We start from the raw sequence: 56457 nt of genomic DNA on the forward strand, positions 1-56457 counted from the left end.
GGCACCGAGTTCGAATCCCTCGAACGGGGTGTACTCCTGCGTCGACTCCGAATCCTCCGGCCGCACGGTCCAGGTGTGGTCCGGGTCGACGAGGGCGATGTCCGCGTCCATCCCGACCGCGATGTCACCCTTGCCCGGAAGGCCGTAGCGCGACGCAGGATTGGACGACGTCAGCTGAGCGATGCGCTTCCAGCTGAGGCCGCGCTTGCGGCCCTCGCTGACCAGACCGGGCAGCAGGTACTCGGCTCCACCGAATCCGGACTTGGCCGCGAAGATGTCGCCTCGATCCTCGGCGAACTTCTTCTCGTCCTTGCAGCACGCGTGATCGCTGACGACCCAGTCGATGTCACCGTCGAGCAGGTGCTCCCACAGCGCCTCGACGTCGTCGCGCGGCCGCAGCGGCGGATTGACCTTGCCGCCCAGACCGTAGGCGGTGTCGATGTCGGCCAACAGGTGCCCGATCGTCACTTCACGTCGGAAATTCACATGGGGGAACGCCGCGGCCATGCGCATGGCCGCGGTGAGCGCCTTGCGGGACGACAGGTGCAGAAGGTTGATGTTGGGCAACTGCGTCTCGTCGGCCAGGAACGATGCGATCGTGACGGCCAGTCCCTCCGAGTGGGGAGGACGCGACGCGCTGTACGCGGCCAGGCCCTTCAGAGTGCCTTCCTCCTCGACGATCTTCGTGTAGGCGCTCATGATCTCGGCCGTCTCGCAGTGCAGCGAGAGAGAAATGTGATCGGCGAGGTCGCCCAACTGTTCGCGTGCGGCCTGGATGCCGCGCATCACGAACTCGAAGTGCGCGAGGTCGTACCGTTCGCCCTCGGGAGTCATCAGGAATTCGCTCTGGTCGGTCGACCGCCCGTGGAGACCGTGGCTGCCGTAGAACATGAAGATCTTGAACGACGTGACACCGTGATCGGTGATCAGCGAGGGGATCTCCGCGATGTGTTCCTTGGACATCGGCGCGAGGTGGTACGCGTAGTCGACGTACGGTCGTCCCTCGGTGGCGGCGAGCACGGTCGGGAAGACGTCGGCGTAGGCACCGCCGGTGTTCATGTAGTACTGACCGGTCCGCATGTAGGACATCGACGTCGTCACTCCGCCCTGCACGCAGGCGCGTGATTCGGACTCCGCGTCCTCACCGAGAGGGTTGTAGATACCCCAGTGCTGGTGTGCGTCCACGACACCGGGAAACGCGACCTTGCCGGCCGCGTCGACGACGGTGTCCGCCGAGTCCGGCGAGATCCCGGCCTCGATGCGGGTGAATTTTCCGTCCTCGATCAGGAGGTCGACGAACTCACCGTCGTCGGGCGCATCGGCTCCGGGTCGAACGACGCGGGCGTTGGTGATCAACAGAGACATGAGGGGTCCTTTCGAAACGAAAAATCAGAGGTAGTCGGCTGCGAGGTAGGCGAGTCCGAGAGCGGGGAGCAATCCGTTGCCGGCCAGATACCCTGCGGCGCCGTGACCGGAGATGCCCATGGCGGCGCCGCCGGAGGCGAAGAGCCCGTCGATCGCGTCTCCGCTCGACCGCAGAACACGAGCGTGTCCGTCGACCGCGAGACCGCCCTGAGTGTGAAACAGCGCCGGAACGATCTTGATCGCGGCATAGGGCGCGGCCATGTCGTGCTCGAACGAGCTGCGGCCGAACGGGTCCGATGCCTCACCGCGTGCGTACCGTTGCACCGCCGTCAATTCGGCGACGACGCCGTCGACGGGCAGGCCCGTGGCCGCTGCCAGTTCGTCGGCCGTGTCGGCCCACACGGCCGCACCCGAATCGACGGTCTGGCGAAAGTCGTTGAACGCCAGGCACTTGTCGTAGATGTCACGGTCGACGACGATCCACCCTTCGGAATTCGTTTGTGCAGCAAGGGTCGCCGCGTACTCCGAGTATCCGGTCGTCTCGTCGCCGAATCTGCGACCGTCGGTGTTGAGCACCACACCGCCGTGCATCACGGTGGCCCACCCGACGAGGGTGTTCGCCTTCTTCGACAGCGCCGCGTGACCTTGGTAGGAGTCGAGGTATTTCGACTCGGCGCCGAGCCGGCCGCCGATCTCGAGTGCGTCACCGATCGAGTACTCGCTGCCGTGATAGCGAGCGGATGCGATCTCGGGTACCCACTGGTGCACCCGGTCTGCATCGGCTCCGTATCCGTTGGTGGCCAACAACACCGCCGTCGTGGCGATCGACTCACTGCTGCCGTCCGGGTGGGTGATCGTGACTGCGTCCACCCGCCCGTCGGCCCCGGTGGAGACGTCGGTGACCCGCGCGGGCACGAGCATGTCGATGCGTGGTTCGTCGGCCACGGCGCGAACGAGATGGTCGAGCATGATGCTGCCGTGGCGCCCTTCGACGGTGTGGCATCGGAACTGCGAGTGACCGGGATAGGCGAAGTCCGTGACCAGAGTCAGCGGAATACCGAGATGGTCTGCCATCCATTCCACCAACGGTGCGCTGACGTCGGCCAACGCGGTCGCCAGTTGGCGGTCGGCCGTTCCTTTCGTCTTCCGCATGACGTCGTCGACGAAGGTCTCGGGCGAATCGACGATGCCGGCCTCGCGCTGCCAACGTGATCCGGCTCCGGGAATCATGGCGGTCGACATGGAGGTGTTGTTGCCACGCTTGAAATGTGTGCTCGCCTCGACCACGAGGACGTCGAGTCCGCGTTCGGCGGCGCGCAACGCGGCAACGAGCCCTCCGCCGGCCCCGGCGACGACGAGGTCCGGTCCGGTGTCGCTCACCGGGTCGCCTCCGATTCTGCTGTGACGCCCAGAAGTCGAAGTGCGGTGGCCGTGGGATCGACGACCATCGGCGACGCGGGCGGGTCGAGAAGTTCGACGGCGGAGCAGGCGTTGATGGCCACGGAGCAGTCGAGCAGGTGCGCGTGTTCGGTGACCGCACGTCCCCAGGCCTGCGAATCGGCGATGTCGTGGACACCCAGATCCATGACGTGCGTGGCCTCGGTCTCGAAGCCGTAGTACGACAACCGCCGATCCAGTTCGTCTGCGATGGCGCGGTTTCGGGCGAGAGCACCGACGCGGCGACCCAGCGAAAGATGGTGGGATGCGGTCAGTTTGCTCAGCCCGTACAGGGGCCGTGCGAACGTGCTCGCGACTTCGGCACACGGGTCGAGCACACAGTCGGGCAGGAATCCGTCGACACCCGTCGGGTCGACGCGGCGGAAGGCCTCGGTGAGAACGGTTTCCGACCGTCGTACGTCCGATTCGGTGTCGAGCGCCCGTGGCGCGTCTGCTCCGATGTCGCGTAGTTCGACGGTCACCCCCGTCGGCGCCAGGTGGTCGTATCGCTCCTGGCGGCGGCGTAATTCGTCGGCGCCGACGTGTATCGGCGTGTAAGCGAGAAGATGCATGCGGGTAGAACTCCTAGATGCCGAGGTAGGCGGCCTTGACGCGATCGTCGTGCGCGAGGTCGGAACCCTTGCCGCTCAACACGATCGATCCACTTTCGATCACGTAGGCGCGGTCCGAGATGTCGAGCGCAGCCGAAGCGTTCTGCTCGACGATGAGGACCGTGACGCCGGTGTCGCGGATCTTCACGATCGCGTCGAGCACCTGAGCGGCGAGCTTGGGCGACAACCCGACGGACGGCTCGTCGAGAGTGAGCAACCGCGGCTTCGCCATCATGGCCCGTCCGATGGCCAGCATCTGCTGCTGCCCGCCGGACATGGTGTCCGCGCGCTGATCCCGGCGTTCCGCGAGAATGGGGAACAGGTCGTAGACCTGGTCGAGCGATTCCTTGTGACTGCCGCGCTTCTGGGTGTAGGCGCCCATCTCCAGGTTCTCGAACACCGGGAGTGCGCCGAAGAGAGCGCGGTCCTGCGCGACGTGAACCAGTCCCGCCTTGACCACGCGATCCGCGCGCATGCCGTCGATTCGGGTCCCGTCTAGCGTGATTCGGCCGCCGGTCGGAGTGACGATGCCGGACAGTGCGCGCAGCGTGGTGGTCTTGCCGGCCCCGTTCGCGCCGATCAGAGACACGATCTCGTTCTTCGCGATGGTCATGTCGAGTCCGTGCAGAATCTCGAGCCGTCGGTATCCGGCGTGCAGGTCGTCGATTTCGAGCATCATGCGATCTTCTCCTCACCGAGGTACGCCTCGACGACGCGACTGTCCTCGATGACGGTGCGGGGGTCTCCCGACGTCAACACAGCACCTTCGTGCATCACGACGAGTCGTTCGGACAGCGCCATCACCGCGGCCATGATGTGTTCGACGAACAGCACGGTCTGACCGTCGCCGTGCAGAGTGCGCAGCAACTCGATCATCGGGGCGCGCTCGGTGGGAACCAGCCCGGCGAGCACCTCGTCGAGCAGGACCACCCGAGGCTCCATGGCCAGGGCACGAGCGAGCTCGAGCCGTTTGAGACCGGCCGTGGACATGGTGGACACCTTGCCGCCCACCTGATCCGACAGCTGTACGCGATCGAGTACCTCGAGGGCATGTCTGCGCGCGTCCTTGCGATTGCGGCGCTTCGTCAACGCCGCGATGGTGACGTTCTCGAGCACCGACATCGACTCGAACGGTCGCATGAGCTGGAACGTGCGCACCAGCCCGCTGCGGGCGACCTTGCTCGCCGGCCACCCGGTGATGTCCGTGCCGTCGAACACGATTCGACCCTCGGTCGGGGCCTGCTCGCCGGACAGCAGCGAGAACAGCGTCGTCTTTCCGGCGCCGTTCGGGCCGATGATGCCGAGGAACTCGCGGTCGGAGACCTCGAGGGACACATCGCGCACCGCGTGAATACCCGAGAAGGACTTGCTCAGTCCTTCGATCGTCAGCAGGCTCATCGGAACCACCTCTCGCGCACTGTGCCGAAGATTCCCTTCGGAAGGAAGATCACGATCAGGATCAGGATGACGGAGTAGACCGCCACGTCGAGACCGATTGCACCGTCGAGGAATGCGAGGAAGCCCGGTGGGTTGCGGAGAAGTTCGTTGATGATCTCCGACAACGGTCCGATCACGGCCGCGCCGATCACCGGACCCCAGATGGTGCCGATTCCTCCGATGACGGCGGGCACGATCGCCTCAACCGACACCGCGGAACCGAACGCCTGCTCCGGGCCCACGAAGAAGTAGTACTGGGTGTAGTAGACGCCGGCGACCGCGGTGAGGGCGCAGCTGGCCGCCACCGCGATGAGCCGATACTTCACCGTCGCGATTCCGAGCGATGCCGCAGCAGTCTCGTCGTCACGCACAGCCTGAACGAATTGTCCTGCACGAGAACGGACGTAGAAGATCGTTCCCAGAACGGCGACGGCCAGAATCACCAACGGGATCCACACGTAGTTGGGGCTGCCCTTCTCGAACTGCAGCATCCACCACGAGTCGCGAGGGAGGATCGGGACGTTGAATCCCTCGGTCTTGTTGAACACCTCCAGGTTCTGCACGAGGAGCAGGAACATCTGCGCGAAGGCGAAGGTCGCCAACGCGAAGTAGGACCCGGCGAGTCGATACCGCAGACACAGGTAGGCGAGCAACGTTCCGACCGTCGCCGCGATGACGGCGGCAACGATCATCGAGATCCACGGCGATACAGCGTGTTCGACCACGAAGTACGCGCCGGTGTAGGCGCCGATGCCGAAGAACGCGGCGTGGCCGAAGCTGAACATTCCGCCGAAGCCGCTCATGATGTTCCATGCGACGGCCATGATGGCGAAGATCAGCGTTCGGACGGCCACGGTCTGCGCCTGTTCGCCCAACACCAGCGGCAGGACGGCGACGACGACGAATCCGATTGCGAGGGTGACGACTTGACGTCGAAGCCAGGTGTCCTTCAGCCGCGGATCGCTCGCTGTGGACGTCGTCGGTGCGGGGGCGGTGGCGGTCATCGGCGTGCTCCGTACAGTCCTTCGGGCTTCAGGAAGAGAACCAGGATGAACACGGCGAACACCAGAATCAGCGATCCGGTGCCGGGGAGGAACAACGCTCCGACGGTCTGGACCAGACCGATCACCAGTCCGCCCACCACCGCTCCGACGACACTCCCGAGTCCGCCGAGAACGACGATCACGAACGCGAGGATCGTGAACTGCTCGCCCACCGACGGGGTGAGGCTGGTGAACGGAGTCATCAGACCCCCGGCCACCGCGACACACGCCGCGCCGATCCCGAACGTGAGGGCGTACACCCGACCGATGTCGACGCCGACGAGCTTGGCCCCTTCGGAATTGGACGCGACCGCCCGGATCGACAGACCCAACGGAGTTCGCTTCAGGACCGCCGACAGCGCCACGGCGACCAGCGCCGCACCGACGAAGGCAATGACCCGCGGCCACGATGCCACGGCACCGAGGACGGACAGGGATCCGTCGACCGGCGCCTGAACCTGCTCGGGCCGACCACCGAAGATCATGAGCAGAACGTTGATGATCAGCAGCGACAGACCGAGTGTCACGAGCAGCGGACCGTCGTGACTTCCGCTGATCGTGAGCTTGGTCAGCAGCGCGGCCTGCACGATCATGCCGAAGACGAACATGAGTGGAACCGCGATGATGGTCGCGACGTACACGGGCAGTCCGGCGGTCGAGAGCGCGTACACGATGTACATCGCCATGGTGAGCATGGCGCCCTGGGCGAAGTTCACGATGCCCAGCACACCGAAGATCAGCGTCAGTCCCACCGAGATCAGTGCGTACACACCGCCGAGCAGAAGGCCCGAGACGACCGACTGTGTGACGAGTCCCTGGTCCTTACCGCCGACGAGGTAGACGGCGGCCATGATCACGACGATCGCTGCGGCCACACCGACGGCGGGGTCGATCGACCTCGACAACTTGCGCCGTGCGGTGGGTGCCGTCTCGGTGGTCGCAGGCTCGGTGGACGCGGACTCGGTGGACGCAGTCACTGTCCGGCTCCGGCGGGGAAGCGCAGTGCGTCCGTGGCGAATTCCTGCGGGTAGACCTGCGCCACGGCGCCGTCACGGACCTGGGTCACGATGACCGTCGCGTTCTTGTTCTGCCCGGTTTCGTCGAACTGGATGGGGCCGGCGAAGGCCAACAGCGGATCGTCGATCGATTCACCGGAGATGGCGTCGCGCAACGCTTGCGGGTCGGCGTCCTTGCCGTCCTCGAGGCCCTTCGCGATGACCTCGACAGCTTGGTAGGACAGCATTGCTGCGGTCTCCATGGGCTTTCCGTACTTCTCCTGGAAGCGGGTACGGATGTCGTTGACTCGATCACTGGTCGCGTCGAAGTGGTAGTTGGCGCTCAGCACACCGTCACCCGCGGTGCCGGCGGCGGCTGGGAACGAGCTGTCGTCGAAGGCGCCGTTGGCAATTCCGTACACACCCTTGACGTTCAGGTTCAGTTGCTGGACCGCCTTCGCGATGAGCAGACCGTCCGGGTAGTAGCCCGTGGCCACGATGACGTCGGGATTTCCGACCGCAGCTTGCCGCACCTGGGTGGTGGCGTCGGAGAAGTTGGTTGCGGGGTAGGTGATTTCGTCGACGGACGCGATGCCCTGGTTCGCGGCTTCCGCTTGGAATGCCTTGAACACGCTGTCGCCGAAGGATCCTTCGATGTGAAGGTAGGAGACCTTCTTGATCGGCTGACCCGACTGCTGGCCGATGGCCGCCAGAGCCTTGGCTCCGTCGGTTCCCATGCTGGACGCGTTGGGCTGGATGCGGAACGAGTACTGGTAGCCCTGGTCGAGGATCTTGTCGTCCACTGCCACGTCGATGACGAGGGGAACGCGCGAACGCTCGGCGACCGAGGCGACGTTCTGCGTGACGTCGCTCTGATACGTACCGACGAGCGCGACCGCGCCGTCGTCGATCAGTCGCTGCGCTTCGCTCTGGCCCACTTCGGCCTTGCCCTGAGAGTCTCCGGACACCAGCTCGAGCTGCCGCCCGTCGAGACCCTTGATGCCTCCCGCTGCGTTGATGTCCGAGACCGCCAGTGCTGCGCCGTCGTTCATCAGTCCACCGACGCCGGCGAGGGCGCCGGTGGTGGGGTGAACGGAGCCGATCTTGATGGTTCCCGTGTCGCCGGAACCGGACGATGAGCCACATGCTGCTGCGCCGAACAGTGCAACGGCTGTCAGCACGCCTACGAGCTTCTTCATGATCGAAACTGCCTTTCGCGCCTGTGCGGCACCGAGTAGGCCAACCACTGGCTGCTGAACGTTCCGCTCAGCGCACCATGTAGGTGGCGGGTGATTCCCCTTGCGGATGAGTATGGCACGCATCACCGGCCTCGAACAGGTTCTTTCGTGACTTTCTCGTTAAGTCAGTGGTTCGCCCAGCGGAACGGTATGGTCAGCGAAACGGATTCCCACGGAACAGTTCGCCTGCATACGGAAGGATGGCCACATGGTCACGCCGCCCAGCTCACGACTTTCGGTCGACACGTCCACGGGTACCGAGTCCGCTGACCGGGTGGCCGACGTCCTGTTGGCGTTCGCGCAGTCCGATCGAGCGCTCGGGGTCTCGGAGATCGCACGTCGGCTCGGACTGAGCAAGGCTGTGGTGCACCGCATTCTGCAGTCGCTGTCGTCTCGGTCCATCGTGCAGCCGGTACCCGGAGATTCGACGTACTCGCTCGGCCCGGCGGCCATCGGGCTCGGCACCAAGGCATGGAGTCAGCTGGACGTGCGATCGGTGGCGGCGCCCGTCCTGCGCACGTTGCGCGCCGAGACACGCGAAACCGCAACGCTGTCCGCGCTGGTCGGCCACCGCCGGGTGTATCTCGACCAGTACGAGAGTCCGCAGGAAGTGAAGATGGTGGTCGAGATCGGCCCGCAGTACCCCCTGCACTCGGGCGCCTCGAGCCGAGCCATCCTCGCGTTCCTCCCCGAGCACTTCGCCGCCGAAGCGCTGCAGGAACTGCGCGGCACGAACCCCGAGGTGGATGCCGAGGCGTTTCACTCCAGGCTCGCCGACATCCGCGTGAACGGGTACGCGACCTCGATCAACGAGCGCAAGACCGGAGCCGCTTCCATTGCCGCGCCGTTCTTCGACGCCGCCGATCACGTTCTCGGATCCGTGAGCTCGTCCGGACCCGCCTTCCGCTACTCGTCGACTGCGGACGAGGAACACGTCGTGCACGCCAGGCAGGTCGTCACCGCCGCACGCTCCATCACGGCACATCTGAAGCAGAGGGCGGGCAAATGAGCCGATCTTTTCTCTACGTACCCGCGATCAAACCGTCGCTGTTCGACAAGGCCGTCTCGGGTGAAGCCGACGCCGTCATCCTCGATCTCGAGGACGCAGTTCCGTTGCTGGACAAAGAGTCTGCCCGGGCATGCGTGTCGGACTGGCTCCGCACTCGCGAACAGAACGACACCGAGGCGTGGGTGCGGGTGACGCCGGAGTTCCTCGATGAGGACCTGGCCGCGGCGGTGCTTCCCGGAGTCCGCGGCATCATGATCGCCAAGTGTTCGGTGGACGCGCTCGATCGCGCCGACGCCCTTCTCACCGAGCTCGAATCGGCACGCGGGTGCGGTCCGCTCGCCGTCATCGGTCTGATCGAAACAGCGCATGCGCTCCGCTCGCTCGGCGCCATGGCAGCGCGACCACGCGTGCTCACCTTCGGAATCGGCGAGGTCGACCTGCTCGCCGATCTGCGCATCGCGCGGGTTCCGGACACGTCCGCGGTGATCGACTCGATTCGCATGGACATCGTGATCGGTTGCGCTGCTGCGTCTCTCGCTGCGCCGATCGCTCCGACGTCGACCGACTTCCGCGATCTCGACACGTTCGTCGCGACTACCGACCATTTCGTGAACATGGGCTTTCGCGGCCGGACTGCACTGCATCCCCGTCAGGTGTCCATCATCAACGCTGCTCTGACGCCGTCGCCCGACGAACTCGAACGGGCACAACGGCTTCTGGATCTGTACGCACTCTCCGGCGGTGGGCCGACGGTCGACGACCGCGGCCACTTCGTCGACGAAGCGGTGGTACGCGGGGCCAGGGAAATCCTGGCCCGCGCGTAGGTCACACGCTGCGTTCGACCGTCGTCAGTGGTTCGAGCAACTCTCCGACGGACACGAGTGCGTCCAGCGAGTGGCACCGTCCGGCCAGCGCGTCGAGCTCGTCGGCGGCGAGAAACGGTCCTGCGTTGGCACGGAACTTCGCCGACACCTCGTCGAACGACAGCGGACGCTCCGGGCCACCGCGCGTCGTCAGCACTTCCTCCACCACCGTCGACCCGTCCGTCAAGGTCGCGGTCAGAACAGCCGGAAACTGGTGCGGGAAAATGGCATCACACCGTGCGTCGGGAACCACGTCGACCTTCGCCATCAGTGCGCGGCGGTCCGCCGATGTTGCCAACTCGTCCGAGTAGTCCTCGAGCGCGGCGCCGAGCCCACCTCCCCCGAACATTCCGACGGCTACCGCATAGGGGCCGCTGAACTGTGCCATGTAACCCGTTGCGGGGGCGCGCTTCACCTCGATCGGTTCCCCGATGGTGCGCAGGTTCGCTGCGGGCACACCGAGTACCAGCGTGTCGATGTCGTCCGGCGCGATACCGCGTGTACGCAGAGCGGCACCGGCGTCGACAGCCGCGTGCGTGAAGTGGTTGGCTGGATACGGCTTGAAGAAGATTCCGGGAACGGCCCAGTCGGTGCCCAGCCCGTCGAGAATTTCCGACGCTCGCCCGTCGCCGTGGAGCCACGCCTGATAGAAGCCGAAGCGTCCCTCCAGCACGGTCGGTGGTCCGGTGATCCCGTGGCGCGCAAGACCCGCGGCGGCGAGCGCGGAGTGCGCGGCCCACCCGCAGTGCATGCGCTTGACCGTCCCACCCGTTCGGTTGGCCTCGATGATCCCCGCCGCCATCGACGCGGCGATGCCGAGAGTGTCGACGATCTTCCCCTCGTCGGCTCCGCCGATCACGGCCGCAGCCACCGCACCGCCCATGGCGCCGCAGATGGACGTCGCGTGCTGCCCGTGCTCGAAGAACACCGAGTTCTTCGTGGTCGGGTCGAAGCCGGCCATGCCGAGCCGCACACACACCTCGAGCCCGACAGCGATGCCGCGCACCAGGTCTCGCCCGCTCGCTCCGTGCTGCTGAGCCGCGGCCAGGGCTGCCGGAACGACGCTGGCGCTCGGATGCAGGATGGACGGCAGGTGCGTGTCGTCGAAGTCGAGCGAATGCGCGAGCACGCCGTTGACGAAGGCCGCCAACGGGGCGGGCAGCGCGACGTCCACACCGACGGCGAATGCAGCTGCCGCACCGCCTTGTTCACGAGCCCATGCCGTGGCCGCGGCGCTGGTGTCCAGCTCCGTCGCTGCTATCGCGATACCCAATGTGTCGAGAACGCGCATGCCCACGCTGTCCACCACGTCGGCGGGAAGCGAGTCGTAGTCGGTGCCGGCGGCGAACTCCGCAAGCGTCTGCGCCAGGGTGCGATCGCTCATGCCGACGTCACCGCCAGCGGCCGGACCGGAGACCCGGTCGCGCCGAAGATGTTCAGGGGCACGAGAACGAAGGAGAACTCGTACCGCTTCAGAGCGGACAGCTCTTCCAGGTCCAGCGCCTCGATGATGTAGACGCCGCTCTCCACGAGCAGCACACGGTGGGCCGGGAGCAATGCGTGGCCGCCTCCGGGCGCCAGTCGCTCGAACGCGATGGTGTCCGCGCCGGCGGCATGAATCTGCTTCTGCGCCAGCCACTGTGCACCGGCTTCACTCACGCCGGGAACACCGGACGGTCCTCCGACGTAGGGAGCCCCCTCGTCGAACAACTGACCCCAGCCGCTGCGGATCAGCACCACGTCACCCTCGCCGACCACCACGTTCTCGGCGTCGCACGCGGCCTCCAGATCGGCCACCGTGATCTCGTACCCGCCGTCGCAGCGGTCGAGCCCCAGCACGGCGGGAATGTCCAGGAGGACTCCGCGCCGAATCATGGGGGCAATGGTGTGCACTCCGTGCTCGACGTACTTGCCGCCGATGCAGGACTGGCCGGCGTCGGCACCGCCGTGCAGCTTGCCGTCGTGCGAGACGTGGGCGAGTGCGTCGATGTGCGTGCCCACATGCGTTCCGGTGGTGATCATGTCGTTGGCCGCGCTGCCGCCGTCGGATCTCGTCATGTCACCGTGCCGTCGCGGCAGCGTGTGCCAGAACTGTGGATGATTGGGCGACTGCGGCATCCCGACCCGCAACTGTCGACCCAGGTCGACGATCTGCACCCCGGCCGACACGGCCTGGTGAAGTTGGTCGGGCATGGTGTCGTCTCCTCGTTGTTCGTTCCGGCAGCGCTGTTCGTTTCGGCAGCGCTTCGATTCGGCACCGACATTGCTCAGGCTCGTTCCGTTGAACGAAACATTATTCGGTCGATGTCGCTGAATTCGATCAGGCTAACACCGCATCGCCACTTGCGTATTGCCATTGACACCGCACAGTCATGCCCTTACCGTGCCGAGATGGACAGTGGAGAAGCGTTTCGTTCAGCGGAACAGATAGAACGGCTCGCGGACATGACGTGCTCACTGCGTGACGGGGGTCTGCCGTCGCCGCTCGCGGCGCGAGCCGAGATCGTTCTCCTGGACCTGTTCGGCGTGACCGTCGCCGGCGCGAGGACCTCGGAAATGACGCGACTTCGACGAGCGTGGCTCACGGAGTCCGGAACGACCGCACCGCTCGGCACCCCCGATACGACGACCGTCGAGACTGCCGCCCAACTCGATGCCATCGCTTCGTGCTGCCTCGAACTGGACGAGGGCAACAAGTACGCAGCCGGGCACCCGGCCGCCCACGTGGTCCCGGCCGCGATCGCAGCAGTTCGCATGTCCACCCAAGCAATAGACGGATCACGATTCTTGGCCGCCGTCGTGGCGGGATACGAGGTGGCCACCCGATTCGGATACGCGCTCGACCGGGATCCGCGGTGGCACACGCACGGCCATTGGGGAGCCACCGGAGCCGCTGCGGCGGCAGCATCCATCATGGGACTCGATGCGACCGGCGTGGCGGCCGCGATCGACGCGTCGTCCGCGCTCGTCCACGTGGCACCGTGGGCCGTCGTACTGGACGGGAATTTTACCCGGAATCTGTGGATCGCCGGCGCTGTGCGCGCGGGACTCGACGCCTCGCGACTGGCGAGCGCGGGCCTGGTGAGCAACTCGGGCGCCGCGGCGCAGACGCTGGGCGACATCATCGGAACCATGAACTACGACCGCCTGACCGAGGACCTCGGGTCACGGTGGTTCATGCTGGAGGGGTACTGCAAACAGCACGCGTCGTGCTCGTATACCCACGCAGCCGTCGACACGATTCAGAGCCTGAAGGCCGGCGCCGAGTGGACGGCGGACGACGTCGAGACCGTTCACGTGCGGACGCACTCGTTGGCTGCGCCACTGTTCCAACGGCACCCGACGAGCCGTCTCGCGGCCATGTTCTCACTGCCCTTCGTCGTCGCGGCATCCTTCGTCACCGACACGATCGACGCGGCCGCTCTCGACCCGGCGGGACCCACCTTCGACGACGCCGAGAGGTTCAGTGAACGTGTGAGTGTATGTGCTGCAGACGATTTGGATGCACTACTACCCGCACGTCGCGCAGCGGAGGTGACCGTGACGCTGCGCGGTGGTGACACGATCAGTGCCATCACTCCGAACCCGGTGGGCGACGTCGACCACTTCCCGATGGACATCGATGCGGTGCGCACGAAGGTCGAGCGCTTGACAGGCGTGGCCGATGCGCAGGTTGTGCACGATGTCGTCGAGGGTCTCCGGTCGTCGGACGATGTGGCTGGGTGGCTCCGCCCCCTGTGCGCGATTTCCGCCCCTCCGGGGCAGTAAATCGCGCACAGCGGATCTTACCGGCCGGTAGGACGCACAGTCACACGCACTTACAAACCCAAAATCCGTTTATCCGGCGCAGGCTGATTACGTCGTCCGTATAAAGGATCTATATCGGGGAAGTCAAATCCGAAATCTATTCATAACACTCGCTTTTCGGTCAATGCAGGTTTACGCTCCTGCGCATACCGCCATTGTCAGAATGGAGGTTCACTACACAGGGGAAAACCATGTCCACAGACTTCGACAGTCCTGCCGCGCCATCCGACGACAGCAAACTCATCCGAAAGCGGAAAATACGAGCGCTGCTCGCAGGCGGACTCGTCCTCGGCGTGGGCGCCGCGATCACCCTTGCCGCGTGGACGGACAACGTGTTCGGAAAAGCCACGTTCACCGCCGAGAACTGGAATGTCCAGGGCGACTTTTCTTCCGGTGGCACCGGCGCCTGGGATGAATACGACACAGCGGGAACTGCCGGCACGTTCAATTACACAACCAATTTCGACGCACTCAGCCCCGGGACAACCGTCTACGCACCGGTCGCGCTGCGCGTCGGCAGTGCCGCCGGCGCGGGCGGCGCCTACGCCGCCAACGTGACGCTGAACGGCGCCACACCCACGACAGGCCCGCTGACCCAGTACCTGACGTACACCGTGGTCAGCGGGGTCGCGGCGAGCGCGTGCACAGCCGGAACGATCACGGGTGGAACCACGGTCGTCGCGGCGGGAAGCACGCTTGGGACGGGTAGTGCCGCCAACGCCATCTCGCTCCCGGCAGCCGGAACCGCTGTGCCGCTGTGCTTTGCGGTGTCCTTACCCTCCACGGTGACCGCCGCTCAGGCAGCCGGCAAGACCACCGGCAGTGTGACGTGGCAGTTCGCTGCCACCGCCGTCACGCCCTGATTTCTCCGAATGGTTCGGCACGCTTCACCCCGGCGCTCGCGTCTCGCAACGAGCCGCCGGGCCCGAGTTCTCTGTGCATCCGGCCTCGTCCTCGGTCTCGCGGCCGCCGTGGTCTCGACCACGGCGGTCGCGGCGAGCTGGACGGACAGAACGATCGGCAAAGGGTCGTTCACGGCAGGCACCTTCGGTTTTCAGTCTTCCGTCGACGGTGGTACGAACTGGGGCACGCACACGGCGGCGACGCCGGCCACGCTTGCCCTCGGAACGGACGGCACGGCAATGCTTCCGGGCACATCGGCGTACGGCGCGGTGTCGCTACGTGCCGTCACGGCCTCACCCGCCGTCGCGGTGACCATCGACGGCACGTCGTCGACATCCACAGCGTTGGGCGCCGCCCTGCAGTACACGGTGGTGCGGTCCACGACGTGCGCCAGTAGCGCCTTCGTCTCCGGCTCGACCTTCCTCGTGGGCTCGGCAAGCGCCGGAGTGTCGCTGGCGGCCGATTCCGCAACGCCCGCTCTGACATTGACTGCCGGCGCGCCCGGATTACCGGGAACAGCCGTCGCACTGTGCTTCCGATTGACGCTGCCCGACACCACCGCGGTGTGGAACACGCCGGCACTGAACTCTCAGTCCCTGACGGCCACATGGTCGTTCGTCGGCACAGCCTGAACCGAAAGACGAACCATGACCACCGACCTCACCGCGCACCGACGTCGTAGCCCACTTTCACGTGTGGGTGATGCACTGCTCAACGTCCTCGCCCTCGGCGGCATCGTCTGTATCGCGCTCGTCGTCATGGCGTTCGCGTTCAACGTCACGCTGATCATGTTCAAAACCGGCTCGATGTCACCGACGATTCCCACGGGATCGCTTGCGGTGGTTCGACAGGTACCGGCCGAGTCGGTTGTCCCCGGTGACGTCGTCACGGTGGACCGGCCCGGAGAACTGCCTGTCACACACCGCGTGGTCCGCACGACCCCGGCGGCCAACGGAGAGACCTTCCTCGAACTCAAGGGCGACGCGAACAAGTACGAGGATCCCGCAGGCTACAACGTCACCGAGGTCCGCAAAGTTCTGTGGTCGGTCCCCGAGTTGGCCAAAGCCATTGTCTGGCTCTCGAACCCGTTCGCGCTGGGGGCGATCACGATCGCCATGACGATTCTGGTCGTTGCCGTCTTCTGGCCCCGAACACCGAAACCACACACATGACGCGAGCGCGGACTGCAGTCGTCGTTCTGCTTGCGGCGGTCGTCGTTCTCGCCGGGGCGACGACCCGTGTACACACGACCGACGCGGCGTGGACCGACGTGGACCACCTGGTGGCTCCTGTGTCGTCCGCCTACTGGCCGACGAGTGGAAACGCGCGTGCCGAGGTTGGCCGCGTGTCGTCGATCAATTTCGTGGTCGGGCTGTTGTCCGGCGGGGATCCGCTGCCGTGGGCCGGCTCGACGGCAGCGGCGACTCAGGCCTCGCCGGGGGCCGTGACCACCTCCGGCGCAGGTCCGTACGTCACCGGGGGCGTTCTGTCCTTGATCAATCAGTTCAGAGCCGAAAGCACCGCAGGCTCGTCGATCGGGGGGACCGTGTGTGCGTCCTACTCGTGGGGTCCGGCGTCACCCACACAGTGTGCGTCGGCACCGCAGAAGGTCTACTCCACGGGATCGTTGTCGTCCTACCGGCTCCGCACAAGCCTGGTGGCGGGCGTCGGAACGGTTGACGCGTTGAGCGTGACGTCACCGATTTCCGCCTCGGCTGCGTGCAATCTGAGCGCTCCCATCGCGGTGAACACAGCCACCGCGGCCGCGGCCGCCAACGCGACAGCAGGAAACCAGGGGTCCGTGCAGGTGAAAGGCAATGCCGTGTCGATCCCCGCCGCAGGCGGAACCACCACTTTCACCTTCGGGCAGGGCGCGCTGGCATCGGCGGCCGTCTCCGGGTCGATGACGAGCACCGTCACTCAGACCGCGACGAGTGCACGCTCGACTCTTGTGATGGACACCCGCGTTCTGAGGTTGGGTATCTTAGGTGAAGTCCTGCTGGACTTCACCTTTCGGGCCGTACTGGTCGACGTGGCCTGCGGGACGTCCGGTTCCGCTCCGACCGCGCTGTCGGCGGGACTCGCGTCGGCAAGGGTGGCGGCACCCGCCGCCGTGGACGCAGAACCGACGTCGTCCGTGCCGGTGTCGCCAACCCCGACGACGACACCACCCTCGACAACAACGTCAACGGGTCCGTCGACGACGAGCCCGACCACCACCGCGGCATCCACAACCGAGGCGACCACCACCGAGACCGCTTCAGCCACCACGACCACCGTCACCACCACCACCACCACCACCACCACGACCGATATCGACCCGGTCCCGACGACGACACTGTCGACAACCACTCCCCCGCCGTCCTCGACACCGGCGACAGTCTTCAGTGGCGAGGGTCCGGTCAGCGCTCTCACGACAGTCGACGGCCGCACCTGCACTGCGAATGGTGCTGAGCCGACGTCGTTCTCCTGCGACGACGGTTCCGAGTTGACGTTCGATGCCGGCGACCTTTCGAATCCGACACTCGTCGACGGGCTGTGGGTTCCGAAGACGATCGACGGGGTGCCGGTGCCCGTCAAGTCTGCCGTTCGGGGGTAGGTGGGGTGGGGTTCTGTCCCAATGCCCCACGCGCCCACCCGTCGAGCGGTTACGTTCGAGTGGTGAAAGCTGCAGTGTTCGACGGCACCGGCCCGTCTCTGACGATCGAAGACATTCCCGTTCCGACGCCTCGGCGCGGTGAGATATTGCTGAAGGTGGCCGCGTGCGGCGTCTGCCACACCGACCTTCACGTCCTGAAATCGGAGGTCGCCTTCCCGGTCCCCGCGGTGCTGGGGCACGAGGTCTCCGGCGTCGTCGAGGAGGTCGGCGAGGGCGTCGAGAACGTGGCCGTCGGCGATCGGGTGGTATGCAGCTTCATCATGCCGTGTGGCGAGTGCCGCCACTGCGCCCGCGGCAAGGAGGACCTGTGCGAGAAGTTCTTCGCCTTCAATCGGCTCAAAGGCACGCTGTACGACGGTGACTCGCGGCTGGCCCGGCACGACGGCACCCCGCTGGCGATGTACTCCATGGGCGGGCTCGCCGAATACTGCGTCGTGCCGGCGTCCGACGCGTTCGCTGTTCCCGACGGCGTCGGGCTCGAGCAAGTGTCGATCCTGGGGTGCAGCTCGTTCACCGCACTCGGTGCCATGAACAACGCACAACTGTCCCTCGGTGACCGCATCGCGGTGATCGCCGCGGGCGGCGTCGGATCGTCGATCGTTCAATTCGCCTCTGCCGCAGGTGTATCGCAGATCATCGCGGTCGACATCGACGACGACAAGCTTGCCGCTGTCGCCGCGCTGGGCGCCACGCACACCGTCAATTCCGCGACGGCCGACGTCGTGGCCGAGGTGAAAGCACTCACCGACGGTCACGGTGTCGACGTCGCGTTCGAGGCATTGGGCAATGCGCGGACCTTCGCCACCGCGATGGACATTCTCGACGACGGTGGTCGCGCGGTGGTCGTCGGAATCGCCCCGGCCGGCACCGTCGGCGAGGTCGACCTGGCTCGAATGGTCCGCCGCAAGTTGGAAATTCACGGGTCGTACGGTGCGAAGGCGCGAACCGACATGCCGGCGCTGCTGCGCATGGTGGAAGGCGGAATCGTGTCCCCCGAACAGGTCATCACCCGCCGGTACAGCCTCGACCGCGTCGACGAGGCCTATCAGGCGTTGGCGCGCGGAGAAATCACCGGCCGCGCGATCATCGAGATGGGCACCGACTGAGGACACACCCTCACGCTCTGCCGACCACCGCCACGATCAGAGCAGTCAGCTCGTCCGTTGCCTGGCCGGGGGACAGAGAGTCGGTGACCGCCGCTTGTGACAGTGCTTCTGCGGCTCCGAATATGGCCGTCATCGACGGTGCCGACACACGGCCGCGTCGACTGAACGGAGACAGTAGGGCGGCGCACCGCTCGAAGTACGCCTGTTCGGCGTCGCGCTTCACCTGCTCCAATTCGGGCGAGCCTTCCAGTGCGGCGAGCACCCCGGTGAGCTCGCGTCCCTGCGCCAGGCTGCACCCCACGAACGAGTCGGCGATGGCGCCCGCGCGACCCTCGAGCGATTGCTCGGCCGTCGACAACGATTCTTCGAGCGCAGCCGCCTGGCGGCCGTCGAACTCGGTGAACAGCGCAGCCAGTAGCGCGTTGCGCGACGCGAAGTGGCTGTACACCACCGGTTTCGCAACGCCCGCCCGTTCGGCGAGACGTCCGAGCGTCAGCGCATCCGCGCCCTCCGCCCGCACCAGCGCCCAGGCGTGTTCGATCAGCTGATCGAATCTGTCGGCGCGCGAGAGCCGCGTTCGCACCATGAGCACCTCCTGCACTATGTACTGATAGTAACCTACTTTTGGTATATAGCTTGCCCTCCCTACCGCAAGGAAGCAATCATGACCGCTCTCGTCGTCGTGTCCCACCCCTCCCCCGACTCTCTCACGCACCACATGGCGCACGCCGTGGCGCGCGCGATCGGCGATGCCGACGTGGCCGATCTGACCGCCGAGGACTTCGATCCGCGGTTCACCGACGCCGACCTGAACCTGTACCGCGGTACGGGAAGCACACCCGCCGACGTAGCCGCCGAACAACAGCGGATCGACCGCGCAGAGCACCTCGTTCTGGTGTTCCCGATGTACTGGTGGTCGATGCCCGCCCTGCTCAAGGGATGGATCGACCGCGTGTTCGTCGGGGGTTGGGCGTACGACTTCACCCCCGGCGGTGAGTTCACGAAGAAACTCGGGCACCTCACCGTCCACCTGGTGGTGATCGCAGGCGACGACGCGGACAGCTTCGAGCGGCACGGAATTCACGCTGCCGTCGAGACCCAGATCGAACGCGGGATCGTCGAATACTGCGGTGCGCGATTGGGTTCGACGACCTACCTGCACGAGTCGGACACCAAGAGCCCCGACGCCATTGCCGACGAGGTGACGAAGGTGAGCGAGGCGGTTGCCGAACACGTGTCAGGATGCCCCCGGACCGCCGAGCTGTCACGCCTCTGACGGGCTGCCCTCGACGCGGTAGCGGGCGAACGTCCATCTCGAGGCCTCGAACACGCGCTGCTCGATCAACGTCAGGTCCAGTCGGTGGCCCGACGGGAAGTAGGGCTTGCCCCCGCCCACGATCACCGGCGCCACGATCGGACAGAATTCGTCGATCTGATCGACCAGCGACGCCGCAAGCGAAGCACCGCCGAGGCTCAGCCACCCGTCGGTCTCGCGCTTGAGCTTCTCGACCTCCGCGGCAGAGTCGGCACTACGCACGAGCCGACAACCGTCCGGCACCGATTCGAGACTGTCGGAGAAGATGATTCGCGGTGTTGCGACGTACTCGCGAGCGAATTCCGCCTCCACCTCGTCGCCGTCGGCGCGCTCGGGTGACGTCCAGAAATCTTCCATCAGCTCGTACAGACGCCGACCGAACAGGAACCCCGCGGTGTCGCGCGCCTGTGCGTTCGAGAACCGGTGCACCTCCTCGTCGGGCTGAGAGAAGGCGAAGCTGCCCGTGGCGTCCTCGATGTAGCCGTCGAGGGAGATGTGCATGCTGTAGCCGAGCTTTCCCATGATGCTCCTTCGGTGAGTCGTCGACTGTGGACTCGCGGAACACCCCGAACTAATCGGAGACGCCCGAGCCGTGGATCGCACGCAGTCCCGCAGCCATGAATTCGCTCGTGGCTTCCGCCGCCGCCTCCCCGTCGCGCCCGGATCCTGCACGGGCACGGTGCGTGATGCCCTCGCCGATCACACCGAGCTTGAAGTTCGCCAACGCCACGTAGAAGTCCCAGTGGGGCAGCGTGTTTCCGGTTCGGGTGGCGTAGGCCTGCGCCAAATCGTCCGCCGAGGGGTAGCGGTCGCTCGTCCACGCAGCACTCTCACCGAGGACCGCGTCGAAGATGGGCTGCCGGTACACACACATCAGCGCAACATCGGTCAGTGGATCACCGAGGGTCGACATCTCCCAATCGACAACGGCTGCAACCCGGCTCGCATCGCCGTCGAGAAGAATGGTGTTGTCGACGCGGTAGTCCCCGTGCACGATCGACGACGCCGACTCGTCCGGAACGCTCGTCGCCAACGCATCGCGCAATCGCTCCACGTCCGGCAACTCGCGTGTCTTGACGATGTCCCACTGCCGCGCCCACGTCGCGACCTGCCGCCGCACGAACCCGTTGGGACGGCCGAAACTCGACAACCCGACGACGTCGAAGTCGACGGCGTGCAGCCGGGCAAGGACGTCGACGAGTTCGGATGCGTTGGCCTGTACCTCGTCGTCCGACAGCGCATTCAGATCGTCCCGTGATCTCACCACCGTCCCCGGGACGTACTCCACCACCGTCATCGGCGCACCGAGGGCGTCACCCTCCGCATCGAACGCGACGGCCCGCGCCACCGGAACGTCGGTCACGGCAAGTGCGCTGGTCACCGACCACTCGCGCGCCATGTCGTGCGCCGACGGGTCAACCCACCCGCGGGTGGGCGGCGCACCACCCACGCGCCGACGTCGTCGACTGCCTTGTAGGTCAGGTTCGAGCGACCGCCACTGATCAGCTCGACACGCAGCTCGCCCTGCACCTCGACCCCGCTGCGCACGAGGAAATCCTGCAGCGCAGCAACATTCATACCGGGAAGCTCAGGCATCGCGGGCGGCCCTCTTCGCCGCTCCGACAGCCCGTTTCGCGATGGCCCACCGGTGCACCTCGGACGGTCCGTCGTACACCCGGAACGGCCGCACCTCCCGAGAGAGCCGAGCCAGCGGCAGGTCGTCGGAAACGCCCATCCCGCCGCACATTTGAATACCACGGTCGACGATTCGGAAGATCGCCTCCGCGGCGAAGGTCTTGGCAATGGAGGTTTCGTTGCCGGCCTTGGACCCTCGGTCGAGCGCCCAGCACGCCTGCACCAGCAGCGCCCGGGTCGCCGCGATGTCGATCTCGTTGTCGGCGACCATCTTCTGGATCATCCCGAGGTCACCGAGCGTCGATCCGAAACCTTCGCGGCGGGCGACCTGCGCGACGGCAATGTCGTGCCCGCGACGCGCGGCACCGAGCCAACGCATCACGTGCGTCATCCGAGCCGGGCCCAATCGCACCTGCGCGTAGGCGAATCCTTCGTCGACTGCGCCCAGCACGTTCTCGTCGGGGACGAACGCTCCGTCGAAGAAGACCTCGCAATGACCGCCGATCATGGCTTTGTCGAGGGTGCTGATGTGACGGCCCACCCGAATTCCAGGCGTGTCCGCCGGCGCGAGGAACATCGTGGCGCCGCCGCGATCACCCGGCTTCCCCGAGGTTCGAGCCATGACGATGAAGAAGCCTGCGCCGTCCGCTCCGGTGATGAACCACTTGTGGCCGTCGATCTTCCACCCGCCGTCGACCTTCGTTGCGGTCGTCGACAACGCCGACGGATCGGATCCCGCACCGGGCGCCGGTTCGGTCATCGCGAACGCCGAGCGCACGTCACCGTGCGCCAGCGGGGCGAGGAACTGCTCCTTCTGAGCGTCCGACGCGACATGGGCGAGCAGATGCACATTGCCCTCGTCCGGGGCACCGATGTTCAATGCGATCGGCCCGAACAGCGAGTAGCCGGCTTCTTCGAACACCGGGGCGCGGTCGGACATGTTCAACCCGTGCCCGCCGTAACCGACGGGTGCGTGCGGGGCGAAGATTCCCGCGTCCTTGGCGGCTGCCTGCATCTCGATGCGGCACCGGTCGCCTCCCGCATCGGAGATGTTGCCGACGAACTTGTCCTCGATGGGCAACACGTGCTCGCGCGTGAAAGCTCTGGTCTTGTCGATCAACGTCACCACGTGCGGGTCGTACTCGAGTTCGATCGCCACCGGAAGCTTCCTCCTGAGTCACCGACCGTACGCTCGTTCGGTCGCACTCTCGACACTGACAGAGAGGGGCGAGCCCGTCAAGCACCGACCATGCGGCGAGCGATCTGTAAGTAGATCTCGACCAGCTCCGCCGGCGAGGAAGGCCCGTCCGGTCGGTACCAGCTCGCCACTCCCACACACATGGAAACGACGGCGCGCGACGCGTGGACGGAGTCGGGTACGTGAAAGACGTTGTCGGACAGACCGTCCGCGACGATCGCGTCGACCATTCGCTGTTGCTCGTCCCGTTTGCTCACGTAGGCATCACGCCGGTCGGGATCGAAGCTACGAATTTCCGTCGAGCTCAAGAAGGCCTGTTCTCTCCGGTGCATGTGAAAGAGCAGCAACGATTCGACCACCGCATCGAAGCGAGCCGACGGCGAACGGCCCGCTTCGGCCTCCGCCGCCCGCGAGCGCGCCAGCAACTCCTCGATCGCCGCGTCGGTGAGTCCGACCAACATCTCCTGCTTGGAGGGGTAATGGTGATACAGGCCGGACACGGACAGCCCGGCACGCCGCGCGATGTCGCGAACGGTCGTTCCGTGATACCCGTGTTCCACGAATTCGGCCAGCGCGGCAGCGAGCGGCAACGGAAGATCGGTTCCCGCGTAGACGCGCCAGCCTCCGTCTGCGTATGCCGTCACGGCTGGACCTCGGGTCGACGCGCGCCATCGACCATGTCCTCCAACGGAACTCGGGGAATGTTCACTCCACGTGACTCACCGAGGCCGATAATCTGCATCCAGATCGTGTCCGCCAGAAAGGTGACGAAGGTGTCGATGTCGGTCTGATCGTCGCCCTGCTGTCCCCAGGTGCGCGCGGCTCCCATGCACCCGGAGATCAGACCGGACACCCATGGACCCACCAACTTCTGGTCGTCGGGCCCGAGGTCGGCGCCGACGAGGGCGAGGAACGCCGCGGTGATGTCCTCGAGTTGTCGCGACATGTCGCGGTTGAGTTCCTCGAAGGGCGACACCGTGTCCGTGGAGAGATCCTGTTCGACGAACCGAGCCCACTGCGGGTGTTCGGAAACCCAGTGGACGTAGCTGCCCACCACTCGGTTCACGACGTCTCGCGGAGTGCCGGTCAACACGACCGCCGACATGACCTTGGACCGAATGTCCTCGCAGATGACCCGTTGGATCGATGTGTCGAGGTCCGTCCGGTCGTCGAAGTAGCGGTAGAGCCCGGTGCGGTGCACGGACGCTTCGGTGGCAATCTGCTGCGCCGTCATACGCTCACCCGGCGAGATGTCGCGGGCGAGAACGGTCAACGCCGCCTCGATGATGCGCTCACGCCGCTCGGCGGTGTGCTGCTGCCAGCGCCGTTTCCGTCCGTCCGACTGTGCAGTGCGGCTGACGGCGTCCATGAGCGATGTTCTCATGCTCGGCGCAGACGTCGCCCCTTCGCCCCGAAGAGGCCGGAGGCCGGACGGTGTCGATCGGCCGTGCGGTGCGCGGCACGTTGCCCCTCGACGTCGACGATCTTCTCGCGCGGACGACCGCGGGCCTGCCCCTGCGCAATTTCCAGCGCGTCCAGCCGTCGCCACCCGCGCACGGTGCCGACGTCGCCGGATCGCGCAGGGAGTTCGTCCGTCGTCGCCGACAGGTCTGCGGTGTCGAGATGATCGAGCACGCTCTCCACCGTTTCCTGCGCGCAACTCTTGTTGGTACCGATGAACCCACGCGCGCCGCGCTTGATCCATCCGACGACGAACACGCCGTCTCGGACCCGTCCGCGATCGTTCGGCACGGTGCCGGTCGACGCGTCGAACGGCAGGTCGGCGACTTCCGTTCCCCGGAAACCGACGGATCGCACGACCAGGCCCGCGGAGACCACCTCGGTGTCCCCGGTCGGGACGGCGCGGACCGCTCCGTCGGCTCCTGGTTCGAGACGGTTCTTCGCCACACGCACCCCGCAGACCCGCCCGTCCTTTCCGAGAATCTCGACGGGCGAGACCAGGAATCGGAGGACGATTCGACGGCGATCGGTCGGATCGGACTGCGGACGCGCGGCAATCTCCGCGAGCAACCGGGTGCGGGGGTCGTCGCCGGCCAGAAGCGCGGGGTCGACGTCGACCAGCACGTCGACGTCTCGCAGGTTGGCCAGACCGATGAGCTCCGGCAGGGTGAACGCCGATTCGCCCGGACCGCGTCGGCCCAGGATCTGCACCTCCCGGAGCGCGCCGGCGTCGAGCGCCGCGAGCGCATCGGATGCGATGTCGGTGTAAGCCTCCAGCCACCGCGAGTCCCGCGTGAGGACGCGGGCCACGTCGAGTGCCACGTTGCCGTTTCCGACGATCACCGCCCGCTCGTGGTCGAGCGGGACCGTCACGCCGACACGATCGGGATGGCCGTTGTACCAACCGACCACGTCGGTCGCGGCCAGCGATCCGGCCAGGTCCTCCCCGGCGATGTTGAGCCGGCGATCCGTCGACGCTCCCACCGCGTAGACGACGGCGTGGTAGCTCGACGCCAGCTCGGCCAAGGACACGTCGACGCCCACCTCGACCCCGAGCACGTAGTCGAACCCGGGTTGGTCCTCGATGTCGCGAAACGACTCGGTGACGCGTTTGGTTGCCGAATGGTCCGGCGCGACACCGTGACGCACCAGCCCGTGCGGCGTCAGCAGCCGGTCGTACACGTCGACCGAGCTGATCTCGGGGTGCTTCAGCAACTCGTCCGCGGTGTACAGGCCGGCGGGACCGGAGCCGACGACGGCCACCCGAAACGGGCCGGGACGGCGCAGTCGGCGCTGCTGCGGAACCAGTGCCAGCGGAGTGCGGTCGGCGTGCGGGCTGTCTCGGTAGTAGTCGGCGTTCAACTGCAGGAACGGTTGCTGCTCGGGCGTCAGGGCGGTGTCGGGAACGATCGCACCGACCGGGCACGCCGTGACGCACGCGCTGCACCCCACGCACGACGCCGGGTCCACGAACAGCATCTCGGTGGTGCCGAAACCGGGCTCACCCGGCGCGGGGTGAATGCAGTTGACCGGACACGCCACGACGCAGGAGGCGTCGGCGCAACAGGACTGGGTGACGACGTGCGGCATGCGTCAGGCCGCTGCGGATCTGGGCTCGCTGCGGAAGCGCGACGGCCGGCCGTCGATCTTCAGCATCCGCCACACCCGTGCCGACACGCGGTTCATCAGTCCCGCCTCGGTCGCCAGGGCGCGAACGTCACCGAACATGTCGCGCAACACCTTTCGCGACTCGTCCGAGCTCCACCACACCTCGTTCACGACGTGCTTGGGAATGTCGAGATCGCGCTGCATCTTCGCGGTCGGCTTCATGATCGCGTCGCACAGAATGCGCATGATCACCGGAGTGGCCACCGACATGACCGCCCGTTGTCTGCGGTTCAGCTTGGGGCTCCGGTACTGAAGGTACTGGTGCGCGAAGCCGATGTGCCGAGCTTCCTCCGCAATGTGAATCTGCATGACCCGCTGGACGAGCGGATGCATTTCGGTGCCGGTACGCAGCACGGCCTTCTGCATGTGATCGATCGGCTCCTCGCCACCGAGCACGCCGACGAAGAACCCGAAGGACAGCGGGCCCGCCGCCAACGGCATGAACGGCCCGGTCTTGCGGAACCATCGGGGGCCTCCGGCGACGTCGATGCCGATGCGGTTGATCAGCTCCTGGAACATCTGCGTGTGATGGCACTCCTCGGTGGCCTCGTGAGTGGCGTACCGGTACTCGGGAGTTCCGTTGGGCAGCGACAGGGCGTAATGCATCAGCCCGCTGATGAGGATCTGCTCGAACTGCAGACCCACCTTGAGCATGTTCGCCTGGCGGTACATGCCGATGTAGATCTGCCGCTCCACCGACTGGGACCGGTACCACTGCGTCGAGCCGAGGGGGTCGGCCGGCGGGAGGATCCAGCGCTCGTCGTTCGGGGTGATCGCGTATTCGGGGTCGTCCCACGGCACGTCGACGAACGCGTCGAAGTGCTGGTGAACGGACGCTTCCGACAACGTCGCAAGGGTGCGCTCGTAGTCGTTCCGCGTGGTGGTCGTGACTGTCATGACACTCCTTCGCCTGCACTGCGCGTGTCTCGCGGTACCTGTAACAACGTGTTTCACGTACCTTACTGCGACATCTTGTTGCAGACAATAGAGCGCGTCAGATCCGTCGTAACTCGACCGGCTGACCGTCCTCCGGGAAGGGCAACGACGTGAAATTCAGCGGCGCGACGTAGTCCGCATCGACCGTCCAGTCGAAGGTCAGCAGCAGGTGATGCATGATCGTCTTGATCTCGGCGCCCGCGAAGAACATGCCGATGCACTTGTGCACCCCACCGCCGAACGGCTCCCACGCGTAACGGTGCACCTTGTCCTCACGACGCTCCGCGGAGAAGCGGTTCGGATCGAACTTCTCGGGCTGCGGCCAGTACTCGGGCATGTGATGCGTGAAATGCGGAGCGACCGACGCGAACGTCCCCGCGGGGACGAAACGGCCGCGAACCGTCGTATCCTTCACCGCCCGACGTGCCACGACCGGGGTGGGCGAGACCAACCGCAGGCACTCCTTCATCACCAGGTCGACGCTCTCCAATTCGTTCAGCTGCGTCAGAGTCGGCGAATCGGTTCCGAGAACGAGGGATTCGGCCCGGCACCGCTCCCGCCACTCGGGGTGCTGACCGAGGTACTGCATCATCGTCGACAGCGTGATCGTCGACGTGTCGTGGGCCGCCATGAGCAGGAAAATCATGTGGTCGATCACTTCGTCGTCGGAGAAGCGTTGTCCCGCTTCCGATTCGATGTGGCACAGCGTGGAGAACAGATCGTCGGTCGCAGTCGCACGCCGGGCCGGCAGGTAACGGCGGAAGAATGCGTCGAGGGTGCGCCGGCCGTCGAGACCCTTCTTCCACCGCGTACCGGGTAGGCGGTATCGCACGATGGACGTCGCAGCCTGCACGCACGCCACGAAACTGTCGTTGATGCGCCGGATTTCGGCGTCGTCGGCGCCCTCCGCCCCGCCCATGAAAACCTCGGTTGCAACATCGAGGGTGAGGGCCTTGAGCGCCGGGTAGACGCGGAACGCATCGCCCGCGGCCCATGCGTCCAGCCCCGCCGAGACGACGGGATTCAACGCGGTGACGGACTTTGCCAACCGGTCGTTGGTGAACGCCTGCTGCATGATTCGGCGATGCCGCAGGTGTTCCTCGGAGTCGAGCAGCATCAGTCCACCGTGGAAGAACGGTCCGATCAACTTGGACCAGCCATCGCTGTTCACGAACGCCTTGTCCTTGTTCTGCAACACTTCCTGGCAGGCGTCGGGCCCGAGAACGATCACCCATTTCTGTCCGGCCATCGTGGCCCACGAGACCTCGCCGTACTTGCTCCACCGAGTACGGAAGTGACCGAGAGGATCGCGAATGTAGTCGAGCATGTATCCGATCACCGGCATTCCGCTGTCGCCGGGAACCGGATCGAGACCTGTGTCCGCAGGTGGGGTGGCGAGCATCTTCGACATCGGTAGTCCCTCCAATCTGACAGGACGCTCTGTCAGATTTGTGTAGTCTGCGTCACATCGAAACGACCTGTCAAGATCTACGAGTGAACTCATCGGCGCGTCCCTACGCGGGCAGAAGCGCAGACGACCGCAGTGCCGAACGTCGTGAACGACTCCTCGACGCCGGTCTCGAACTGTTCTCCACCGTCGGTGCGTCGGGCACGACGATGACTGCGATCTGCGCGCACGCGAAATTGACGGAGCGCTACTTCTACCAGAACTTCACCGGCAAGGAGGATCTGCTGAAGCAGATCGTGGCCGCGGTGTCGAACGAAGTGCGGGCCGCAGCACTCGACGCTCTCGGCTCGCCCGCCCCCTCGGTCGAGAAGAAAGTGGAGAACGCGATTGCTGCGTTCGTCGGCGTTCTCACCGCAGATCGCCGCAAGGGGCGGGTCGCGATGATCGAGTCGACCGCGGTCGAGTCGCTTCGTTCCTACCGCCAGGAGTTGTTGCGCGACTTCGCTTCCCTCGTCGTGGAGCAAGCGCACGCGCTGTACGGGGAGCGGGCGTGGCCCGCACCGCGAGACGACCTCAACGCGGTCCTCTTCGTCGGCGGACTCGCCGAACTCGTCGTGACGTGGTTGAACGGAGACATCGACGTGACGCCGACGCAGATCGTCGCCGCCGCGACCGACAACTTCGTGGCGACAGCGCAGCGCCCCTGACCCGTCAGCCGAGAACCGTGAGCATCGTCTGCTCCATTGCGGTTGCTATCGAGGCGTATCCGGCGTCGTTCGGGTGAAACCAGTCGCCGGCGAGCCGGCCGCGCCACGAGGAGGGGCCCGTGACACGAAGGTCCGCCATGACGATCCGGCCCTGCTCGGCCGCGCGCTCGATGTGCGTATTCGCTCCATCGGTGGCGCGGGTGGGCTGCGGGAGCGTCGTCACGACGGTCCCGACGGGCACCCGATCCACCAACTCTGCGAAGTCGTCTCCCAGCTCACCGCGCCGACCGCCGAACAGGTCGTTCGACCCCACCATCACGGTGACCACGTCGCCGTCGCGGGTGCCGATCGAATTCAGCACCGGCAGTTGCTGATCGAGAACATCACGCACCCGCGCGCCCGTGGCGGACAGGTTCACGACCTGGAGGCGGTGCCCGTGCTCGTCAAGCCGGCGGGCGAGCTGGCCGACCCAGCCGGCGTCGTACGACGATGCCCCTATGCCCTGAGACAGAGAATCGCCGAGAACGAACCAACGACGTCCAGGATCGTCCAGTGCGGACAGATTGTGCGCATGCCACTCGTCGGCATACGGCTCGGATTGGGACCACACCCGGGCGACGCCCGGGACGACGGAGCCGAGGGCTCGGACTGCGCGCCCGGGGCCTCTGCCGGTGCGGTTGCGATAGTCGAGGTGCACCGAGTCCAGGTTAGCTGCCCTGTGGTCCGGCCGGGTCGTCAACCGATCGCGCTCGGCGGCACCCCGGTCCAGCGGCGAAACGCGCGCCGGAATGCGCGCGATTCGGAATAACCCAGACGGGCGGACAAGTCGGTGACCGTCTCACCCCCGCGCAGCCGGGTGAGCGCTACGTCCGTGTAGTGCCGAGCACGCAGAGCTCCCATGGAGGTCGACTCACGGGCCAGCATGCGCCGCAGGTGCGGTTCGCTGATGTGCAGCAGAGCGGCGACGGACCTGTTGTCCGGCAACGGACCTTCGCCCAGCGCGTCGAACAACTCCACCACGCGGCTCGCCACCGGACCGAGTTGGAGGACAGTGTCCGACTCGGCGGCCGCGCTCACCGATCCGTGCCCGCGGCGAACGAGACCTCCGGGCTGCGCGCCATCAGCACTCTTCTGACCTTGCCGTCGGCGTCGAGTTGGGCGGAGGCGTTGAACGACGCCTCGAATTCGCCTGCGCGCGTCGTCTTTCCCAGGACGAGTTCGATTCCGTTGACCGACGCCCCGGCCTCGATGTGATGAACGAGAGTGCTCTTCTCCCGCTGTGCAAGGTATCGAACGAGGCCTTCGCGATCTCCGACGAATTCGGCGGAGTCGCCCTGGCCCTTCGAGAAAAGAATCGAGATCTGGAAATCGTCCGAGATCATGCCGAGTACGCGATCCGGGTCGTCCGAATCCATGTAGGAGAACCAGAGTTCGAGAGTCTCGGTGGCACCGGTGGGCTGGGTCATTTCGTCCCCTCGCTGTCGTCGGCAATCGGCACCAGTGCGAAATCGGCGTCGAAGGACACTTGATAACGATCGACCAAGCCGGCGCCGTCGAGGTGCATGGCGCCGACGAAGTAGCCCGTGACACGGCCGGCGTCGGTCACCGAACCGTGCGCGAACTGGAGGTCGCCGTCGTCGGCCACGGAGAGCAGGTTGTGCTTGCGATCGACCGGCGGGCGGGCGGTCAGATACGTCAACATGGCGTCGCGGCCGGATCCCCGGTTGGTTCCGCTGGGCAGGATCATCACGAATTCGACGTCCGGTGCCAGCATCTCGACCGCCGCCGCGAGATCGCCGCTGTCCAGCGTCGAGTAATAGTCTTGGATGTTCAGCGTCATGAATTGAACTTAGTTCGGCTATACCCTGTTTGTCGAGGCTCCGTCGCGCTATGGTTCGGACATAAACTGAACTCGAGTCGAGTGGAGCGCCATGCCTGTCACGACACCCCCCAGCGAGGTCCCGTGGCCTCGCTCCGAGCCGAGCGCCCTGACCCCCGGCGACGAACAAGGACAGCTTCGCGACGCCGTCCGAAGTCTCCTGGTCAAGCACTCCGGGATCGCTCGGGTCCGCGCGTCGTCGGACGAGCCGCTCGGGTACTCCGCTTCCCTGTGGACGCGGCTGACCGACGACATGTCCGTGACCAGTCTGGCCGTTCCGGAAAGCCGTGGCGGTCTCGGATACGGAATGGTGGAACTCGGCATCATTCTCGAAGAATGCGGCCGCGCCGTCGTCCCCGAGCCGGTGTACGCGAGCGCGACGTTGGGCGTGCATGCACTCCTTGCAGCAACGGAACCGGGTGTCGACGCACTGGTCGCCGACGCACTTGCGGGTTCGACGATCGCGACGGTCAGCTCACTGACACCCGAGGCGGACGCACTCGTCGCGCGGCACGATTCGGACGGCTGGACCCTCAGCGGCACTGCACATCACGTGGTCGGGGGCGCCGAAGCGGACGTCGTCGTCCTCTCCGCCGAATGCTCCGACGGTCGACGGTTGTTCGCACTCTCCACGGCGGACGGTGTGTCGGCGCGAAACCTGCGCGTACTCGACCCGACCCGTCGCCAAGCCGACCTGACGGTGACCGATGCGGTCGCGCCGGCGTTGTCGTCCCCTGACACGACGGCCGGAATATGCAGCAGGCTGGCAGATCTCGCAACAGTGGCTCTGTCGTGCGAGAACACCGGTGTGGCGGACGCACTTCTGGAGACCACCGTCGACTACGTCAAGACCCGACAGCAGTTCGGCCGACCCGTCGGGTCGTTCCAGGCCGTCAAACACCGCCTCGCCGACGCTCTGCTCGCCCTCGAGCGAGCTCGATCGGCGTCCCGATACGCCGCGGCGGTCTACGACGAGAACCCGTCGGACGCCTCTCTCGCCATCGCGGTGGCCGGCGCCGTCTGCACCGACGCGGCCGTTCTCGTGGCTTCGGAAGCAATCCAGCTGCACGGCGGCATCGGTTTCACCTGGGAGCACCCCGCGCACTCGTACTACCGACGTGTGATGGGAAACGAAGCGCTGCAGGGAAACTCGCGGGACCACCGGCGCCGCATCGCGGATTTGATCGGCGTCTGAAGTCCACTGTTGACGCCGACCCGTTCGGTGTTTAATACTGAAGTGAATCCAGTTCAATTATCGAGAGGCAATCCCATGATCGAGACCGACCACATCCTGCTCGAGAAAGACGGCGACGTAGCGCGCGTCTGGCTCAACCGCCCGCACAAGAAGAACGCCGTCACGGTGGAGCTCCTGCACCGGCTGGACGAGATCATCGTGGAGGTCGACAACGATCCGAACCTCAAGGTTCTCGTGCTGCGCGGAGTGAACAACACCTTCTGCTCGGGCTTCGATCTCGACGAGCTGCTGTCGGACTTCATCGGCACGACCACCGCGATGGACGTCGCCGTCCTGTCCGCCAAGGTGTGTGACCGCCTGTACTCGATGAACACCCCGTCGGTCGCAGTCCTCGAGGGCTACGTCACCGCCGGTGGGTTCGAGCTGATGATCTCCTGCGACTTCGCCATCGCAGCGGACGACGCCCGGATCGGCGACTTCCACATCCGCCGTGCACTCTTCGGCGGCGCCGGTCCCATCTACCGTCTGCCGCGCATGATCGGCATCCGCAAGACCAAGGAGCTCATGCTCACCGGCAAGCTCCTCAGCGGGACCGAGGCGGTCGACTTCGACCTGATCAACGCATCCGCGCCGGCCGAGATTCTCGACAAGACGGTCGAGGAGTTCATCGCGAACCTCACCGACAAGAGCCCGTTCATGATGAAGCTGACCAAGATGTGCATCGACCGCGGTCTGGACGCAGACATCCAGTCGCTCATGGTGATGGAGCACCTCGCCGTGGGCAACGCACTGCAGTCCGAGGACGGCAAAGAGGGCGTCACCGCATTCCTCGAGAAGCGTGAGCCGAAGTGGGTCGGACGCTGATCCGTCCGCCTCGACCGTAGTCAGAAGGGAATCCTCGTGGTCGACATGTCCGGAATCGCGCTCGAAGGTAGCGAATGCACCGTGTGCCACACAGTTGCGTTCCCCGCGAGCTCGATGTGCAGCAGGTGCGCAACCCCGACGGGCGTCGCCCGTCACCTCAGCACACAGGGCACGTTGTGGGCGTACACGATTCAGCGTTTCGCGCCGAAGTCGCCGCCGTATGTCCCGCCGGCGGAGGGGTTTCGACCGTTCGCCGTCGGCTATGTGGAACTCCCCGAGGGCATCAAGATCGAAGCCCTGATCGACTGCGACAATTTCGACGAACTGGACGGGGCACCGGTGAGCTTGGTCGCCGCCACACCGGTGCCCCGGTTCGCAGTGGGAACATTCGAATCGAAGGAAGTGTCGGCGTGAGCCAACCCGTGTCCATCATCGGGGCCGGGCTTTCCAAGTTCGGCCGACAGCCCGGAGTCAGCGGTCGGCAGATGGCCGTCACCGCCATTCACACCGCACTGGCCGACGCCGGACTCGCGTGGCCCGACGTGCAGGTCGCGTTCGGCGGGAGCGACGGTTCCGGTCTGGCCGACACTCTGGTGGCCGAACTGGGTTTCACCGGCATTCCGTTCACGAACGTCAAGAACGGCTGCGCTACCGGTGGCAGCGCGCTGTTCTCCGCCGTCAACGCTGTGCGGTCGGGCTCGGCGAACGTCGCTCTCGCAGTCGGATTCGACAAGCACCCCCGCGGTGCCTTCGACCCGCGGCCTGCCGAATGGGGACTGCCGGACGGGTACGGCGAAACCGGGTTGATGGTGACCACACAGTTCTTCGGCGCCAAGATCTCCCGCTACATGCGTGAGCACGGCATCACGTCGGACACGCTCGCGCGAGTGGCCGAAAAGGCCTACCGCAACGGTGTTCTCAACCCCAACGCCTGGCGAAGGGAGGCAATGGACGCCGCCACCATCGCGTCGGCCGACATGGTCAACGATCCACTGACCCGCTACATGTTCTGCTCCCCCGGTGAAGGCGCCGCCGCCGTGATCGTCGCGAACGAGGAAACGACAAGCAGACTCGGCGGACGATCGGTGCAGCTGCGGGCAATCACGCACCGCACCAGGCGCTTCGGCTCGTTCGAGGTCTTCAGCCCGTCCATCCAGGGCGGCGGCGAACCGACCAGCGTCTCCGCCGACGCGGCACGGGCGGCCTTCGAGCAAGCGGGCATCACTCCGGCCGACGTCGACGTGGCACAGCTGCAGGACACCGAGAGCGGCGCCGAGATCATGCACATGGCCGAATGCGGATTCTGCGAACCCGGCGAGCAGGAGAAGATGATCGCGAACGGCGACACCGAGATCGGCGGTCGCCTGCCGATCAACACGGACGGTGGATGCATCGCCAACGGCGAACCCATCGGAGCGTCGGGACTGCGGCAGGTCCACGAAATCGTCACTCAGCTTCGCGGCGAAGCGGGTGACCGCCAAGTCGCCGGCAGTCCGCGCGTCGGATTCACCCACGTGTACGGCGCGCCCGGCATCAGCGCCTGCACCGTACTGACCGTATGAGACCGAGGTAATCCAATGAGCCAGCAGACAATCCCCGACCTCGCGTCCTTCACCGCCGACGCGGTCGCCTGGCTCGACAGTGTCGCCAGGCGTCGCACCGAATCCGTGTGGGGCAGCGGTTCGGACTCCGTCGCGGTGTTCGAGAACTGGACCGCCGAGGAGGAACGGGCGCACACCGACCAGATCTCGGAGTACGAACGAACCAAGTTCGACGCCGGGTGGGGACCGCTCAACTGGTCCCCCGAGTTCGGTGGACGCGATCTACCCCTGTCCTACGTTCTGGCGTTTCGCCGCGCGGAGGACGAGTTCGACGTCCCCAAGCGCACCGAAATGTTCTCGGTGACGCAGCAATTGGTGGCGCCGACCATCGCCCAGTGGGGAACACCGGAGCAGCGGAACAAGTACATCCGCGCGATGCTGCGCACCGATCTGATCGTCTGCCAACTGTTCTCCGAAACCGAGGCCGGATCGGACCTGGCGTCCGTGCGGACGTCGGCTGTCCAGGCATCCGACGGTGGATGGGCGATCAACGGTCACAAGGTCTGGACGTCCGGCGCTCGGGTCGCCGACTACGGCGTTGCTTTGTGTCGCACGGACACCGGTGTCGCGAAGCACGCGGGCCTGACCATGTTCCTGGTGCCCATGACGGCGCCGGGGGTGACAATTCGGCCCATTCGGCAGATGACCGGCGGTAGTTCGTTCAACGAGGTGTACCTCGACAACGTCGAACTAGACGACGCGTATCGGCTCGGACCCGTCGGCAAGGGCTGGCAGGTCGCACTCACCGTCCTCGCTGCCGAACGTCTCGACGGCGGAAATCTCGGTCTCGCCAACGCCGATCGAGCAGTTGCGTTGGCGCAGAATCTCGGTCGGCCGTTGACCGAACTCGAGCGCGACGCCGTCGCCGACATGGTGACACGCAGCTACGTTCAGCGCATCAGCAACATGCGTGTCGCCGGCGCGGTCATCGCCGGCAACGACCCCGGACCCGAGGCGTCGCTCGGAAAACTGCTCGCCACCGGCACCATGTCCGCGACGTCGACTGTGGTTCGTCTCCTGCTCGGCCGAGAACTGACCGTGGACTCGGGAAGATGGGGAACCTACGCCTGGACCGAACACATCCTCGGTGCACCGGGATACAAGATCGCCGGCGGCACCGACGAGATTCAACACAACATCATCGCCGAACGAGTACTCGGCCTACCGCGGGAGCCACGACCATGAACGAGTTGCGCGACCGCGTCGCCGAGAAGCTACTGGCCGAATGCGATTCCACGGTCACGAGTTTCGCGACGCTACCGGGCGGACACTCGGGTCTGACCTTTCGCGCCGAGGCCACCGGCGGGGACGTGGTGATCAAGGCAGTACCCGAGGGCCAGCGCGCGGTCGGCCGACACGACATGCTGCGCCAGGCAAGCATCCTGACCGCTCTGTCGGAGACCGACGTACCGGTCCCCCGTATCGTCGCCGTCGACGAACGCGAGCCCGCATGGTTCGCCATGGAGCTGGTGCGAGGCGACTCACTGGAGCCGGTTCTCGACGATCCCGCCGTCGAACCCACCCTCGCGGCGGCCCGGATGCGGCGCGCGGCAGAGGTGCTTCCACGCCTGCATCGCGTGCCTCTCGATTCCATCCCCGGCATCGGCGAACCCCTCGGCCCGAAAGACGAACTCGATCGCTGGGCACGAACTCTCGGGGCCGTCCCGTCGGAACTGGTGGTCGGCGGAGATCGCTTGCTGAAACTTCTCGAGGCCGACGTCCCGGACGCAATCGAACCGACGCTCGTGCACGGCGACTACCGGCTCGGCAACATCATCGCCGACGGCGTCGAACCGGTCGCACTCATCGACTGGGAGATCTGGAGTGCCGGCGACCCCCGCGTGGAACTGGGATGGTTCCTGGTGTTCGCAGACGGCACCAACTTTCCCGGCGTGGGCCGTGAGGTACCCGGCCTTCCCAGTTCCGAGGAACTTGTGGCCCTGTACTCCCGCACCGGTCCTGCTCTGCCCGACCTGACGTGGTTCGACGCTCTGGGCCGGCTCAAGATGGCCGCCATCATGGGCCACAACCTGCGCCGCCATCGCGAAGGGCGACACCACGATCCGGACCAGGAGAAGTTGCCGGCCACCATCGCGCGGCTGATCGACACGGGCACAGCGCTCCTCACGACCTGACATCACTCGTCACCACTACCCGACAGGAGCGAAGGAACATGGACTTCTCCTATTCCGCGCGCACCGAAGAGCTCGCCAAGGCACTCGAAGCGTTCATGACCGACCACGTCTATCCCGCCGAGAAGGTCTACGACGAGCAGATCGCGGCGAACGACAACCCGCACGAACAGCCGCAGATCATGCGCGATCTGCAGGCCCGCGCCCGCGAGCTCGGCCTGTGGAATCTGTTCATGACGCACGACGGCCTCGGCGCCGGCCTGACCAATCTCGAGTACGCCCCGCTGGCCGAGATCGTCGGCCGATCGATGATCGGCAACGAAGCGATCAACTGCTCGGCTCCCGACACGGGCAACATGGAGATTCTGGCCATGTTCGGCACCGAGGCGCAGAAGAGCCAGTGGCTGAAACCGTTGCTGGACTGCAGCATTCGATCCGCTTTCGCCATGACCGAGCCGGACGTGGCCAGCTCCGACGCCACCAACATCACGTCCACCATTCTTCGTGACGGCGACGAGTACGTGCTCAACGGTCGCAAGTGGTACACCTCGGGGGTTCTCGATCCGGACTGCAAGCTCATGATCTTCATGGGCAAGTCCGATCCCGACGGACCGACCTACCGCCAGCAGAGCATGATTCTCGTTCCCGCGGATGCACCGGGTGTCGAAGTGCTGCGCGATCTTCCGATGTTCGGGTTCCAGGATCGGCTCGGCCACGGCGAGGTTCAGTTCACCGACGTCCGCGTACCCGCGTCCAACATGCTCGGCGAGGAGGGCGACGGATTCGCCATCGCCCAGGGTCGACTCGGACCCGGCCGAATGCACTACGCGATGCGTGCGATCGGAATGGCCGAGCGTGCCCTGGACATGATGTGCAAACGTTCTCTGCTGCGAAATGCCTTCGGCAGCCCGTTGGCCGATCGAGGCGTCGTGCGTGAATGGATTGCCCGCAGCCGCATCGAGATCGACCAGATCAGGCTGCTCGTGTTGAAGTCGTCGTGGCTCATGGACACCGCCGGTAATGCCGCAGCTCGCTCGGAAGTCGCTGCGATCAAGGTTGCCGCGATGGAGGTAGCGCACAACGTCGTCGATCGGGCCGTACAGACCCACGGCGCGGCCGGCGTGAGCAACGATACCGTTCTCGCTCGTCTCTATGCCATCACTCGCGCACTGCAGATCGCCGACGGCCCCAGCGAGGTTCATCTTCGGACCATCGCCCGACTGGAATTGAAGAAGCACTCATGACCGCAGAACTGTTGACGGGCAAGGTCGCCCTCGTCACCGGGGCCAGCCGCGGACTGGGCCTGGCCATCGCACGGGGCCTGCGCGACGCGGGGGCCACCGTCGTGCTGTCGAGCCGAAAGCTCGACGCGTGCACGGCAGCGGCCGAGGCACTGGGCGAGGCACCGGGCGGCGGCGGATCGGGCTCGGTGCATCCGTTCGCGTTGCACGTCGGTAAGTGGGACACGATCGAGCCTGCCGTCGATGCCATCGTCTCGAAGTTCGGCAGCCTGGACATCGTCGTGAACAACGCCGGTATCGCACCGCTCGCCGACAACCTGCTCTCGGTCACCGAGGCGCTGTGGGACAAGACGATCGAGGTCAATCTGAAGGGCCCGTTCCGTCTGATGGCCGTCGCCGGCGACCGCATGGCCACGGCGGGAGGCGGATCGATCATCAACATCTCCAGCATCGGAGCCGAACGTCCCAGCCCGCCCGAGGCGATGTACGCCGCGGCCAAGAACGGCTTGAACGCACTCACTCGGGCGTTCGCCCAGGAGTACGCTCCCACCGTGCGGGTCAACTGCATCATGCCCGGCGGGTTCGCCACCGACATGGCCGAGAACTGGGACGACGAGTTCGTCGGCAAGATCGTCGACAGGTTGCCCTCGGGTCGACTGGGGCGGCCGGAAGAGATTGCCGGACTCGTCACCCACTTGGCCTCGGATGCGTCGAGCTACACCACCGGGGCCATCATCCCGGTGGACGGTGGCCGAACAGCTGTCTACTGATCGCGAGCGAGACATCATGACGGACAACATCATCGGAAGCCGGCAGGTGCTCGGCGACATGTTCGGACTCGACGGGCGCGTCGCCATCGTGACCGGCGCGTCGTCGGGGCTCGGGCTGGGGTTCGCACGGACGCTGGCCGGTGCCGGAGCGACCGTGTTCGCCGCGGCCCGCCGGCTCGACCGGCTCGACGCAGTCGCCGCCGACGTTCCCGGCATCGTGCCCGTCCAGTGCGACATCACCGTCGACGCCGACCGGCGCAGGCTCGTCGACCGAGCTCGCGACGAAGCCGGCCGGATCGACGTCCTGGTGAACAACGCCGGCATGCCGGGACCCCCCAACTCCGAGGACGAAACCATCGACGGATTCGATGCGATCCTCCGGGTCAACCTGGTGGCCGGGTTCCACCTGGCCACCTACCTCGTCGGAACCCTTCCCGACGAGGCGAAAGCGTCGATCATCAACATCTCGTCCGTGATCGGGCTGGTGTCCACAGCGCCGATCGGCGGCGCCAGTTACGCGGCATCCAAGGCCGGCACACTCGGTCTCACGCGTGAACTCGCGGGCCAGTGGGGACGCCGCGGTATCCGTGTCAACGCGGTCGTGCCCGGTTGGTTCGACACGGAGATGACCGACGGACTGTTCTCCAACGACAAGTCGGCGAACTGGGTGCGGCGCAACACGATGTTGGGTCGCGGCGGTCGTGAGGGCGAAATCAACGGAGCGGTAACGTTTCTCGCTTCCGACGCATCGTCCTACATGACCGGACAGACCCTCGTTGTCGACGGCGGATGGACGGCCCGCTGATGAAGGCGGTGCAGCTGGTCGAGTGGGGTGAGCGTCCACAGCTGCGCGACCTGCCCGAACCGGTACCGGCGGGCACAGAACTCCTTTTGCGTGTCGACGCCGCAGGCCTGTGCCGCTCGGACCTTCACGTCATGGATTCCCCTGCCGGCGTGTTCGATTATCCGCTTCCCCTCACTCTCGGCCACGAGGTAGCGGGGACCGTCGTCGGTGTCGGTCCGGACGCCGATCCCGCATGGATCGGCGACGCCGTTGTGGTTCATGGTATTTGGTCGTGTGGCACCTGCCGAAACTGCCGACGCGGACGACAGAACTACTGTCTGACCCTGAGTCCCCGCAGCCACGGCCGACTGGCGTCGATAGGCAACGGGCTCGGCCGGCCGGGCGGGTTGGCAGAGTTCATGATCGTGCCGTCCGACGCCGTCCTCGTCCGCACCGAAGGCCTCGATCCACACCAGGCTGCGCCGTTGGCCGACGCGGCCACCACTGCCTATCACGCGATTCGAACGAACGCCGACCTCGTCGACGACGAATCGGTCGTGCTGGTGATCGGCATAGGTGGCCTCGGACATCTGGCGCTGCAAATTCTTCGCAGCTTCGGTGTGACGCGGCTGATCGCCGTCGACGCCCGACCCGAAACCAGGTCGCTCGCACTGCAATCGGGTGCGTCCGAGTTTCACGGCACGGTGGACTCCGCGGTCATCGCCGTCTCCGCCCTCGGCGGCGCCGATCTCGTACTCGACTTCGCGGGCGCACCCGACACTGTGGAACCCGGTGCTGGCCTGCTGGCGCCGGGCGGCCGACTGGTCGTGGTCGGCACAGCCGGCGGGCGGGCCACGGTCGGAAAGGACGTCGGCATGGCCTCCGGGTGGAGCGTCGGCGCTCCCTTCTGGGGTACGCGCGACGACCTCGAACACGTTGTGGCGCTGGCACAGACGGGGGTACTGCACGCGGAAGTCACCGCATTCCCGCTCGACGAGGTGTTCGACGCGTACGACCGTCTGCGGTCGGGCTCGATCACCGGCCGAGCCGTACTGACACCTTCGAAGAGAGAGACCTCCCAGTGAAGACGCTCGCACAGGAGATGACCGCCCGAGCCGCAGTGACGCCGGACGCCGTCGCCGTCGTCGACGAGACCGGCAGCCACACACTCGGCGCCGTCGTGGCGGCCGCTCGGACACTCGCGGCGGCCATCGCCGCACTGGACGAAGCGCAACCCACGGCGATCATCCAGGCCGACAACACCTGGCGCACAGTCGTGTCGGCCGTCGCGGTCGGACTTCGGGGCGGAGTCGTCGCCGTTCTGAGTCCGCACGCGTCCGAGGCCGAATTCGCGCTGGCCGTGGAGGACATCGCACCGGATCTCGTCATCGGCGACCCGGGCACGCTGACCCACTGGGCCGTCGGAACGAGCGGTTTCACCCGCTCGGTGACCGGCACCGACGGTCTCCTCGTCCACGACACGGGCACCGGCTTCGGCCCTGTGGACCGGTGGCGCGGCGGATCCGCGATCGCCATGACGTCGGGGTCCACCGGCCGGCCCAAATGCGTCGTGCAGTCCGAGGAGTCGATCCGCTACGCCTGCCGAAGCACCATCGATGCGGTCGGACTCGCGCAGGGCGACGCGATCGGTGCGTTCGTACCGCTGTCGTCGGTGGCAGCGTTCTGTTTCGGCATGTACCTGCCCGCCTACCTCGGCGGCCGCATGGTCTCGATCGGCCGGTGGTCACCCGCCGACGCACTGGACGTCGCCTCCGAGCACGGCATCGCGTGGACGATGCTCGTGCCGACGATGGCATTGCAGCTCTCGGTCGTCCCGGGCGCGGAGGGCAAGCTCGCCCGCATGCGCGCGATGACCGTCGGCGGTGGGCCGATGAACGAGCGTGCCCTGGGGCAGGCCGAGCGCCTGCTGGGGACCACCTTCCTGCGCGTGTTCGGCATGTCCGAATGTCTCGGCCACACAACGCCGAGCCTCGACGATCCGCCCTCGCTCAGACTGGGACGCGACGGCCGACCGTTTCCGGGAACGGTCGTGCGCGCGGTGGATGCGTTCGGCGACGTTCTACCGGCCGGCGAGATCGGCGAGGCGCAGGTGAGAGGACCGTCCCTGTTCGTCGGATACGCACGTGGTGGGGTTCCCGTGCCTGCCGAGCTGACGCCGGACGGCTTCCTCCCGACCGGCGATCTCGTGGAGGTCGCGTCCGATGGTTCGATCCGCGTGTCCGGACGTCAGAAGCAGATCATCATTCGCGGGGGTCGCAACATCGACATCAACGAGGTGGAGTCGATGTTGGCGGCACTGGACAACGTCGTCCAGGTCTGTGTGGTCCCCGTGCCCGACGACCTGCTCGGCGAACGCGCTGCGGCCCTGGTGGTGACGGACGGGGCGACGCTGACCCTGGACGACATCACGTCCCAGCTCGCTCGGGCGGACTTTCCCAAGTTCAAATGGCCCGAGTTCCTGTTCACCGTGGAGGATCTTCCGCAGAACAGGGTCGGAAAATTGTCCCGACCGGACGCAGTGGCACTCGCCGTCCAGCTCGCGGAGTCAGTCGACTCGAATTCACCTCGACAAATGTAAGCTCGAATTCGCAGGGTTGGCCCGACAGTGGGGAAATGTGATGACCGTAGGAACCGGCGTTCGACGAGAGAGTGCCCGCTCCAAGCGCGCACTCATTCTCTCCACGGCCATCGACCAGTTCGGCAAGGTCGGATACGAGCACACCAAGTGGGCGTCCATCGCCGACGAAGTGGGAATCGGCCAGACCGCTCTCTATCACTACTTCGAGTCCAAAGCGCACTGCCTGCTGACCATCATGCGCCTCGAGCTCGCCGATTCTCTCGACCGCTTCGTCGCTGCCACGGCGGACGAGGGTGATCCGGAAAAGGCGCTGCGCGCGGCCATCACCGCATCGCTCGACGCGAGTCCGACCGACGCTCTGCAGCGCAGGATCCTGCAGAACCACATGGATCTTCTTGCCACCGAGAGACAATCGGCCAAGGAGGAGGCCGAGCGCCTCGAGTGCCGAGACCTCGTACAACAGATCGAGGTGCAGTGGACGGCGCTGGTCGAGCGCGGTGTCAAAGCTCGCGTCTTCGTCAAGTCCGATCCCAAGATGCTGGCCCGACTCGTTCTCGCCCTGGTGATCAGCGTGTGGCGCTGGTACCGGCCCGAGGGAAAGCTGACGATCGGCGCCATCACGAAACAGGTCACCGAGGCCGCGATGCGAGTCGTACTGAAGTAGGCCGCGACGAAGATCGCGGTCTCGATCGATCGCTTGAACTGAACAGAATTCACTTAGGAGAAAGATATGTACAACCTCGTACTCGTCGCATCACGACCCACCGACTGGACTCACGAGCAATTCATCACGTGGTGGCGAGGTGAGCACGCCGACGTCACCTATCCCCTTCCGGGCTTGCTTCGATGGCAGCACACCGAACTGCTGGAGTCGTTCGGAAGCAAGTCCGAGGGCTGGGACGGTCTTTCGGTGCTCAGTTTCGAGTCCCGTGAGGCACTCGAGAACGCTCTCGCCAGTCCCGAGTGGAAGGCCGCCGTCGAACACGTCGGCTCCATGGGTGGCCGTCGCATGATGTGGTACGGAGACGAGAAGACGATGGTGCCGCTCGCCTCTGCAGCCCGATGACGGCATCGTGGGCCGAGTCCGGCTGCTTCCCGGTCGCCGACGGTGTCCACCGCATTCCGTTGCAGATGCCACAGGACGGGCTGCGCGCCATCAACGTGTACGTGCTCGAAACCGACGTCGGCCTGGCCCTGATCGACGGCGGTTGGCGCCGCGAGTCCACCCACGAGGAACTCGACACTGCGTTGTCCCACATCGGTCGTCGCCCGTCGGAGATCCACGACATCTACGTCACGCACGTTCATCGCGACCACTACACGTTCGCGGTGGAGCTCCGTCGACGGTACGGCTCGCGAGTTCATCTCGGACGCGCCGAGCAGCCCGGCATCGACGCTATCGCCGAGCTGAACAGCAACGTCCCCGAGAGCTCGATACTTCAGCTGCGCCGCGCCGGCGCGCCGGACATCGGCGCCGCCGCCTACAGCGCAGCGATGGCCGAGCCGTTCGAACCCTCGGACTGGGACGCCCCGGACGCGTGGCTGACCGATGGTCCCGTCACCGTTCCCGGCAGAAACCTCGTCGCCACCCATACCCCCGGGCACACCAAGGGGCACATGGTCTTTCACGACGGGGATCTCGGCATCAGCTTCACCGGTGATCACGTTCTGCCCACCATCACGCCGTCGATCGGCTTCGAACTCGGCGAATGGGACCTTCCGCTGGCGCGCTACCTGTCGTCACTTACTCTCATGCTCGACGACGCCGATCGATCGATGATGCCGTCGCACGGTGATCCCGGCGGGAGCGTCCACGGTCGGTGCCGAGAACTGTTGGCACACCACGACAATCGATTGGCCCACACGCTCGATGCGGTCGCGGCTCTGGGTCCGTGCAGCGGTCGCGATGTTGCGTCGGCTCTCACCTGGACCCGCCGCGAGCGCCCGTTCACCGACCTCGACGACTTCAACAAGATGGTGGCCACCTGCGAGACACTGGCCCACCTCGACGTCCTCGCGCACCGCGGAACCATCACCGTACGAACGGACGACGAGGTGGACATCTTCAGCGGGCGCTGACGATGCTCACCTCGTCCCGTCGATCAGTCGCAGGTCCACCCACCGTCGACGTAGAGTTCTGACCCGGTCACGAACGTCGAGTCGCCGCCGGCCAGAAAGGCCACCGCGGCAGCGACGTCGGCTGCGGAACCCAACCTGCCCATGGGCGTGTGAGCGAGCATCGCACGGTGCCTCTCAGTGCCGCCGTAGCGCTCCAACAACTGCGGGGTCTCGATGAACCCCGGATGCACGGAGTTCACACGCACTCCGGCTGTGGCCCAGTGCAATGCGGCATTCTTGGTCATGGTGCGCACCGCGCCCTTCGCCGCCGCATACGCGAAACTGTTGCCCAACCCGCCCACCGATCCGAGAATGGAGCAGACGTTGACGATGGACCCGCCGCCGCTCTCTTCGATGTACGCGCCGGCGTACTTCATCCCCAACCACGTACCCGTCTGACTCACTTCGATCACCCGGTTGTACCGAGCGAGATCCTCGTCCACCACCGTGGCGAGGCTTCCGATCGCACCGTTGTTCACGAGGGCGTCCAAACGCCCGAATCGATCTCGGACCGCCGACACCGCACCTTGCCAGTCGGCTTCGTCCGTGATGTCCAGCGCCAGAGCAAGATGGCGGTCCGGCTGATCCTGATCGGCAACCAGCGCACGACATGCATCTGCGCCGACGTCGGTGACCACGACCGACGCGCCTTCCGACGCCAGGCGGCGCACGATCTCCACCCCGATCCCGCCGGTCGCGCCGGTCAGCAGCACCACTCTGTTCGTGAGCCGATCCACCGCGGTCACAGCTTGCTCAACACGTTTCGGCCACCGACCATCATCGCGAAGACCACGCCGAGCGTCGTGACCGCGGTCATCAGCAAGGCCATGGCCGCCACGAGCGGGTACGAGCCGTTCTGCCACATGTCGAACAGCAACGTGCCCATCACCTGCGTCGTCGACGCACGCACCAGGAGGGATGCGGCGAACTCGTGGGTCAGCAGGATGAACATCAGCGCGACCGCACTGAGGATCGTCGGACGCATGAGCGGCAACATGATTCGCAGTGTGGTCACGAACGGCGACGCGCCGCTGGTCGCGGAGGCCTCGTTGTACGTGTTGCCCAGGGACAACATTGCGGTCATCTGCATTCTGGTCGCGAAGGGCAGCATCAGCACGATGTAGACCAACACGATGACGGTCCGTGTGCCGTAGAGAATGAAGGGCGGCTCGGTGTACGTCAGCAGGAAGCCGACACCGAAGATCACTGCCGGAATGCCCAGCGGCAGAGCGGTCATCAGGTCGGCCAACATCGCCAGAATCTTGAAGCGGCGTCCGCGCACGAGCAGGTTGGCCATCAGGTACCCCAACGGAATGCAGATGACGACGGCGCCGAGAGAGGTCAACACGCTGGTCAGGACCGATTGGACGACCGCGTCCGTGGACAGCAACGTGCGGAAGTTGTCGAGTGTCAACAGACTCCACGAGAGCGATTCCGACCAGTACGGGCTCAGGGACACGATCACCAGGCCCATCAGCGGAATCACCAGGGCGAACAAGGCGAAGAGCATGATGGTGACGGTGGCCCAGGTGGCTCGGCCGGTGGACGGGGCAAACGCCTTGCCGCCGTGCGTGACGAATCGAGTCTGGTTGCCCAACAGCGCCTTCTGGACGAGAACCAGCACCAGACCGAAGATCACGAGCGGTGACCCCGCGGCAGCGGCAGCAGCGAAGTCGGACGGCGATTGCGTCACTCGGCTGTACATCTCGGTGGTGAGCACCTTGACGCCACTGTTCTGTCCGAGCAGCAGAGGCCCGGTGAACTGCCCCAGGCCGAGAAGCAAGGCGATACCACCGCCGTAGATCAGCGAGGGGCGCAGCAGGGGAAGGACGATCTTGAAGAAGATTCCCACCGTCGACGATCCGCTGATCTGGGCCGCCTCGAGGTGCTCGGAGCTGATGTTCTGCATACCCGAGCTGACGAAGAGGTAGACGAACGACGTCAGACCGAAACCGGTGAGGATGATGATCCACGGAACCGTGTAGATGTCGATGGGTCCGCTGTCCGACCCGCTCCACCACGGCAGGAGTCGCAGCAGAACGTTCAGATAACCGGGCCCCGGCGAGAGAAGGAATGCCCACCCGACCACGCTGGCGACCGCGGGCATGACGATGGGAAGAATGGGAATGATTCTCAGCCATCCCAACTTTGCGGGAAGTCTGCTGGCCGCGAACGCGAGAAGCGTCCCCAACACCATGGCGATCACCAGGGAGCCGATCGCCAGCGCGGCCGTGGTGGTGAGCGTCTTCGCGATGTCGAATCGGCCGTACTGTGCCCGGTAGCCGGCTGCTCCGTCCTCGAAGGCGAGCATCTGGAGCCGGACCATCGGGAGGACGACGAGATACGCCAGCACAGCGAGGATCACGGCGTATCCGAGTCGCGAACGCCACTGCGGAGAGATCGATCGGGACCGAGTCGGCGCAGGTTCAGCCGGGGTCGATGTCTCCGGCATCGTTGCCGTGGCCATCACGACTTCCCTGCTACGGCGGCGAAGTCTCGGGGCGCATCCGCCTCGTCGACCGCCTGGTCCGCATACACGCGCAGAGCCGACGGCGAGAAGCTCACCACCATCGAATCCCCCGGACTGCTCGCGCGGAGTGCTGCGGTGTGCCGAGTGGCGTTGGCCCGCAACATGAGCTGCTCCACACCGGTTTTCACGGTCACGTCGAAGTATCGGCCACCGTATTCGTAGGTCACCAACTCCGCGTGCAGCGCAACGTTTCCGGGCGGAACGTCGGCCATGGAGTCGTGGAGGGACACGTCGTCCGGTCGGAATCTGGCCACGGCGCGGCTGCCCTCGTCGGCCCGCTCGCGTACCACCGCATCGGTGAGGTCGACGACGTCGTCTCCGCTGGTGATCCACCCGTCGTGACCGCGGCGCAGCTCGAGCCGGTTGCCCATCCCGATGAACGCGGCGACGTACTCCGAGATCGGGTTCTCGAAGACCTCCTCCGGCTCGTCGTACTGTTCGATCTTTCCGGACTTCATGATCGCAAGGCGGTCGCCGAGCGCGAACGCCTCGGCTTGATCGTGCGTCACGAACACAGCGGTGAACCCGAGGTTCTGGTGAAGCTGATGGATCTGCGACCTGACCTGATCACGCAGGCGTGCATCGAGATTGCTGAGCGGCTCGTCGAAGAGCACGAGGTCCGGCTGTGCGACCAATCCGCGCGCGACCGCGACACGTTGCTGCTGGCCGCCGCTGAGCTGGGACGGGTATCGGTCCAGCAGTGCGCCGCAGTCGACCATGCCGGCGGCCGCCTCGACGGCGCCGTCGGCCATCGCCTTCTTGAGCTTGCGCACCTTCATCGGGTACGCGATGTTCTCCCGAACGGTCATGTGCGGCCACAGTGCGTACGACTGGAACACCATGCCGATGTTGCGCTTGTGCGCCGGAACGTTGGTCCGCGACGACGCGTCGAAGACGGTGTTGTCCTGGAAGGAGATGGACCCACCCTCCGGTGTCTCCAGACCGGCCAGGCACCGCAAAGTCGTCGTCTTGCCGCAGCCGCTGGGCCCGAGCAGAACCAGGAACTCGCCCGGCTCGATGTCCAGGTCGAGGTGGTCCACCACGACGTTCGATCCGTAGGTCTTGGTCAGACCCGATACCGCAAATCCGGACTTCATCAGTTGCTCTCTCCATCTTGTCTTTTCGGGGTCCGGACGCCGGCCGCCGTACCGCCGTCGACCATCACTTCCGACCCTGTCATGTAGCTGCTCTCGGGACCGGACAGGAACTTGATCACACTCGCAACCTCGTTCGGTGTACCCCGTCGTTGCATCGGGATGCTCTGGATGTAGCCCTGCACGTCGTCGCCCGCGAAATCCGGGCTGTCCGTGATCGGGGTGTCGATACTGCCGGGGCAGACGACGTTGACCCGGATGTTGCGAGGCGCAAGTTCCAGTGCGGCAACCTTCGTCAACGCTCGGACGCCGAACTTCGACGCCCCGTAGGCCCCGAGTTCTGCGGTTGCCAGCACGCCCCGCAGCGACGAGAGGTTGACGATCGCGCCGCCCTCGCTCATCGATCGTTCGGCCGCCTTCAGGCCCAGGAAGGTGCCCACCAGATTCAGATCCAACATCCGTCGAAACTGGTCCAGCGAGGTGTTCGCCAAGGTTGCCTTCATGGCCGCACCGGCACTGTTGACCAGAACATTCGGGACGTGGCCGTTGCCGGCCATCTCGGATATGACGTCGTCCCAACCGGATTCGCTGGTCACGTCCAACCGGCGGTAGTGCGCGCCCGGACCCAGCGCGTCGGCTCGACGTCGGCCCGCCTCGTCGTCGACGTCGGTCAGGTAGACCGTCGCCCCGGCGGCAGCGAAGGTCTCGGCACACGCACCGCCGATTCCTCCGGATGCCCCGGTGATCAGTACCGCCGTTTCCGACATGTCAACCCTTCCCGATCGAAAGTCGGTGTCAACTCTGGAAGATGTTCGCCCACTGTTGCGAGTACTCGTCGACCTTCTCGGGCGTCAGGTCCTCGGTGTTCGGGAGCTTGATGTCCTGGGCCTGTGCCACGGCGCCGGGAACGTCGGGCAACACGGCGGCGTAACCGCCGTTGAGTGCGGCCTGACCTTCCGGGGTCACCATGAAGTCCGCGAGCACCTGCGCCGCGTTGGGATGCGGTGCGACGCTGAGCGCTTCGGTGTACCAGGGAGTTCCCCACGGCTTCGTCGGCAACACCCAGTTCACCGGAGCGCCTGCGGCGACCTCGGTCACCAACGGCTGAACCGACGGGCTGACGACGACCTCACCGGACGTGAGTGCCTGCGCGATTCCCAACGCACTGGGGTAGATGCGGGGCTGGAGGTCCGCAAGCTTCTGCCAGTAGTCCTCGCCGTAGGTCGCCGAGTAGTACTTGTACATGTCTACGTACGACGCGATTCCGGTCGGGTTGACGATGCCGATCTTTCCCCGGTACTTCGGGTCGAGGATGTCCTCGGGCGACGTCAGTCCGTCCGGCACCGCCGCGGTGTTCCACCCCAGTCCGAACACGGCGGCGCTGGAGAGGAAGAACCGATCGTTGATGACGGTGTTCTGACGGTCGAATGCGGGGGCGTCGAAATCGGGACCCTTCAGTTCTGCCGAGTACGTCCCCGACTCCGCCGCCGTGGCGATCCACGAAGCGTCCGTGACCATGTGCACGTCGGCCGTGCCCCGCTTCGTCTTGTTCTCCTGCTCGACTCTCGGGTTGATGTCGGCGTCCGTTCCGCGGACGTACTGCATCTTGATCGACGGGTACTTGGCCTGGAACGCGGTGACGAGAGCGTCGAGGTTGGCCGGCTTCTGACTCGAGTAGAGCATGACGTTGCCCTCTTGATTCGCGGCGGCGACGATGTCGTCCCAGCTCCCCTCGACGGGGGCGGAGCCACCGGACGAGCCACCGCATGCAGTGACCCCGAACATCGCCGTGGCTGCGACGGCGATGATCACCTTCTTGAAAGTCTTCATGTCTGCGTTCCTTTCCGGCACGGCAGTGACCCCGAGTCGACACGACCGGCGTCCGGGAACTCGGTGGATCCGATGTTCGCTGGCAACTCAAAAACTGAACTGATGTCAGTTTGAAACCTAGTCGTCACCGCCTGTGATGTCAATCACCAGGTCGAGGCAATTTGAACCGACTTCACTTTACTGAAAGGCTGCTGAATGCTGCCGTCAGTCCGAATACCAGTGCCGCAGCGATACCACCTGCGTACGCGCGATTCCACAGACCCCCGACGTCGGAGCCGGCCGCCAGCAACCCGCGGACGGGTGCCCCGTCCGCTCCCAGCACTCGTGCCTGGTCGTCGATCCGAATGCCGTGAAACGGGAACGTGATCGCCGGGGCAGCCTCGACTACGTAGTACGGCGGTTCGGACAGCGGGGACGGGTCGAGGCGGCGGCCCGGCACGAGTGTGTCGCCTGCCTCCGCGGCCGCGTTGAACCGCAAGATCGCCTGCGCGATCGCCGCGCCGTCGTAACCCCACTTCTCCGGCAGATACTCGAGCTCGCCGAGCGAGTCGGCCATCCCGACTCGGCCACCGCGCCGGCTCGCTGCGGCGAACTTGTCGACGGCAACGGCACCTGCGACGTACGACGCCACCATCCAGTCTCGATGCACCCTGGCGTCCGCGATGAGGAGACCACGGGCTTCGGGCCGGTCGAGAAGCGCCATCGTGGTGAGGTGGTCACCGAGCGTCTCGTCCACGAAGCGCTCGCCCCCGAGGTCGAACAACAGAGCGTGCTCGCTGTAGTACAGCGACAGGTCGACGAAGTCCGACGGGTCGGTGAGCTCGACCCCGCTCGGAACCAGGTGCCCGTAGAAGCCCGCATTCTCTCCTGCAGTGGTTGCGCCGACACCCGCCGCCAGCCGGTAACCGCCACCGCGGCTGTTCGGGTTGGAGCGCAACGCCATGGCGGCAGCGTCCGGGTGTACATGCTCGGCGAGCAGTTCGGGATCGCCCTGAAATCCTCCCGTCGCGAGCAGCGTGGCGGCCGCCCGGACCTCGCGCGGCTCACCTGCGCCCACGCGAATCACGGCCCCGCGCAACGCGTCTGCGTCGAAGATCAAACTCTCGGTGACAGTGTTCACCAGTACTGCCCCACCGTGATCGAGCACGAGACGCCGACAGGTGTCCACGTAGTGATTGGTGTCGAACCGGTGACCGCGGCCGAAGCTCAGGATCGGCTGCGCGCCGCCGACCTCGACACCGATGGACCTGATCCACTGCACTGCGTCGTCGAACCGATCGATCATCGCGCGGGTGAGTGCGGGGTCGCCGTGCGGATTGTGTTCGTCCATCGTGGCGTGATCGGGTGCAGTCCAGGCGTATCCGGCGAAGCGGGCGGATCCGCCGACGTCCCCGCTCACCTCGACCACCATGACCGTCCGGCCGGCGGACGCAGCGCACGCAGCCGCCGTCAGCCCCGCCATACCGGCTCCGATCACGAGCAGGTCGTACTGGTCGTCGGTCACGTTCGCATCCCTTCGGCACACCGTTGCGCCCCCGCCTCCGTGACTCTACATTCGAACTGAATTTACTTCGAGAGGATTGGTAATCATGACGGAGAATCAGTTCGACGGCGCAGTAGCCCTGGTCACCGGAGCAGGATCCGGAATCGGTGCTGCCACAACGCGTTCGCTGGCCGAGCGTGGCGCCCGAGCCGTCGTCATGTGCGACATCGACGAGGACACGGTGACCGCGGAAGCGGCGACCGTTGCGGTCGGACACCCAATCCGACTCGACGTCGGCGAGTCTGCCCGCGTGGCCGAGACCTTTGCGTCGGCGGTCGCAGAGTTCGGACGAATCGATGTGGTGGTTCACGCTGCGGGAGTCGACGATCCCGACAGCAAGAAACTGATCGTCGACGCCGTCGAACGCGGCGAGCCCGTCGACGTTCTTTCTCGACTCACCGACGAAGGTTGGCGCCGCGTCATGAGAATCAATCTGGACGGGACCTTCTTCGTGTTGCGCGAGGCCGCGGCGGTCATGAAGGTCTCCGGATCCGGGGCCATCGTCACTGTCGGATCCTCGTCGGCCTTCGACACGTTGACCGGCTACCCGCATTACGCGGCCTCCAAGGCCGGCGTTCACGCTCTGAGTCAGGCGGCGGCGAAAGAGCTGGCGCCGTTCGGTATTCGAGTGAACACGGTGGCGCCGGGTCCCGCCGACACCGGTATGGCGAGCCGGACACCGGCGCATTTGCGCGCTGCCATGACTCGGGACGGATCGCGCGGCTACGCAACGGCCCGCGAGATCGCGGACAACATTCTGTACCTGGCGTCCCCCGGCGCCGCGAACGTGATCGGCGCGGTCCTGCTCAGCAACGGTGGGCGATTCACCGTGTGAGACGAGCGCCGCGGCCGGCGACCACGAGCACGGCGGTGGTCGGCGCACAGACAAGATCTTCGAGGACCCGTTCGCGCACACGGCTCTCGGGAATCGTGAGCCGCGTGGTCTCCTGTGCGCGGTACTCGTCCCAGTGTCGGTACGTACAGAACTCGACATACCGACCGCTGGACCCGGCAGACTCCGCGAGCGCCCACCGGACGGCACCGAGGCGAAGGCGCGAGAGCTTCACGTCCTCCATTCGTCCGACGAACTGCTCGTGTCGATTCGGGAGCACGGTGTAGGTGATCTCCACGATCACGCGCTGGCCGCGGTAGTCGTCCGGCGGCAGGGGCGGGTCCGGAGCGCCCGACGGATCGGGATGTATCGAATCGCTCGGCAGAATCCCCCGGCGCAGAATCTCTTCCGCCGAGATCAGCATCAGGACGGCGGACAACAGGATTGCCGGCACCAGTCCGATCCGATCGGCGAGGAAACCCCACAGCAGGGCGCCGACCGCCTGACTGCCCTGGAACGACAACATCACGAACGCGATCACACGCGACTTGACCCACGGGGGCAGCACCGCGTGTGCCGCAACCATCCAGGTGCTCTGTACGCCGACCCACGCGGCTCCGACGACGATCAACAGCGCACACGCGACACCTTGGTGCGGCACAACCGCCAGACCGAGGAGTACCAGTGCGTACGCTCCACTTCCCAAGGCCACGAACCGGTTCCAGCTCACACGCGCCCGAACGGGCATGAGGGCGATCGTTCCCACCACCGCTCCGACACCGATCGCTCCGGACAGCAGACCGAACTCGAATGTCGTGGCGTTCAACCGATCGTCGGCCACCACGGGGAGCAGAGCCCAGAGCGAGCTTGCGGGCACCCCGAACATGACGACCCGAAGCAGCAGCCGGCGGGTCCACCGTGAATGGCGAACGAACCGAGCGCCACCCGACACCGCTGCTCCGACCGATCCGGTTCGCGGACGTCGCCCCGCACCGGCGGGCACGACACGTCCCGCGATCACAGCGCACAGGAGGAACAGCGCGGCCACCGTGGCGAACGTCCACGTGGCGCCCCATACCGACAGCACCGCCGCACCCACCACCGGCCCGATGGCTCGGGCGCCGTTGAACACGGCACCGTCGATCGCCGGGACGACCGTCATCATCTCGCGGCTCACCAAGTCCGGAAGGAGCGCCTGCCAGACGATGGCAACCAGGGCAAGACCACACCCTGCCGCGAACACGGCGCCCATCAGCACCGGCGTGGCAGCGAGGCCGAGATGTCCCAGCACGGTCAGCAGCGCCGACACCGCCAGCAGCACGACCGACGTGCCGACCAGGAGCGCTCGGTGTCCAGCGAACTCGGCAAGAGCTCCGATCGGAAGCGCGAACAGGAAGAACGGGACGCTGGCCGCGAACTGAACCGCCGACACCGTGGTCGCCGATTCTCCCGCTCGCGTGAGAATCCACTGGACGGCCAGCACGAGGATCCAGACACCGACGCTGGCACTCAGCTCGAATCCGAGCATCATGCGGAACCGTCGAACGCGGAGCGGTGCACTGAAACCGATGGTCCGTGGGCGCGTCACCATTGCCTCTTCCGATCAGAAAATCCGTATCTTGAATCTAGTTCAGTTCGTGCTGTGAGGTGATACTTTCGACTCGTTGACCGAACTGAAGTCAACTCGTTCACATGGATGCGGAGTTCGCAGAAAGTCGGGTGACCATCACGTGTCGAACCGCCTCGTGCGATTGGTCGCCCGTCCCACCGAGTCGCTGCACGCGACAGATCTCGCGATCACCGAAGCCGAGATCGAGCCGCTCGGCTGCGGCGACGTCCTGATCCGAAACAGCTGGCTGTCCATCGACCCCGCTATTCGATTGCGCCTGAACGCTCGCGCGCCGAACGGGTACCTTTCGCCGCTCGACGTCGGAGATCCCCTCGTGGGCTTGGCTCTCGGAACGGTGATCGACTCCCGCCACAGCGACTTCACACCCGGTGACACGGTCACCCACATGTACGGCTACCGCGATTACGCGGTGGTGCCGGCCGCCGGGAACGGGCTGGGCGGCGCAGGCGCGTTGACCAAGGTCTCAACCGACGGCTTTGCGCCGCAATGGTTTCTGGGACCCCTCGGCACGTCGGGTCTGACTGCCTTCGTCGGAATCGAAGACATCATCGGCCTTCGACCCGACGATGTGGTGTGGGTGTCGGCCGCCGCCGGAGCCGTCGGCGGCATCGCCACACAACTTGCTCGCCTCCGCGGCAGCACCGTCGTCGCCTCCGCCGGCAGCCCGGACAAGGTGACCTACCTACGCGACACCCTCGGCGCAGACGCGGCCTTCGACTATCACACCGGCGACATCGGCGATCTCGTTGCCGCAGCAGCACCCGACGGCCTCGACGCCTACTTCGACAGTGTCGGCGGCGACCATTTCGACGCAGCCCTCCGCAGCATGCGTCCCGACGGCCGAATTGCCATGTGCGGAGGCATATCCGGATACGAAACGCCGAAGCCGGCTGCGCAACCCGCCGAGCTCTTCCAGATCGTCTCGAAAGGGCTGTCGATCAGGGGATTTCGAGCCGGCTCCTTCGTCTCACGGTACGACGCCATGCGTGAGGAGATCGGCGGTCACCTCACCGACGGCGCGATGGTCTACAGCGAAACGGTGTACGACGGCCTCGAACTGGCACCGACCGCGCTCGTAGAAATGTTGACCGGCCGTACTACCGGCAAAACACTGTGTCGCCTTCCATGGTGACACCGAACGGAGGTATCTCATGTCATACGTACTCGTGCACGGCGCCGGAATGGGCGCGTCGTGTTGGGACCGCCTCGGTCCACTCTTGACCGGTCCCGTTCTGGCGGTGGATCTTCCCGGCCGCGGACGGCGACAGGACATCGACGTGCGCACGGTCACCTTGGACGACTGCGCCGCAGCCGTCGTGAGCGACGTCGAACGAGCGGACCTGACCGACATCGTGCTCGTCGCGCATTCCTTCGCCGGCGTCACCGCTCCCCGCGTGATGGCTGCGCTGGCCGACCGCGTGAAACACGTCGTCTTCCTGTCCGCCGTTGTTCCCCCGGACCGGACCGCGGTGATCGATGGAATCGACCCTGCCGTGCGCGATCTCGTCGAGGCGTCCATCGTCGACGGTGTCTACCTGCAGGGCCCAGAGGGCGCTCGGGCGATGCTGTGCAACGACATGAACGACGAACAGACGGCGTGGACACTGGATCAGGTGGTCGACGATTCCGGAGCGCTTCTCACCGAGACCGTCGACCTCTCCGGCCTGTCCACCGACGTGCCGCGCACCTACATTCGACTGACCGAGGATGTGTGCTATCCACCCGATCTTCAAGAAGGTTCGTCGCAGCTCGTCTGCGAGCAATCCGTGCAGGGGGACATCGTCTACCTGAAGTCGGGGCACATGGCGATGGTGAGCATTCCCGATCAGCTCGCGGACGTGCTCGAGTCGATTGCGGCGAAAGGGAACTGACAGTTCCGTGATCCGCGGCTACAGTTCGGCTCCCACGCGATAGCCCTCGGCGATCGCGTGGGAGATGCGCCGCGGTGTGACTCTCAGCAGGATTCAGGACCGGCCAATCGCCGGACCGGCGGCGGGGACCACGTGCTGTTCAACGGCCCGTACAGACGCAGCATCAGCCGGAAGTCTCCCGGCGGAACAGGGAGCCAGTTGCCGGGCCCGGCTTCGGGGACGGCAGTCGACAGCCGCACGGTCAGAGAACCGTCGTCCGCACGTGTCAGACCCGGGGTGCGATCGGTGATCGCGTAACGGCCGATACTGTTCTCGCACAGCAGTCCTCGCATGTGATAGACGGTCATCGACCAGAAGAACCGCACAGGAGGAAGCCGCCCCGGGGCAAAAGTGATCTCGTACTCGTGCGCTCCCGACAGTTGTCGACCGCTCTCGTCCACCTGACACACGGGGTAGAGCGCCTCGTCCGCCGGATTGACGTAGATCTGTGACCAGGCGACGGCTGCCCGCAGGAGGTCGTCGCCACCGAACTCGGTTCCCAGTTCGTTGACGGACCAGCCGTTCTCCACCCGACCGAGCGACCCGACACGATCGGCGATCGCGTTCAGACCGTCGGACAAGCCCGCTGCGATGCGTTGACGTCCGCCGGCGGAGTCCCGTCCGGCGCGCAGTGCATCCAGCGATTCGAGCACCCGGGGAGGAAGATCCGCCGCAGCGATGCTACCCAGCGCGTGGCCGAGAGAGTCGAGAAAGCCGTCGGGCGAGCGCAATTCGTCGTCGCGCTCTCGTAGAACGAGTTCGCGCGTGGCCTGATCACATGCCGATCCGGGCGCAGCAGGGCTGGTGAGAACGATCGCGTCCTGCAGCGCGGTCACACGTTCCAGATCAGCGGGGTCGTGGGGTCGAACCAGAATGCGAACGGCCACCATGACGTAGCGCGTGCGGCACGGCACCAGCAGATCGCCGGCAACCGGCGCTTCGAGGTCGCTGCGCCCGCGAGCGATCCGCACGGCCGGAAGTCGGCTCCCGTGAGTCCGCCGCCCGTACACGGCCGCCGTCGTGGAGTCGGCCTCGCCGATCTGGACGCTGTAGTAACGGTCGTCGAACTCCGGCATCCGAAGAACAGTCGGCCCGCAATCCAGA

The 56457-nt window shown here is 65.8% G+C and carries 57 protein-coding genes and 1 pseudogene (2 of these 58 only partly in view); 27 read left to right on the forward strand and 31 right to left on the reverse strand.

Annotation, left to right across the window (positions count from 1 at the left end):
• The 8 genes in view from AC59JP_RS08815 to AC59JP_RS08850 are tightly spaced (at most 24 nt apart) and all read right to left on the reverse strand, a layout consistent with a single transcriptional unit that may run on beyond the window.
• Positions 1-1365, reverse strand: partial view of a dihydroorotase gene (locus tag AC59JP_RS08815; RefSeq protein WP_497325377.1) — the 5' portion only. Its footprint begins 99 nt before the window's first position; only the first 1365 of its 1464 coding nucleotides appear in the window; it begins with the start codon at positions 1363-1365; its stop codon lies beyond the left edge, outside the window.
• Positions 1366-1389: 24 nt separating this feature from the next.
• Positions 1390-2745 carry an FAD-dependent oxidoreductase gene (locus AC59JP_RS08820; RefSeq protein WP_497325378.1) on the reverse strand — a complete coding sequence of 452 codons (1356 nt, stop codon included), beginning with the start codon at positions 2743-2745 and terminating at the stop codon, positions 1390-1392.
• Positions 2742-3374 (reverse strand): aspartate/glutamate racemase family protein, encoded by a 633-nt coding sequence (locus tag AC59JP_RS08825; protein ID WP_497325379.1) that lies wholly within the window; start codon positions 3372-3374, stop codon positions 2742-2744. The genes AC59JP_RS08820 and AC59JP_RS08825 overlap by 4 nt, the downstream gene beginning before the upstream one ends.
• A gap of 13 nt (positions 3375-3387) precedes the next feature.
• Positions 3388-4092: an ABC transporter ATP-binding protein gene (locus AC59JP_RS08830; protein ID WP_497325380.1), complete on the reverse strand. Its 705-nt coding sequence runs from the start codon at positions 4090-4092 to the stop codon at positions 3388-3390.
• A complete protein-coding gene (locus AC59JP_RS08835) occupies positions 4089-4811 on the reverse strand; it encodes an ABC transporter ATP-binding protein (RefSeq protein WP_497325381.1) in 723 nt (240 codons plus the stop codon). The genes AC59JP_RS08830 and AC59JP_RS08835 overlap by 4 nt, the downstream gene beginning before the upstream one ends.
• Positions 4808-5854 carry a branched-chain amino acid ABC transporter permease gene (locus AC59JP_RS08840; protein ID WP_497325382.1) on the reverse strand — a complete coding sequence of 349 codons (1047 nt, stop codon included), beginning with the start codon at positions 5852-5854 and terminating at the stop codon, positions 4808-4810. Before AC59JP_RS08840 ends, AC59JP_RS08835 begins: the two co-directional genes overlap by 4 nt.
• Entirely contained in the window at positions 5851-6870 is a 1020-nt protein-coding gene (locus AC59JP_RS08845; RefSeq protein ID WP_497325383.1) for a branched-chain amino acid ABC transporter permease, read from the reverse strand. Before AC59JP_RS08845 ends, AC59JP_RS08840 begins: the two co-directional genes overlap by 4 nt.
• Positions 6867-8087, reverse strand: a complete 1221-nt coding sequence (locus AC59JP_RS08850) for an ABC transporter substrate-binding protein (RefSeq protein ID WP_497325384.1) — start codon at positions 8085-8087, stop codon at positions 6867-6869. Before AC59JP_RS08850 ends, AC59JP_RS08845 begins: the two co-directional genes overlap by 4 nt.
• 247 nt (positions 8088-8334) lie before the next feature.
• Between AC59JP_RS08850 and AC59JP_RS08855 the strand changes: the two genes are divergently transcribed.
• Both AC59JP_RS08855 and AC59JP_RS08860 read left to right on the forward strand, forming a co-directional pair.
• A complete protein-coding gene (locus tag AC59JP_RS08855) occupies positions 8335-9135 on the forward strand; it encodes an IclR family transcriptional regulator (RefSeq protein WP_497325385.1) in 801 nt (266 codons plus the stop codon).
• A complete protein-coding gene (locus tag AC59JP_RS08860; protein ID WP_497325386.1) occupies positions 9132-9959 on the forward strand; it encodes an HpcH/HpaI aldolase/citrate lyase family protein in 828 nt (275 codons plus the stop codon). The genes AC59JP_RS08855 and AC59JP_RS08860 overlap by 4 nt, the downstream gene beginning before the upstream one ends.
• A 1-nt stretch (position 9960) precedes the next feature.
• On the opposite strand, the gene AC59JP_RS08865 is transcribed toward AC59JP_RS08860, so the two are convergent.
• Both AC59JP_RS08865 and AC59JP_RS08870 read right to left on the reverse strand, forming a co-directional pair.
• Positions 9961-11382: an MmgE/PrpD family protein gene (locus AC59JP_RS08865; RefSeq protein WP_497325387.1), complete on the reverse strand. Its 1422-nt coding sequence runs from the start codon at positions 11380-11382 to the stop codon at positions 9961-9963.
• On the reverse strand, positions 11379-12191 hold the full coding sequence (locus tag AC59JP_RS08870; protein ID WP_497325388.1) for a cyclase family protein: 813 nt from the start codon (positions 12189-12191) through the stop codon (positions 11379-11381). Before AC59JP_RS08870 ends, AC59JP_RS08865 begins: the two co-directional genes overlap by 4 nt.
• Positions 12192-12389: 198 nt before the next feature.
• Here AC59JP_RS08870 and AC59JP_RS08875 point away from each other — a divergent pair, with 198 nt between their 5' ends.
• The 6 genes from AC59JP_RS08875 (at position 12390) to AC59JP_RS08900 (ending at position 18473) form a co-directional block, all read left to right on the forward strand.
• Complete coding sequence (locus tag AC59JP_RS08875; protein ID WP_497325389.1) at positions 12390-13766, forward strand: MmgE/PrpD family protein; 1377 nt, start codon at positions 12390-12392, stop codon at positions 13764-13766.
• A gap of 230 nt (positions 13767-13996) precedes the next feature.
• Complete coding sequence (locus AC59JP_RS08880) at positions 13997-14668, forward strand: SipW-dependent-type signal peptide-containing protein (RefSeq protein WP_497325390.1); 672 nt, start codon at positions 13997-13999, stop codon at positions 14666-14668.
• A gap of 9 nt (positions 14669-14677) precedes the next feature.
• The gene (locus AC59JP_RS08885; RefSeq protein WP_497325391.1) at positions 14678-15340 is read left to right on the forward strand and encodes a hypothetical protein; all 663 of its coding nucleotides are present in this window, start codon (positions 14678-14680) and stop codon (positions 15338-15340) included.
• A 15-nt stretch (positions 15341-15355) separates the two neighbouring features.
• Entirely contained in the window at positions 15356-15880 is a 525-nt protein-coding gene (locus tag AC59JP_RS08890; RefSeq protein WP_497325392.1) for a signal peptidase I, read from the forward strand.
• The gene (locus AC59JP_RS08895; protein ID WP_497325393.1) at positions 15877-17307 is read left to right on the forward strand and encodes a hypothetical protein; all 1431 of its coding nucleotides are present in this window, start codon (positions 15877-15879) and stop codon (positions 17305-17307) included. Before AC59JP_RS08890 ends, AC59JP_RS08895 begins: the two co-directional genes overlap by 4 nt.
• 62 nt (positions 17308-17369) lie before the next feature.
• Positions 17370-18473: a zinc-binding dehydrogenase gene (locus tag AC59JP_RS08900; protein ID WP_497325394.1), complete on the forward strand. Its 1104-nt coding sequence runs from the start codon at positions 17370-17372 to the stop codon at positions 18471-18473.
• Between the two features lie 10 nt (positions 18474-18483).
• Here AC59JP_RS08900 and AC59JP_RS08905 read toward each other — a convergent pair whose 3' ends face one another.
• Positions 18484-19059: a TetR/AcrR family transcriptional regulator gene (locus AC59JP_RS08905; RefSeq protein ID WP_497325395.1), complete on the reverse strand. Its 576-nt coding sequence runs from the start codon at positions 19057-19059 to the stop codon at positions 18484-18486.
• A 78-nt stretch (positions 19060-19137) separates the two neighbouring features.
• Between AC59JP_RS08905 and AC59JP_RS08910 the strand changes: the two genes are divergently transcribed.
• Positions 19138-19749, forward strand: a complete 612-nt coding sequence (locus tag AC59JP_RS08910; protein WP_497325396.1) for an NAD(P)H-dependent oxidoreductase — start codon at positions 19138-19140, stop codon at positions 19747-19749.
• On the opposite strand, the gene AC59JP_RS08915 is transcribed toward AC59JP_RS08910, so the two are convergent.
• The 8 genes and pseudogenes from AC59JP_RS08915 to AC59JP_RS08950 form a co-directional block, all read right to left on the reverse strand.
• On the reverse strand, positions 19738-20310 hold the full coding sequence (locus AC59JP_RS08915) for a dihydrofolate reductase family protein (protein WP_497325397.1): 573 nt from the start codon (positions 20308-20310) through the stop codon (positions 19738-19740). The genes AC59JP_RS08910 and AC59JP_RS08915 overlap by 12 nt on opposite strands.
• A 49-nt stretch (positions 20311-20359) precedes the next feature.
• Positions 20360-21384 (reverse strand): annotated as a pseudogene (locus AC59JP_RS08920) (phosphotransferase family protein).
• Positions 21377-22582, reverse strand: coding sequence for an acyl-CoA dehydrogenase family protein (locus tag AC59JP_RS08925; RefSeq protein ID WP_497325398.1), 1206 nt, complete (start codon positions 22580-22582; stop codon positions 21377-21379). Before AC59JP_RS08925 ends, AC59JP_RS08920 begins: the two are co-directional and overlap by 8 nt.
• A 77-nt stretch (positions 22583-22659) precedes the next feature.
• The gene (locus AC59JP_RS08930; protein WP_497325399.1) at positions 22660-23265 is read right to left on the reverse strand and encodes a TetR/AcrR family transcriptional regulator; all 606 of its coding nucleotides are present in this window, start codon (positions 23263-23265) and stop codon (positions 22660-22662) included.
• On the reverse strand, positions 23262-24005 hold the full coding sequence (locus AC59JP_RS08935) for a TetR/AcrR family transcriptional regulator (protein ID WP_497325400.1): 744 nt from the start codon (positions 24003-24005) through the stop codon (positions 23262-23264). Before AC59JP_RS08935 ends, AC59JP_RS08930 begins: the two co-directional genes overlap by 4 nt.
• Positions 24002-25672 carry an FAD-dependent oxidoreductase gene (locus AC59JP_RS08940; protein WP_497325401.1) on the reverse strand — a complete coding sequence of 557 codons (1671 nt, stop codon included), beginning with the start codon at positions 25670-25672 and terminating at the stop codon, positions 24002-24004. Before AC59JP_RS08940 ends, AC59JP_RS08935 begins: the two co-directional genes overlap by 4 nt.
• A 3-nt stretch (positions 25673-25675) precedes the next feature.
• Entirely contained in the window at positions 25676-26647 is a 972-nt protein-coding gene (locus AC59JP_RS08945; protein ID WP_497325402.1) for an AurF N-oxygenase family protein, read from the reverse strand.
• A 97-nt stretch (positions 26648-26744) separates the two neighbouring features.
• On the reverse strand, positions 26745-28097 hold the full coding sequence (locus AC59JP_RS08950) for a cytochrome P450 (RefSeq protein ID WP_497325403.1): 1353 nt from the start codon (positions 28095-28097) through the stop codon (positions 26745-26747).
• Positions 28098-28180: 83 nt separating this feature from the next.
• Between AC59JP_RS08950 and AC59JP_RS08955 the strand changes: the two genes are divergently transcribed.
• The gene (locus AC59JP_RS08955; RefSeq protein ID WP_497325404.1) at positions 28181-28801 is read left to right on the forward strand and encodes a TetR/AcrR family transcriptional regulator; all 621 of its coding nucleotides are present in this window, start codon (positions 28181-28183) and stop codon (positions 28799-28801) included.
• A 4-nt stretch (positions 28802-28805) separates the two neighbouring features.
• On the opposite strand, the gene AC59JP_RS08960 is transcribed toward AC59JP_RS08955, so the two are convergent.
• Genes AC59JP_RS08960 through AC59JP_RS08975 form a run of 4 tightly spaced genes read right to left on the reverse strand, consistent with a single transcriptional unit; the run spans position 28806 to position 30641 of the window.
• Positions 28806-29498, reverse strand: a complete 693-nt coding sequence (locus AC59JP_RS08960; protein ID WP_497325405.1) for an SGNH/GDSL hydrolase family protein — start codon at positions 29496-29498, stop codon at positions 28806-28808.
• A gap of 38 nt (positions 29499-29536) precedes the next feature.
• Positions 29537-29878: a helix-turn-helix domain-containing protein gene (locus tag AC59JP_RS08965; protein ID WP_497325406.1), complete on the reverse strand. Its 342-nt coding sequence runs from the start codon at positions 29876-29878 to the stop codon at positions 29537-29539.
• Positions 29875-30267 carry a hypothetical protein gene (locus tag AC59JP_RS08970; RefSeq protein ID WP_497325407.1) on the reverse strand — a complete coding sequence of 131 codons (393 nt, stop codon included), beginning with the start codon at positions 30265-30267 and terminating at the stop codon, positions 29875-29877. The genes AC59JP_RS08965 and AC59JP_RS08970 overlap by 4 nt, the downstream gene beginning before the upstream one ends.
• A complete protein-coding gene (locus tag AC59JP_RS08975) occupies positions 30264-30641 on the reverse strand; it encodes a nuclear transport factor 2 family protein (RefSeq protein WP_497325408.1) in 378 nt (125 codons plus the stop codon). The genes AC59JP_RS08970 and AC59JP_RS08975 overlap by 4 nt, the downstream gene beginning before the upstream one ends.
• A 91-nt stretch (positions 30642-30732) precedes the next feature.
• Between AC59JP_RS08975 and AC59JP_RS08980 the strand changes: the two genes are divergently transcribed.
• The 14 genes from AC59JP_RS08980 to AC59JP_RS09045 all read left to right on the forward strand — a co-directional run bounded on the left by AC59JP_RS08980 (position 30733) and on the right by AC59JP_RS09045 (position 43945).
• Positions 30733-31875 carry an acyl-CoA dehydrogenase family protein gene (locus tag AC59JP_RS08980; RefSeq protein ID WP_497325409.1) on the forward strand — a complete coding sequence of 381 codons (1143 nt, stop codon included), beginning with the start codon at positions 30733-30735 and terminating at the stop codon, positions 31873-31875.
• Positions 31876-31950: 75 nt separating this feature from the next.
• On the forward strand, positions 31951-32739 hold the full coding sequence (locus AC59JP_RS08985) for an enoyl-CoA hydratase/isomerase family protein (protein WP_497325410.1): 789 nt from the start codon (positions 31951-31953) through the stop codon (positions 32737-32739).
• Positions 32740-32784: 45 nt separating this feature from the next.
• Complete coding sequence (locus AC59JP_RS08990) at positions 32785-33153, forward strand: Zn-ribbon domain-containing OB-fold protein (protein ID WP_497325739.1); 369 nt, start codon at positions 32785-32787, stop codon at positions 33151-33153.
• Positions 33150-34301, forward strand: a complete 1152-nt coding sequence (locus AC59JP_RS08995; protein ID WP_497325411.1) for a thiolase family protein — start codon at positions 33150-33152, stop codon at positions 34299-34301. The genes AC59JP_RS08990 and AC59JP_RS08995 overlap by 4 nt, the downstream gene beginning before the upstream one ends.
• Positions 34302-34316: 15 nt before the next feature.
• A complete protein-coding gene (locus tag AC59JP_RS09000) occupies positions 34317-35525 on the forward strand; it encodes an acyl-CoA dehydrogenase family protein (protein WP_497325412.1) in 1209 nt (402 codons plus the stop codon).
• Positions 35522-36475, forward strand: a complete 954-nt coding sequence (locus AC59JP_RS09005) for a phosphotransferase family protein (protein ID WP_497325413.1) — start codon at positions 35522-35524, stop codon at positions 36473-36475. Before AC59JP_RS09000 ends, AC59JP_RS09005 begins: the two co-directional genes overlap by 4 nt.
• A gap of 38 nt (positions 36476-36513) precedes the next feature.
• Positions 36514-37716, forward strand: coding sequence for an acyl-CoA dehydrogenase family protein (locus tag AC59JP_RS09010; RefSeq protein ID WP_497325414.1), 1203 nt, complete (start codon positions 36514-36516; stop codon positions 37714-37716).
• The gene (locus AC59JP_RS09015; protein ID WP_497325415.1) at positions 37713-38483 is read left to right on the forward strand and encodes an SDR family NAD(P)-dependent oxidoreductase; all 771 of its coding nucleotides are present in this window, start codon (positions 37713-37715) and stop codon (positions 38481-38483) included. The genes AC59JP_RS09010 and AC59JP_RS09015 overlap by 4 nt, the downstream gene beginning before the upstream one ends.
• Positions 38484-38499: 16 nt before the next feature.
• Complete coding sequence (locus AC59JP_RS09020; RefSeq protein ID WP_497325416.1) at positions 38500-39288, forward strand: SDR family NAD(P)-dependent oxidoreductase; 789 nt, start codon at positions 38500-38502, stop codon at positions 39286-39288.
• Positions 39288-40352 (forward strand): NAD(P)-dependent alcohol dehydrogenase, encoded by a 1065-nt coding sequence (locus AC59JP_RS09025; protein WP_497325417.1) that lies wholly within the window; start codon positions 39288-39290, stop codon positions 40350-40352. Before AC59JP_RS09020 ends, AC59JP_RS09025 begins: the two co-directional genes overlap by 1 nt.
• Positions 40349-41866, forward strand: coding sequence for a class I adenylate-forming enzyme family protein (locus AC59JP_RS09030; RefSeq protein WP_497325418.1), 1518 nt, complete (start codon positions 40349-40351; stop codon positions 41864-41866). The genes AC59JP_RS09025 and AC59JP_RS09030 overlap by 4 nt, the downstream gene beginning before the upstream one ends.
• A 40-nt stretch (positions 41867-41906) precedes the next feature.
• Positions 41907-42530 carry a TetR/AcrR family transcriptional regulator gene (locus tag AC59JP_RS09035; RefSeq protein ID WP_497325419.1) on the forward strand — a complete coding sequence of 208 codons (624 nt, stop codon included), beginning with the start codon at positions 41907-41909 and terminating at the stop codon, positions 42528-42530.
• Between the two features lie 66 nt (positions 42531-42596).
• Complete coding sequence (locus AC59JP_RS09040; protein WP_497325420.1) at positions 42597-42932, forward strand: EthD domain-containing protein; 336 nt, start codon at positions 42597-42599, stop codon at positions 42930-42932.
• Positions 42929-43945 (forward strand): MBL fold metallo-hydrolase, encoded by a 1017-nt coding sequence (locus AC59JP_RS09045; RefSeq protein ID WP_497325421.1) that lies wholly within the window; start codon positions 42929-42931, stop codon positions 43943-43945. Before AC59JP_RS09040 ends, AC59JP_RS09045 begins: the two co-directional genes overlap by 4 nt.
• A gap of 23 nt (positions 43946-43968) precedes the next feature.
• Here AC59JP_RS09045 and AC59JP_RS09050 read toward each other — a convergent pair whose 3' ends face one another.
• The 6 genes from AC59JP_RS09050 to AC59JP_RS09075 form a co-directional block, all read right to left on the reverse strand.
• Positions 43969-44730, reverse strand: coding sequence for an SDR family NAD(P)-dependent oxidoreductase (locus tag AC59JP_RS09050; RefSeq protein ID WP_497325422.1), 762 nt, complete (start codon positions 44728-44730; stop codon positions 43969-43971).
• Positions 44727-46436, reverse strand: a complete 1710-nt coding sequence (locus AC59JP_RS09055) for an ABC transporter permease (protein WP_497325740.1) — start codon at positions 46434-46436, stop codon at positions 44727-44729. Before AC59JP_RS09055 ends, AC59JP_RS09050 begins: the two co-directional genes overlap by 4 nt.
• A gap of 14 nt (positions 46437-46450) precedes the next feature.
• Positions 46451-47611 carry an ABC transporter ATP-binding protein gene (locus AC59JP_RS09060; protein WP_497325423.1) on the reverse strand — a complete coding sequence of 387 codons (1161 nt, stop codon included), beginning with the start codon at positions 47609-47611 and terminating at the stop codon, positions 46451-46453.
• Positions 47611-48375: an SDR family NAD(P)-dependent oxidoreductase gene (locus tag AC59JP_RS09065; protein WP_497325424.1), complete on the reverse strand. Its 765-nt coding sequence runs from the start codon at positions 48373-48375 to the stop codon at positions 47611-47613. The genes AC59JP_RS09060 and AC59JP_RS09065 overlap by 1 nt, the downstream gene beginning before the upstream one ends.
• A 28-nt stretch (positions 48376-48403) precedes the next feature.
• Entirely contained in the window at positions 48404-49438 is a 1035-nt protein-coding gene (locus AC59JP_RS09070; protein WP_497325425.1) for an ABC transporter substrate-binding protein, read from the reverse strand.
• Between the two features lie 172 nt (positions 49439-49610).
• Positions 49611-50942, reverse strand: coding sequence for an FAD-dependent oxidoreductase (locus AC59JP_RS09075; protein WP_497325426.1), 1332 nt, complete (start codon positions 50940-50942; stop codon positions 49611-49613).
• A gap of 85 nt (positions 50943-51027) precedes the next feature.
• Between AC59JP_RS09075 and AC59JP_RS09080 the strand changes: the two genes are divergently transcribed.
• Positions 51028-51816 carry an SDR family NAD(P)-dependent oxidoreductase gene (locus AC59JP_RS09080; RefSeq protein ID WP_497325427.1) on the forward strand — a complete coding sequence of 263 codons (789 nt, stop codon included), beginning with the start codon at positions 51028-51030 and terminating at the stop codon, positions 51814-51816.
• Here the strand turns inward: AC59JP_RS09080 and AC59JP_RS09085 are convergent.
• On the reverse strand, positions 51806-53404 hold the full coding sequence (locus AC59JP_RS09085) for an MFS transporter (protein ID WP_497325428.1): 1599 nt from the start codon (positions 53402-53404) through the stop codon (positions 51806-51808). The genes AC59JP_RS09080 and AC59JP_RS09085 overlap by 11 nt on opposite strands.
• 139 nt (positions 53405-53543) lie before the next feature.
• Between AC59JP_RS09085 and AC59JP_RS09090 the strand changes: the two genes are divergently transcribed.
• Positions 53544-54575, forward strand: coding sequence for a zinc-binding dehydrogenase (locus AC59JP_RS09090; RefSeq protein ID WP_497325429.1), 1032 nt, complete (start codon positions 53544-53546; stop codon positions 54573-54575).
• Between the two features lie 19 nt (positions 54576-54594).
• Complete coding sequence (locus tag AC59JP_RS09095) at positions 54595-55314, forward strand: alpha/beta fold hydrolase (RefSeq protein ID WP_497325430.1); 720 nt, start codon at positions 54595-54597, stop codon at positions 55312-55314.
• A gap of 83 nt (positions 55315-55397) precedes the next feature.
• On the opposite strand, the gene AC59JP_RS09100 is transcribed toward AC59JP_RS09095, so the two are convergent.
• Positions 55398-56457: the 3' portion of a DUF1254 domain-containing protein gene (locus AC59JP_RS09100; protein ID WP_497325431.1), read on the reverse strand. Its footprint extends 251 nt past the window's final position; the window shows 1060 of its 1311 coding nt (coding positions 252-1311); its start codon lies off the right edge, out of view; the stop codon is at positions 55398-55400.

It is taken from the genome of Rhodococcus sp. 320_ES (genome assembly GCF_059691855.1).

Bases quoted from the DNA above. Each gene is read 5' to 3' on its own strand.
- AC59JP_RS09045 (WP_497325421.1), top strand. From the start codon at position 42,929: ATGACGGCATCGTGGGCCGAGTCCGGCTGCTTCCCGGTCGCCGACGGT.
- AC59JP_RS09015 (WP_497325415.1), top strand. From the start codon at position 37,713: ATGACCGCAGAACTGTTGACGGGCAAGGTCGCCCTCGTCACCGGGGCC.
- AC59JP_RS08990 (WP_497325739.1), top strand. From the start codon at position 32,785: ATGTCCGGAATCGCGCTCGAAGGTAGCGAATGCACCGTGTGCCACACA.
- AC59JP_RS09025 (WP_497325417.1), top strand. From the start codon at position 39,288: ATGAAGGCGGTGCAGCTGGTCGAGTGGGGTGAGCGTCCACAGCTGCGC.
- AC59JP_RS08945 (WP_497325402.1), bottom strand. From the start codon at position 26,647: ATGACAGTCACGACCACCACGCGGAACGACTACGAGCGCACCCTTGCG.
- AC59JP_RS08850 (WP_497325384.1), bottom strand. From the start codon at position 8,087: ATGAAGAAGCTCGTAGGCGTGCTGACAGCCGTTGCACTGTTCGGCGCA.
- AC59JP_RS08940 (WP_497325401.1), bottom strand. From the start codon at position 25,672: ATGCCGCACGTCGTCACCCAGTCCTGTTGCGCCGACGCCTCCTGCGTC.
- AC59JP_RS09005 (WP_497325413.1), top strand. From the start codon at position 35,522: ATGAACGAGTTGCGCGACCGCGTCGCCGAGAAGCTACTGGCCGAATGC.
- AC59JP_RS08975 (WP_497325408.1), bottom strand. From the start codon at position 30,641: ATGACGCTGAACATCCAAGACTATTACTCGACGCTGGACAGCGGCGAT.
- AC59JP_RS08840 (WP_497325382.1), bottom strand. From the start codon at position 5,854: ATGACCGCCACCGCCCCCGCACCGACGACGTCCACAGCGAGCGATCCG.
- AC59JP_RS08985 (WP_497325410.1), top strand. From the start codon at position 31,951: ATGATCGAGACCGACCACATCCTGCTCGAGAAAGACGGCGACGTAGCG.
- AC59JP_RS08825 (WP_497325379.1), bottom strand. From the start codon at position 3,374: ATGCATCTTCTCGCTTACACGCCGATACACGTCGGCGCCGACGAATTA.
- AC59JP_RS09040 (WP_497325420.1), top strand. From the start codon at position 42,597: ATGTACAACCTCGTACTCGTCGCATCACGACCCACCGACTGGACTCAC.
- AC59JP_RS08870 (WP_497325388.1), bottom strand. From the start codon at position 12,191: ATGCCCGACCAACTTCACCAGGCCGTGTCGGCCGGGGTGCAGATCGTC.
- AC59JP_RS08835 (WP_497325381.1), bottom strand. From the start codon at position 4,811: ATGAGCCTGCTGACGATCGAAGGACTGAGCAAGTCCTTCTCGGGTATT.
- AC59JP_RS08970 (WP_497325407.1), bottom strand. From the start codon at position 30,267: ATGACCCAGCCCACCGGTGCCACCGAGACTCTCGAACTCTGGTTCTCC.
- AC59JP_RS08980 (WP_497325409.1), top strand. From the start codon at position 30,733: ATGCCTGTCACGACACCCCCCAGCGAGGTCCCGTGGCCTCGCTCCGAG.
- AC59JP_RS09085 (WP_497325428.1), bottom strand. From the start codon at position 53,404: ATGGTGACGCGCCCACGGACCATCGGTTTCAGTGCACCGCTCCGCGTT.
- AC59JP_RS09065 (WP_497325424.1), bottom strand. From the start codon at position 48,375: ATGTCGGAAACGGCGGTACTGATCACCGGGGCATCCGGAGGAATCGGC.
- AC59JP_RS09020 (WP_497325416.1), top strand. From the start codon at position 38,500: ATGACGGACAACATCATCGGAAGCCGGCAGGTGCTCGGCGACATGTTC.
- AC59JP_RS08885 (WP_497325391.1), top strand. From the start codon at position 14,678: ATGGTTCGGCACGCTTCACCCCGGCGCTCGCGTCTCGCAACGAGCCGC.
- AC59JP_RS08915 (WP_497325397.1), bottom strand. From the start codon at position 20,310: ATGGGAAAGCTCGGCTACAGCATGCACATCTCCCTCGACGGCTACATC.
- AC59JP_RS08905 (WP_497325395.1), bottom strand. From the start codon at position 19,059: ATGGTGCGAACGCGGCTCTCGCGCGCCGACAGATTCGATCAGCTGATC.
- AC59JP_RS09010 (WP_497325414.1), top strand. From the start codon at position 36,514: ATGGACTTCTCCTATTCCGCGCGCACCGAAGAGCTCGCCAAGGCACTC.
- AC59JP_RS08935 (WP_497325400.1), bottom strand. From the start codon at position 24,005: ATGAGAACATCGCTCATGGACGCCGTCAGCCGCACTGCACAGTCGGAC.
- AC59JP_RS08860 (WP_497325386.1), top strand. From the start codon at position 9,132: ATGAGCCGATCTTTTCTCTACGTACCCGCGATCAAACCGTCGCTGTTC.
- AC59JP_RS08910 (WP_497325396.1), top strand. From the start codon at position 19,138: ATGACCGCTCTCGTCGTCGTGTCCCACCCCTCCCCCGACTCTCTCACG.
- AC59JP_RS09035 (WP_497325419.1), top strand. From the start codon at position 41,907: ATGACCGTAGGAACCGGCGTTCGACGAGAGAGTGCCCGCTCCAAGCGC.
- AC59JP_RS08830 (WP_497325380.1), bottom strand. From the start codon at position 4,092: ATGATGCTCGAAATCGACGACCTGCACGCCGGATACCGACGGCTCGAG.
- AC59JP_RS08895 (WP_497325393.1), top strand. From the start codon at position 15,877: ATGACGCGAGCGCGGACTGCAGTCGTCGTTCTGCTTGCGGCGGTCGTC.
- AC59JP_RS08875 (WP_497325389.1), top strand. From the start codon at position 12,390: ATGGACAGTGGAGAAGCGTTTCGTTCAGCGGAACAGATAGAACGGCTC.
- AC59JP_RS09070 (WP_497325425.1), bottom strand. From the start codon at position 49,438: ATGAAGACTTTCAAGAAGGTGATCATCGCCGTCGCAGCCACGGCGATG.
- AC59JP_RS08950 (WP_497325403.1), bottom strand. From the start codon at position 28,097: ATGTCGAAGATGCTCGCCACCCCACCTGCGGACACAGGTCTCGATCCG.
- AC59JP_RS09080 (WP_497325427.1), top strand. From the start codon at position 51,028: ATGACGGAGAATCAGTTCGACGGCGCAGTAGCCCTGGTCACCGGAGCA.
- AC59JP_RS09000 (WP_497325412.1), top strand. From the start codon at position 34,317: ATGAGCCAGCAGACAATCCCCGACCTCGCGTCCTTCACCGCCGACGCG.
- AC59JP_RS09095 (WP_497325430.1), top strand. From the start codon at position 54,595: ATGTCATACGTACTCGTGCACGGCGCCGGAATGGGCGCGTCGTGTTGG.
- AC59JP_RS09055 (WP_497325740.1), bottom strand. From the start codon at position 46,436: ATGCCGGAGACATCGACCCCGGCTGAACCTGCGCCGACTCGGTCCCGA.
- AC59JP_RS08865 (WP_497325387.1), bottom strand. From the start codon at position 11,382: ATGAGCGATCGCACCCTGGCGCAGACGCTTGCGGAGTTCGCCGCCGGC.
- AC59JP_RS08880 (WP_497325390.1), top strand. From the start codon at position 13,997: ATGTCCACAGACTTCGACAGTCCTGCCGCGCCATCCGACGACAGCAAA.
- AC59JP_RS08890 (WP_497325392.1), top strand. From the start codon at position 15,356: ATGACCACCGACCTCACCGCGCACCGACGTCGTAGCCCACTTTCACGT.
- AC59JP_RS09060 (WP_497325423.1), bottom strand. From the start codon at position 47,611: ATGAAGTCCGGATTTGCGGTATCGGGTCTGACCAAGACCTACGGATCG.
- AC59JP_RS08855 (WP_497325385.1), top strand. From the start codon at position 8,335: ATGGTCACGCCGCCCAGCTCACGACTTTCGGTCGACACGTCCACGGGT.